Here is a 56554-nt window from a genome sequence, read left to right as displayed (position 1 = left end):
TTGAGCGTATGAAAGAGGGTCAGAAGAAGATTTACTACGTGGTCGCCGACAGCTTTAATGCGGCAAAAAATAGCCCCCACTTAGAGATCTTCCGTAAGAAAGGTATCGAGGTGCTGTTGCTATCGGACCGTATTGACGAGTGGCTAATGAGTCATCTCACCGAGTTTGATGGTAAATCGTTTGCCGATGTGGCTAAAGGTGAGTTGGACCTTGGCGATGTGGAAGACGAGGAAGAGAAGAAAGCCCAGGAAGAAACAGCTAAAGCCAAAGAAGACTTGGTTAAGCGCGTCAAAGAAGCGTTAAACGATGGTGTTCAAGAGGTGAAAATTACTCACCGCTTAACCGATTCGCCCGCCTGTGTCGTGCTTCCTGAGCATGAAATGGGCTATCAGATGCGTCGGATTATGGAAGCCGCTGGCCAGCCATTGCCCGAGGTGAAGCCGATTCTGGAGCTAAACCCCAACCATGCTCTTGTGGCGCGTCTGGAAAATGCTGACGGCGACCTGTTTGGCCAGTTGGCGCATATTTTGCTGGATCAGGCGATCATCGCTGAAGGTGGTCATCTTGATGATCCCGCTGCCTATGTTAAGCGGCTTAATAACGTCTTAACGTCTTGATGAATCAGTAGTTGATTGACGCGGCCCGCTTGGATATCCAAGCGGGCCGCTTGTTTTAATAGAGATGATGATAAAGTAAGTGCTAAACGCACGAGACCAATGATCAGGATATCGTCATGGCTGATGAACAGCAGATGAATGTGGCAGTGCTGGGGGGCGGAAGTTTTGGTACCGCTCTGGCGAGTATTGCAGCAGATAATGGCGCAAAGGTGCGCCAGTGGATGCGCGATGAAGCTTTAGTGACGCAAATAAATCACGAGCATCGCAATGGGCGCTATCTACCACATTATGTAATTAATCCCGCCGTCATCGCGTCTACGGATCTTCAATCGGTGCTAGAAGGCGCTGAGTTAGTGCTGATTGCTATCCCTTCCAAAGCGTTTCGAAGTGTTGTTCAGGCTGCCAAACCCTGGTTAACCCCGGAGCAAATTCTGGTCAGTACCACCAAAGGTATTGAGCAAGATAGCTTTTTGCTAATGAGTCAGGTGCTTGAACAGGAAACTGGGTTTCCCCACGTTGGCGTCATAGCGGGGCCCAATTTAGCGTCCGAAATCGCTGATAAGCAGTTGACTGCCACCGTCATTGCCAGCGCCGATGCGCTCACCAGAACGCGGGTGCAGCAAGCGTTAGGCTGTCGCTATTTTCGCGTATATGCCAGTAATGATCGTCATGGCGTTGAGCTGGGTGGGGCGCTTAAAAATATCTACGCCATTGCCGCAGGTATGGCGGCAGCGCTGGGAATGGGAGAGAACACTCGCAGCATGCTGATGACGCGAGCGCTAGCAGAAATGAGCCGCTTTGCAGTTGCACAGGGGGCTAACCCGATGACGTTTTTAGGCTTGGCTGGCGTCGGTGATTTAATCGTTACCTGCTCTTCAAATCTATCCCGCAACTATCGGGTTGGCTACGCCATGGGGGAAGGGCGAAGTCTTGATGAGGCGGTGTCGGCATTAGGTCAAGTAGCTGAAGGGGTAAATACCGTCAAGCTTGTCTGCGCTAAAGCGCGTGAAATGGGTGTTTATATGCCGCTGGCTGAGGGCCTGAATCGCGTGCTGTTTGAAGGTGTTCCGGCTCAGGAGATGGCACGCACTCTGATGATGGGCGAGCAAAGCAGTGATGTGGAATTTATTCTGCCTCGTGAGGCTGTTCAGCAAGCCCACCGTGAAAATGGAGGCAGGAATGCCTAGTGTGCTGGTTATGCGCCATGGTGAGGCTGCATCGGGGTTTCCCGATCAATCGCGCCGATTAACGCCTCGTGGTGAGCTTGAAGCCGAAAAAATGGCCCGCTGGCTGGCCATGCGTATTGAGCAGGGTGAACTATCTTGCCCCACGATTTATGCCAGCCCTTTTGTACGAGCTCAGCAGACAGCTCAGCGGATCTGTGATGCTTTGGGTGTGCAACTTAATACATTGGCGTTTATTACCCCGGAAGATTCACCTAGTGATGTTAGTGAATGGCTGCTAAATCAATCTGCAGATGCTCCGATTATGCTCGTCAGCCATATGCCGCTGGTGGGTGAGTTGGCGGGCCTGTTAGTAGAAGGAGTGCCGAGCCAGGGGATTGGCTTTCCTACCGCCGCCATTGCAGAGCTGGAGGCTGACGTGTGGGCCGCCGGTTGCGCGCAGCTAAAACGCTTTACCCAGCCAAGCCAGTTGTTATAACGCTTATAGACACAAAAAAAGCGGCTGCCGAGGCAGCCGCTATGACACTGCTGTCACTCGTCGGTCGACGTTACAGCAGTGCGTCCAGCTTCTCTTTTAACAAGCCATTAACTTGCTGCGGATTCGCTGTGCCGCGGGATGCCTTCATGACTTGGCCAACGAAGTAACCAATCATTTTGCCGCGTTTCTCTGGCTCAGAATCACGATATTGAGCAACTTGAGCCGGGCTCTCAGCGATAACCTGGTCAATCATCGCTTCAATCGCGCCAGTATCCGTGACTTGCTTCAAGCCTTTTGCGTCAATGACGGCGTCGGCGCTATCGCCTTGGCCATTCCACAATGCTTGGAAGACTTGCTTAGCGGCTTTGCCGTTAATGGTGTCATCCAGTACGCGACTAATTAGCTCGCCGAGCTGTTTTGCGGAAACCGGGCTGTTCTGAATGCTTAGGTTCTCACGGTTAAGCGCACCCGAAAGCTCCCCTTGTACCCAGTTAGCGGCTTGTTTAGCATCGCCGCACACTTGCTGTACTTCTTCGAAAAACTCGGCCATTTCTCGGCTAGCAGACAGTACGTGGGCATCATAGGCCGATAAGCCTAGCTCATTCTGGAAACGCGCCCGCTTATCGGCAGGAAGCTCTGGCAACTGGCTGCGAAGGTGATCAAGGTAAGCTTGATCTAACACCACGGGTAACAGATCCGGGCAGGGGAAGTAGCGATAGTCGTTAGCTTCCTCTTTGGTACGCATGCTGCGGGTTTCATCGCGCTCAGGATCAAACAGGCGGGTTTCCTGCACGACTTTGCCGCCGTCTTCGATCAGCTCAATCTGGCGTTCGACCTCATAAGCAATGGCGCGCTCAACAAAGCGGAACGAGTTGACGTTTTTAATTTCCGCGCGAGTGCCGAAGGCTTCTTGGCCTTTAGGTCGCACTGAAACGTTAACATCACAGCGCATTGAGCCTTCCGCCATATTGCCGTCGGAAATGCCCAAATAGGTCACAATAGAGTGAATCGCTTTGAGATACGCGGCGGCCTCTTTTGCACTGCGCATATCCGGTTCAGAGACGATTTCCAGTAGCGGTGTGCCCGCCCGGTTAAGGTCGATGCCCGTCATGCCGTGAAAGTCTTCGTGTAGCGACTTGCCAGCGTCTTCTTCAAGATGGGCGTGATGAATACGAATACGCTTGGTCGATTCGTCATCTAGGGTGATTTCGACATCACCTGCGCCGACGATCGGATGATACATCTGGCTGGTTTGGTAGCCCTTGGGCAAATCGGGATAGAAGTAGTTTTTACGGTCGAACACCGATACTTCAGGAATGTCGGCGTGTACCGCAAGCCCAAATTGAACGGCCATGGCCACGGCCTGCTCGTTCAGCACAGGCAGAACGCCAGGTAAGCCAAGGTCAACAGCACAGGCTTGAGTGTTCGGTTCTGCACCAAAAGCGGTGGAGGCGCCGGAGAAAATTTTCGAACGAGTTGCGAGCTGAACGTGCACTTCCAGCCCAATCACGGTTTCCCATTGCATTAGGCGTTCTCCTCGGCAAAAGCAGGGCGTTGTAAGTGCCAATCAGTGGCTTGCTGGAACTGGTGAGCCACGTTTAGCAGCTGTGCTTCTGCAAAGTGGGTACCCAGGATCTGCAGACCAACCGGACGGCCATTGGAAAAGCCTGCTGGAACGCTGATGCCAGGAATGCCGGCTAGGTTAACGGCGATGGTGTAAATGTCCTGTAGGTACATAGACACCGGATCTTTCTTGGCGCCAAGATCAAACGCGGGCGTTGGCGATGCGGGCCCCATCAGTACGTCTACGTCTTCAAAGGCGTCCAGGAAGTCCTGTCGAATCAAACGACGCACTTTCTGCGCTTTGGTGTAGTAGGCGTCAAAAAAGCCTTCAGAAAGCGTGTGTGTGCCAATCAGGATGCGCCGCTTCACCTCATCACCGAAGCCTTCCGCACGAGACCGCGTGTAGAGATCAATAAGATCAGCTGGTGCATCGCAGCGATGCCCGAAACGCACGCCATCATAGCGGGAGAGATTCGAGGAAGCCTCTGCAGGGGCGATAACGTAATAAGCCGGAATCGCATAGTGGGTATGCGGCAGGCTCACCTCGCGTACGGTCGCTCCTAATGATTCATATACTTTCACTGCCTCGCGGACCGCTTTTTCGACGTCAGCGTCTAAACCATCGCCAAAGTACTCCTTTGGCAAGCCGATTTTGAGGCCAGAAAGCGGTGCGTTGAGCGTTTCTGTGTAGTCGGGAACGCCGCGGGCAACGCTGGTGGAATCACGTACATCATGGCCAGCAATGACATTGAGCAGATGCGCGCAGTCTTCAGCACTTTTCGCCATAGGGCCAGCCTGATCGAGGCTAGACGCGTAGGCAATAATGCCATAGCGAGAAACGCGGCCATACGTAGGCTTCAAGCCGGTGATGCCGCAAAACGCTGCGGGCTGACGAATAGAGCCGCCGGTGTCTGTGCCCATCGCAGCAGGGACAAGGCCTGCTGCTACTGCGGCGGCACTACCACCTGAACTGCCGCCAGGAACTGCAGTAAGGTCCCAGGGATTTTTTACTGCACCAAAATAGCTATTTTCGTTGGAAGAGCCCATAGCGAACTCATCCATGTTGGTTTTACCCAGGCTAATGGTGCCGGCAGCGTTGAGTTTCTCTACCACGGTGGCATTGTAAGGCGCGATAAAGTTATCGAGCATTTTTGAACCGCAGCTGGTCTTCACCCCTTGAGTACAAAAGATATCTTTCAGCGCGAAGGGAATGCCTGTTAGCTTGCCAGCCTTACCTGCAGCACGCGCATTGTCGGCAGCTTCTGCCTGATCAAGTGCTTGCTCGGCGGTGACGGTAATAAAGCTATTGAGCGTGCCATCAGCTTGCTCGATACGCTGTAAAAAGTGTGAAGTCAGCTCTCGGCTGGAAAGCTCACCGCTTTTCAGGGCGGCGGCAAGCTGCGTTACGGTTTTATCATGCATGACCCGGAAGCTCCGTTCGGGGGCGAATAGAAAGAGCAGAAAATAGCGGCCTGTGCGTGGTAATCTGGCTACTCCACCACGCGGGGTACTAGATACAGGCCATTTTCTACTGCCGGAGCACAGCGCTGGAAAGCGTCGCGCTGGTTAGTTTCCGTGACTTCGTCGGCTCGCAGCCGTTGTGTGGCATCCAGCGGGTGCGCAAGCGGCGCAATGCCATCGGTGTCCAGGCTTTGTAGCTGGTCGACCATGTCCAGAATGCGGCTTAGATCGTCGACAAAACCACTGGCTTGGTCATCGCTAACGGCGAGTCGGGCCAAGTGTGCGGCCCGGCGCACATGAGATTCTTCAAGCGCCATGATCGAATTTTCCTTGCAAACGTGATGGAACATATTCCGCGTTCAGCGGTATACATACGGTCATCTTAAATTCGTCTTGTGTAGCAGACGTAGAAAATAGCCGCAAAAGGTACCACATATTGGCCCTAACGGGCAGTATTAGGCACGACTCGTGCTTGCTGCCAAGGGGTAGCGGTGATACCGTTTGCATCCGCACAGGGTTCCCGGTCTGCACTAGGTAACAACATCCATGTTCAAACGTTTGAGGGGGCTGTTTTCCAGCGATCTGTCGATCGACTTGGGTACGGCCAACACACTGATTTATGTACGCGGTCGTGGCATCGTTCTCGATGAACCGTCCGTAGTCGCTATCCGCCAGTCTGGCAACATGCGCAGCGTGGCGTCGGTTGGTACCGATGCCAAACGTATGCTCGGTCGCACGCCAGGCAATATTACCGCCATCCGCCCGATGAAAGATGGCGTTATTGCCGACTTCACCGTGACTGAGCAGATGCTTCAACACTTTATTCGTAAAGTGCATCAAAGCACCTTCTTAACGCCTAGTCCTCGTGTCTTGGTGTGCGTTCCCTGCATGTCAACGCAGGTGGAACGGCGCGCTATTCGCGAGTCGGCGGAAGGTGCTGGTGCTCGTGAAGTGTTTTTAATCGAAGAGCCGATGGCCGCCGCAATTGGCGCAGGGCTTCCGGTTGAAGAAGCGCAGGGCTCAATGGTGGTTGATATCGGTGGTGGTACTACCGAAATCGCCATTATTTCGCTCAACGGCGTGGTTTATTCAGAATCTATTCGTGTCGGCGGTGACCGTTTTGATGAGGCCATCACTGCGTATGTGCGTCGTCACTACGGCAGCCTGATTGGTGAAGCCACCGCTGAGCGAATCAAAGAAGAGATCGGTTGTGCTTATCCCGGGGGCGAACTGCGCGAAATTGATGTGCGTGGACGTAACCTGGCGGAAGGCATACCGCGTAGTTTCACACTGAACTCCCATGAGATTCTCGAAGCGCTTCAAGAAACCTTGGGTTCTATTGTGGCAGCGGTCAAGAGTGCCCTTGAGCAATCACCACCGGAACTGGCTTCTGATATCGCGGAGCGTGGCTTGGTGCTGACCGGTGGTGGCGCGCTGTTGCGTGATCTCGATAAATTGATCGCCGAAGAGACAGGCTTGCCGGTGATTGTGGCTGAAGATCCGCTCACCTGTGTGGCCCGCGGTGGCGGCAAGGCACTGGAAATGATTGATCAGCATACCTTCGAGTTGCTGTCGAGCGACTGATCGTAGCGGTTTATCGCGGGGGATTGCCTATTAAACCGCTATTTTCGCACGCGTCATTGCCAGGGTATCGGCTATTCTTCTGTGTGCTATTGGCAAGCATTTTAATGTTTGCCGATCAGCGATTTACCCGCATGGAAGGTGTGCGTGCCCAAATGACGATGATTGTTGCCCCAATTCAGTGGGTCGTTAGCGTGCCTAGCGATCTACTTAACTGGGGCGCGCTTGCGCTTTCTGACCAGCAAGCGCTCGTCGATGAGAATCGTCGCCTGCGTGAGCAAATTTTGACGCTTTCACATCGTGGTCAGCGGTTGGCTAATCTGACCGCGGAGAATGCCGAATTACGTGATCTTCTGAAGGCAGCTCAGCGTAGAGATATTCCGTACATAACTGCTGAGCTACTGTCGCTAGATAATGATCCTTTTAGTCATCAGATGGTGGTTGACCGGGGGCATCGAAATGGTGCCTATGTCGGTCAGCCGGTGATTGATGCTTTTGGCTTAGTGGGGCAAGTGACCGCTGTGTCGGCGTATTCAAGCCGCGTTCTGTTACTGGCTGATGCGAGCCATGCATTGCCTGTTCAGGTGAACCGTAATGGCCTGCGATTTATTGTGCAGGGAGCTGGTCGTTATGGAAGCGTGAAGGTTTTGCATGTGCCGGATACAGCAGACATTCGCGAAGGTGATCTGCTGACCACATCAGGGTTGGCAGGACGCTTCCCGCCAGGCCATCCCGTTGCTAGGGTCACCGACGTTTATCACGACCCAGGTCAGCCTTTCGCTCAAGTGACCGCAGAGCCCTCTGCTCAGTTGCAGCGTTCACGTCACTTCTTATTGCTGTTCCCGCCGCCCCGTGAAGAGATAGAGGATACTATTTGGGGAGAGGGTATGGAAATTTCAGCCGCTGCACTGCACGCTGCCCAGCGTATTGGTTTGCAGCAGGATGCTGCACGAGAGGTGCAGTAATGGCTAAGACGCCAGTCGTATCACTTATCTTTGTATGGTTTACGCTTGTGCTTGCATTGTGCTTGCAAGTGATGCCTTTAGCAGAGGGGTGGCAGGTATACCGTCCTGAGTGGATAGGGCTAATGCTGATTTACTGGTGCATGCGAACACCGGATAGAGTTGGTGTTTTTCATGGCTTTGTTATCGGCATTCTGATGGATTTGATCGAAGGTACCGCGTTAGGTCAGCATGCTCTGATATTGTCGCTGTTGGCCTTCTTATGCGCCCTGGTTTACCCGCGCTTTCGTGCTTACTCTTTAGTACAGCAGTCTGTTCTCGTGTTGGTCTTATTAGGCTTGGTGCAGTTGATTGAGCAGTGGTTACGCACGCTGACGGGGGATTTTTCAATCCATTTGTCTTTTTTGATTCCATCACTGATCAGTGCTGTTCTGTGGCCCTGGTGGTCTACCATGCTTAAAGCGCTCGAACAGCGTTTAGCTAGCGTGTAATGATTTATAGTTCATGCGGCTGAGCATTTAATAAGCTGCCGGAGTTGCTGTAATGGATAGTTCACGTTCTGCATCGCCGCCTGTGTTATGCCTTGCTTCGGCATCGCCTAGACGTAAGGCGTTGTTAGCATCGATAGGTGTGGCGGTCGAGGTCATGCCAAGTGACGTAGATGAAACGCCGCTCAAGGGTGAATCTGCGCAAGCTTATGTGGAGCGCTTGGCGAGTGCGAAAGCGCAAGCGGCTGTTTCAAGAACAGCCCTTCCTGTGCTGGGTTCAGATACGGCCGTGGTGATTGATGATCAGATATTAGGCAAGCCAATTGATGAGCATGATGCAGCCGTTATGCTTAAGAAGCTGTCAGGGCGTCGTCATAATGTATTAACAGCGGTCGCTGTGGCTGGCCCCAAGGGTGTACTCTCTTGTTGTGTGACAACGGTCGTCAAGATGCGCGTAATCAGTCAGCAGGAAATAGCGGACTACTGGCAAACTGGTGAGCCAGTAGACAAAGCCGGAGGATATGCCATCCAAGGTTTAGCCGCTGTGTTTGTTGAAGAAATTAAGGGCAGCCATTCAGCAGTCGTTGGGCTGCCTCTCTATGAAACAACACGCTTGTTGTGCCAGCAAGGGGTGCCAATCTGGTCGGGCTGCTATCAGCAGAGCTAACCGCCATTTCGCCGCCTGCTGTGTTGGCAAGGATACTGTGACTCAATAAGGAATTTTGCATGAGCGGTGAAGTCCTCATCAATTTAACGCCAATGGAGACTCGCGTTGCGCTGGTGGAAAATGGTGTCTTACAAGAGGCGCTCATTGAACGCTCACGTAGGCGCGGCATTGTAGGTAATATTTACAAAGGCAAAGTAGTACGTGTGCTGCCTGGCATGCAGGCTGCTTTTGTTGATATTGGCCTTGAACGCGCTGCGTTTATTCATGCCCATGAGGTAATGCCATCAGGGACGCCTAATGATGAGCAGCAGACTATTGGTCAGTTGCTACATGAAGGTCAGGCGCTTGTCGTTCAGGTGACCAAAGATCCCATTGGCACCAAGGGTGCCAGGCTCACTACCCATCTCTCGATTCCTTCACGTTATCTTGTCTATATGCCTGACTCTCCCCATCATGGCGTGTCTCAGCGCATTGAAGATGAGCGAGAGCGGGAGCGTTTAAAAGCGCTGCTCGATAAGGGCATTGACGAGCAGACCATCGAGGTAACCGGTGGCTTCATCGTGCGCACAGCGGCAGAGGGGGTCGGTGATGAAGAGCTGGCGGGTGACATGTACTTCCTGCTGCGTATTTGGCGCAAAGTCAGTGAGCGTAAAATAACGGCGGCGTCGCCTAGTGTGATCTACGATGACCTGCCGTTGTTTATGCGTACATTACGGGATGTCATGCGCGATGATATTGAAAAAGTGCGCATCGATTCCCGCGAGAACTTTGTCAAACTGGTCGAGTTTGCTGAAGAATTTATGCCAGATGCGGTAGACCGTATCGAGTATTATCCAGGCGAGCGACCCATCTTTGATCTGTATAGCGTTGAAGATGAAATTCAAAAAGCACTGGGGCGTAAGGTTCAGTTGAAGTCCGGTGGCTATCTGGTTATCGACCCGACAGAAGCGATGACCACAATTGATGTGAATACCGGTGGTTATGTCGGTCATCGTAATCTTGAAGAGACGATTTTTAAAACGAACCTGGAAGCGGCGACTGCGATTGCCCGTCAGCTAAGGCTACGCAACCTTGGCGGCATCATTATTATCGACTTCATCGATATGGTGGATGTAGAGCATCAGCGCCAAGTGTTACGCGTGCTTGAGAAAGCGCTAGAGCGTGATCATGCGAAGACGAAGTGCACCGGAGTGACTGAGCTGGGTTTAGTGCAGTTGACCCGTAAACGCACGCGGGAAAGTCTGGAGCAAACCTTGTGCGAGGCTTGCCCAACATGCAGTGGGCGCGGGACGTTGAAAACGCCTGAAACTGTTTGTTACGAGATTTTTCGCGAGATATTGCGCGAAGAGCGTGCCTACAGTGCCGAAACGTATATGGTGCTTGCCTCTCAACCGGTAGTTGACAGACTGTTGGACGAAGAGTCTGCGGCGGTCGCCGACCTGGAAACGTTTATTAATAAAACCATTCGTTTTCAAGTAGAGCAACACTACTCCCAAGAACAGTACGACATCGTACTAATGTAATGATAGCGTTACGTTCATTCTCTCGATGGTGCCTAGTAGCGATCGCCTCGTTACTAGGAGGTCTTGCTGTCTTTCTATTATTGGCACGCTTATTAATTAGCCAATCCAGCCTACTAACACCGAAAATAGAAGCGTTATTAGAGGCCCGTGTGGGGGTGCCCGTTACTATCGAGCACCTATCGCTGTCGTTGGCGCGTAACGATCTTGTTTTGCAATTGGAAGGTGTGCATTCAGCGACGCCTGACGGGCAGCAATTAGTATCCCTTGAAAGTGCGCATTTACGGCTTGATGGTTGGGCGACATTGAGAAGTATTGCACCCGTATTTAATGATGCGCGCATCACAGGCCTTGAATTTCATCTATATCAGCAGCGAGACGCTGCTTGGGGCTGGCCTGCACCAGCAGAGCTGCCGATCGTTATGTCTCAGGAGCCTACTGTTGATTTAGCGGCGTTGGACGCCTGGGCAGGTCTTATTCTTCGCCAGCGATTGTGGGTAGATAATACTCGTCTGGTGCTGCATGGAAGCCAACAGGCCGTCACCTTGCACGCGCCTACCTTGCTGCTCAATGGCGATAAGCGGCGAACGCGCTTGGAGGGTGCCGTCACGATCTTAGAATCTCAAAGCGTGGATTCGCAAGGAACAGGGTCTCAAGAAAAGGAGACTCAAGAAGCACAAGCACAAGAAACGCTGCCGGCCATTGCGATGAACGTGGAGATGCAGCCTGGAGAGCAGGGTTTCCGTGATTTTTCAGCGGCGCTCCAATTGGACATGCAACTGGATCATCTAGTGGCACTAGCCGCTGTTTTACGTTCCGATCGCATGCCTTCTCTAGAGCAAATGGGAGGCGAGGTTACGTTGTGGGGTCGCTGGCATGCAGGACGCTTAGATGAGGTTCGCTTGGCTGTCGATGTTCCACAGTTGACCCTTCGCCACGAGATTCAATACGCCGTACTGCAAAACATTCAGGCCAATGGCCTTTGGCGGCGAGACGGTGAGGGCGGCGAAGCATGGCTTAGTGGTGATGCTGAAAACGTCGAGTGGGCGCGTCCAGAAGGTGGAAGTGTTGGCCCAGCCTTACCGCGGCATTGGTACTTATCCCACCAGCCTGATCGATGGGAGGTGCGCACCAGCGCATTTGAGCTGGCTTCTTTGGCGGCTTGGCGCGACTATATTTTGTTGCCTGAATCGCTTACTCGAGTGTTACAAACACTCTCACCCCGTGGTCAGGTCCAAGGTTTGCGTTTAGGTCAGCATGAAGGCCATTGGGGGGTTGATGCGGCGTTAACCAATGTGGCTGTGCTGCCTTGGGAGCAAGCGCCAGGAGGTGGCCCGTTAGATGCTTGGGTACAGGCAAGAGACTTTCGCGGCAGAGTAACGTTTAACAGTGCTGGAAGCAGCTCGCTTAATTTTCCTGAATTGTTTGAATCACCCATGCTGTTGAGCCATGCCGAGGGTGTGGTGGAGTGGGTGTATGACGGCCCGAGCACCATGATCAGTGGTAGGGATCTACGCCTAGATTGGGATGGTGCCGAGGTGAGTGGGGGTTTTGGTCTGATTGCGGGTGAACAGGGCGGCCAGTTTGGGCTTGATATTGCGTTTGCAAATGTTGATGCGCTTAATTACCCGCTCTCTCAGTGGCTGCCCGTTAAAGCTCTTGAGCCTGAACTTCGTGAGTGGCTATTAACCGATATAGGCGGTGTTGTTCCCCACGGCTCGCTCAAGCTTAGCTTTCCCTTTACTGGGGAAGAGGCTGGTTCAGAAAGTCAGTTTGCAGATCAAAATTCCTCCACGTTGGCCCTCTCTGTCACACAGGGGCGATTACCTATCGCGCCTGAGTGGCCCATGCTTGAGAAGATCGAGGGCAGATTGGTTTGGAAGGATCAGGTGTTGGAGGCGGTTATTCAGCATGCTGAAAGCCAGGGCATTGACGTCTCTGATGGGGTGCTAAAGATGGCTGATGAGACGCTTAATTTGTCGGGAAGTGTCAGCAGTGATAGTGATTCACTGCTGGCGTTTCTCCAGGCGATGCCTGAGATTGATCTGCCTCTGCTTAACGATGTTCGTGCAGAGGGTCGGGTTGAGGGTGACATCGCTTTATCGTTACCACTAAGCGCGCCGGACTCATTGGCGCTGGAGATTAATGCTCGACCAAATGTCACAATGCTTGCTTTTCAGCCTGTCGACATTCCGCTAGAAGATCTTCAGGGGGAGGTGACGTGGCAGCAGCACGGCGAAAAAAGCGCTTTGCTCGGGCATGTCTCGGGTCTGTGGTCAGGTAATTCCATAGAAGCGGATATCAATGTTCCAGACGACGGTATTGCCTTGGGCGGAAATATTGATGTCGCCACCTTATTTCAACTGGCCAATATTCCAGCTGAACAAGCTCGCCAACTGTTTGAGGGGCGTGCTCAGTGGCGTGGGCAGGTCAACCTACAGCCATCACCGTCGATCGTCCTTGAAAGCCGCTTGCTTGGTATTACAAGCAGGTTGCCAGCGCCATTTAGCAAGTCCGCTGAACAGCCATGGCCATGGCGGTTAAGCGCGGACGTCGATAGTGGCCACTTAACAACACAGTTAGCCGACATCGTTAATGCTCGCGTACAGCTTGATCATAATGAGCTGGCAGGGGTAATTGCTTTGGGCAGTGCTGCCGCACCGAGTGACTGGCCAACGCAGCCAGGCTGGAGCGTTGTCGCGCAGGTTGATGAGTTGCCTCTTGATGACTGGCAGGAGGCGTTGTCACCGTTGATGCAGGCGTCATCTTCGTCGAATGGCGATAGTGAGGATACGCCAATATCAGTAATGCTTAGTACGCCTTGCGTGCATTTCCGTGATGCGTGTTTTGGTCGCTTAGAAGCGACAGGCAATATTGAAGGAAAGCGCTTGGCTATACAGTTAAGCGGTGACCTTGTGTCAGGTCGAGTGACTTATCAGCCCGGTAGCGAGCTGCCGCTTGATATCGCTATCTCGTCGCTGGAAGTAGATCGACTATTTGATATGCCTGCTGCAGCGCATGACAGCAGTGCGCCGACCCCTGGCTCTTGGATGGATGCTGTTGAAACGCAGTACACCACACCAATTGCCATGCCAGAATGGCTTAACCAGCTGCCGGATGGCAGGCTCAGACTAGCCGATATTGGCGTTGGGGAAGGGCGTTTCGGACCGTTAACCGCTTATTGGCAAAGCCAGGGGCAACGTTTTACTCTTTCCCCGGTCGGCCTGACATTAGGGCAGCTCTCTGCCCGCGGAGAACTGGTATGGGAAGGCGACGCTAACAATAGTCATACCCGCGCTGATGTTTCGATACAGGGTGGTGATGTAGGCACTGCGTTAGAGCGTCTAGGCCAACCAGTCGCCATGCGTAGCCGCTCCACGGATGTCAGCGCAGCGCTGACGTGGCCAGGCGCTCCCTGGCAATTTGAATTAAGTCGGGCGGAAGGCGATATTCGTACCGATGTACGTGATGGGCGCTTTGTGACGCTGGAATCTACACCGGCTCGCTTGGTTGGTCTGCTTAATTTTGACAATATACTGCGTCGCTTGCGTTTCGATTTTTCGGACGTGACGGGACAAGGAACTGCATTTGATCGGGTGCATGGCACGGCAGATGTCGCCGCGGGTCAATTACTGCTGCGCGGTCCACTTTCCATTGAAGCGCCATCTACCACGCTAACCCTGACGGGAAGCGTCAATCTTATACAACGTGAACTTGATCAGCGACTAGGCGTCACACTACCTATTAGCCAAAGCTTGCCTCTCGCAGCCATAGCCGTAGGTGCTCCGATTGTAGGTGGCGCTCTTTTTGTAGCGGATCAGCTTTTTGGTAGCGCGTTAGATCAAGCAACCACTATTCACTATCGCGTGCGAGGTCCGTGGACGTCGCCGCAGATCACTCTAGAAGGCCCTTAATGACCGCACATAAGAGCGATGTAAATACCGCTGTTTCCATTTTGTTGACACCAAGTGGCCTGGATTTGGATGCCCTTGATACAGGGCTGTCTTATGCCCTGGGTGCTGGTATTGATTATGCCGATCTCTACTTCCAGCGTACTTGGCAAGAGGGGTGGGTGTTGGAAGATGGTGAAGTAAAAGAAGCCAGCTATAACATTGATGGCGGCGTTGGTGTGCGCTCCTTAGCAGGTGAAAAGACAGGCTTTGCCTACTCCAATCAAATTACCGCAGATGCGCTAATGGATACTGGCCGTACAGCAGCGGGCATTGTGCGTAGTGGTAAGCAGTTACCTGGGCAGCCGGTAGTGGCTGTCAGCGCTGCCGGTCGTTATGCAGGACTTGATCCGTTGGCGGGGCTTACTGCTGACGAAAAAGTGGCAATGTTAAAAGAAGCAGACCGCATCGCGCGTGCAGCTGACCCCTGTATTAGCCAAGTGAGCGCCTCATTGTCAGGCACTTATGAAGTGGTGTTAGTGCGTGCCAGTGATGGCACCTTAGCGGCAGATATCCGCCCATTAGTCCGTTTTAATGTAAGTGTTATCGCGGCTAAAAATGGTCGGCGAGAGCGAGGCGGTGCTGGGGGCGGCGGTCGTTACTCCATGTCCAGGCTGCGAGATGAAAACGTAGCGGAACGCTATGCGAAAGAAGCTGTTCGCCAAGCCTTAGTTAACCTAGAGGCAGTCGATGCACCTGCTGGTCAAATGCCGGTTGTTCTCGGCGCTGGCTGGCCAGGTATTTTGCTTCATGAAGCGGTGGGCCACGGGCTTGAAGGCGATTTTAATCGTAAGGGTAGTTCAGCGTTTGCAGGGCAGATGGGGAAACGTGTTGCGGCGAAAGGTGTGACGGTCGTCGATGATGCTACCGTTGCTGATTGCCGTGGTTCGTTAAGCGTGGATGATGAAGGCACGCCAGGGCAATACACGCCGCTGATTGAAGACGGTATTTTAACTGGCTATATGCAAGATAAGCTTAATGCACGGTTAATGAATATGGCGCCAACGGGTAATGCGCGGCGTGAATCTTTTGCCCATTTGCCGATGCCGCGTATGACCAATACTGTCATGCTGGCAGGCCAAGATGAACCCGCCGACATTATCAAAAGCGTTAAGCGCGGTATCTATGCGGTCAGTTTCGGTGGTGGTCAGGTCGATATTACATCAGGCAAGTTCGTTTTTTCAGCCAGCGAAGCCTACCTCATTGAAGATGGCAAAATTACTGCGCCTGTTAAAGGGGCTACCTTGATTGGCAACGGTCCTGAGGCAATGGGGCGTGTTTCAATGATTGGCCATGATATGGAAATGGATACAGGTATCGGTGTCTGCGGCAAAGAGGGACAGGGTGTGCCGGTAGGCGTCGGTCAGCCCACCCTTAAGCTGGATGAGCTGACGGTCGGCGGCACTCAGTCTTCGTGACTTGATTGTCATCACTTGGTCTTGATGACTTGGTCTTGATGACTTGGTCTTAATGACTTGGTCCTTATGAACTAGCCTTTATGGCCCAGTCATTGAGACATATAGGGGTTAGAGTGCCAGCGTATCGCGTAAGTGTTTGAACAGCTTGCGCGAGCTGGTCGGTGGTTTACTTTGCTCACGCTCTTTACGCGCATTGCGCACTAGTTGTCGTATTACCTGACGGTCAGCGTTAGGGTATTCCGCCATAAATAGATCGACAGCGCTGTCGCCTTCTTCGACTAACCGATCGCGCCATTTTTCTAGCCGGTGAAAGGCATGATCGCGCTGCTCTTTTTCCTGCTCGATAGCGTCGAAGACACCCTGTATGGCAGTAAGGTCTTCTTTGCGAATAAGCTTGCCCACATATTGCATATGGCGACGGCGGCCTTCATGGGAGCGGATGCGAGAGGTTTCTTCTATGGCGCGTAACATGTCGTCAGAGAGCGGAAATTTTGCGCGCTCGGCTGGTTTCATCGCGATAAGCGTTTCGCCAAGCGCCTGGAGAGCATGCATTTCCCGCTTGAGCTGAGACTTACTAGGGCGCTCTTCTTGTTCATCAATATCGAGGGGTTCGGGGCGTTGCTTAGGCATACTAGAACTCACTAATTAGTTTCGTTTGCAGCATTATATCAGGCTGCGACCACAACATTGATCCGCCAATGCGATTCAGGCGAAAAGGAGGCCAAAATGGCACAAGCATTTGATGCAGCGGCCCAGCAGGTGCTGTTAACCCAGCGTGCTGAAGAGGCGCTTGCGCTGGCAAAAAAATTAGGCGCAGATGCTGCTGAAGTCGGCGCTAGTGTAGATCAAGGCCTTGGGATAAGCGTGCGTCTTGGAGAGGTGGAAACTGTCGAACTTTCACGTGATCAAGGAATTGCCATTACGCTATATGTTGGGCAGCGCAAGGGCAGCGCCTCGTCTACCGATGCCAGCAGCGCGTCAATTAAAGCCACGGTAGAGAAAGCCCTGGCAATTGCCCGTTATACGGGGGAGGACCCTGCCGCAGGGTTAGCAGATGCGTCGCTAATGGCAACTGACCTACCTGACCTTAAAGTGCATTATCCATGGTCGTTGACGACTGATGAAGCAATCGATTTGGCGCTGGCATGTGAGAAAGCGGGGCGTGATGTTGCGGGAATTCATCAGTCGGAAGGCGCTTCGCTATCCAGTGGTGAGGGAGTGCGAGTTTACGCTAACAGCCACGGTTTCCTCGGCACCCAGAAAGGCAGTAGTCATTCACTTTCCTGCATGCTGATTGCACAGGATGAGAAGGGCATGCAGCGCGATTACGATTATACCTCGGCACGTAATCCCGCCATGCTTCGAGATCCCGCGGAGGTTGGCCGCGAAGCCGCGTCACGCACGCTACGTCGGTTAGGCGCTCAACGGCCGCCAACAGGTACCTTTCCGGTGCTGTTCGACCCGTCACTTTCCAGCGGCTTAGTAGGTCACTTGATGGGGGCGTTGGCAGGTGGGGCGCTTTATCGCGAATCCTCTTTCTTATGTGATCGTTTAGGTAGCCAGCTATTCCCGAGCTGGTTTGGCTTGGAAGAGCGGCCTATGGAGGTGGGTGCGACGGCTAGCTCGCCGTTTGATGCTGAAGGCGTTCAAACTCGCAACAATCGCTTTATTGATCAGGGTAGTGTGGCTAGCTATATGCTGTCTGCTTACAGTGCGCGGCGTTTAGGTATGCAATCTACAGGTAATGCAGGTGGGGCACGCAATTTACGTTTGTTAGCGCCGCTGACGCCCCGAGATGATTTGCTGAAGCAGATGGGGCGTGGCATTTGGGTGACTGAGCTAATGGGACAGGGGGTTAACGGCGTGACTGGCGACTATTCGCGAGGTGCTGCCGGCTTTTGGGTTGAAAATGGTGAAATACAGCACCCTATCGAGGAGTTCACTATTGCCAGTAATTTGAATAGCATGTTTGCTGGCTTGGTCGCAGTCGGTGATGACATCGATACCCGTGGCAGTATTCACACGGGTAGCTGGCTAATTGATGCAATGACCGTCGCTGGTAACTAACACCTTAGCTAACAGCTCAGTTAACACGTTGGCTGATGCTGTTTTAATGATGTCAGTGGTATTCACTGATGTTAGTGCTCTTCGTCAAAACGTGCGTCGAATAGTGCTTCAATGGCCTCTAGTGCTTGTTCGGCGTCGTCGCCTTCCGCATGGACTCTAAGTTCAGTGCCACAAGGGGCGGCCAGCATCAATAACGACATAATGTTGGCCGCATCAGCCATTTGCTGTTGTTTGTAAACGTGAATGTTGGCCGAAAACTGTTGGCTACACTTGACGAGTTTTGTCGCTGCACGAGCATGAAGGCCGCGCTGATTAGTGAGTGTTAAGGTTCTTTCTGGCACTCTGGTTCCTTTTAGCCGAGTGGGGTCGTGAAGAAAAGGCGTTGCTTATTGCGCGTTTGTTGAAGGCTCGGATGTGGAGGGCTGCTGTTCACTTAGGGTGTACTGCAGGCCTAGCTCACGATGACGGAGTTGAACCTCTCCCGCTTGTTTCACCAGCATTTGTGCCAGTTGTTCCACCATATAGACAGAACGGTGCTGCCCGCCGGTACAGCCAATAGCAATAGTCATATAACTGCGCTGGCTATTTTGGTAAGCGGGTAGCCACTTTTCCAACCATGTCTGGATATCATTGCGCATTTCTTCTACGACGGGATATCCCTTAAGAAAGTTGATGATGTTCGCGTCACGCCCAGTGTATTGGCGCAGCGTAGGGTCCCAGTAGGGATTTGGTAAGCAGCGCACGTCAAAGACGAGATCAGCGTCAAGTGGGACGCCACGTTTATAGCCAAATGACTCTAGTGTCAGCGTTAATCTATCTTCACGCTGTTGGGCAACCTGATCCGTTATTCGGCGGCGCAGGTCATGAACCGACAGACGCGATGTGTCGATCATCAGGTCGGCAAGATCACGGATGTCGAGCAGGGTTTCTTCTTCTTTATTGATGGCCTCTTCAAGCGTCATGTCACTATCACGCGTAAGAGGGTGGCGACGACGCGTGGCTGAGTATCGCTCAAGAAGAATTCGCGCATCGGTGGTTAGATAGATAACCTGGAAGTGAATGCTTTTCTGACGCAAAGATTCAAGCATTTTTGGCAGCTGCTTTAGCGCAGCTGGTAAATTACGCGCATCGATACTTACCGCTAGTTGAGGGCGTGCCCCTTGCTCGCGAAGCTCATCCACAAGGGAGCCGAGTAACATGGCGGGCAAATTATCGATGGCACAATAGCCAAGATCTTCTAACGCTTGTAAGGCGATAGATTTACCGGACCCTGAACGGCCGCTAATGATCACCAGTTGCATAGAGTTTCTCTTGGCATGCCAATAAAAATGGAGGTAAACGTTAAACTAGTAGGCAGTGTCTAGCGGTGGACCATTTAGGTAACAGGTTGTTCACGAATTTTTGCTGTAATAAGGTCCAATAGCTCACGTTGGCTAGCCGCTCTACGAAGCTGCTGACGTGTGTCAACGTTGTTCATGATGGACGCCACTTGCCCTAATAAGGCTAAGTGCGTGTCGTCCGCCTCTTCGGGCACTAAAAGTACGAAAACAAGGTCGACGGGGTCGCCATCAATAGCATCGAAATCTACTGGCTCAGCTAACTTTAAAAAACCAGCGATAGGCGAGCTGCAGTGAGGGCTACGGGCGTGAGGAATAGCAACGCCGTTGCCTATTCCAGTGCTACCCAAACGCTCACGACCAATCAGGCGGCTGAAGACTTCTTGGCTATCTAGGCTTGGCGTGTTTTGCGCAATAAAGGTGCTGAAAAATTCCAGCACCCTTTTTTTGCTGCCCCCGGGGACGTCATACAGCACGCGCTCCGGGGGAAGAATAGTTTCCAACGTCATTGAGTTAACGCACGCCAGCGCCTTGGGCGCGAGCTTGTGCTTTTTCCTTGTGTTTAACGAGTTGACGATCAATTTTGTCCGCTAGTGCATCAATCGCAGCGTACATATCGTTGTCTAATGCTTCTGCGTGTAGATCGGCACCTGCAGCATGCAGGGTGCAGGCAGCTTGCTGGCGCTCCTTTTCAACAGATAAGGTCACTTGTACGGTGGTGATATTGTCATAATGGCGCTCAACGCGTTCCAGCTTCTCATTTACATAGTCACGCAAGGCGTCAGTCAGATCTACGTGATGACCAGTGATATTTACTTGCATTGACGTGCTCCTTATCCATCGGACTGTTCTTCGATTGTAACCCTTTTTGCGCTATTGCAAAGCCCTTAGACAGACTTTGTTCGTTAGCACTGTTTTATTAGCGTAAACGGCGGCGTTCGCTTGAAGAGGGTATACCCATCGACTCGCGATATTTGGCCACCGTTCGCCTTGCCACATTAATGCCACCCTCTTCCAATAGCGACACGAGGCGGCTGTCTGAGAGAGGTTTCCCGGGCGGTTCATCTTGCACCAGTTTTTTGATTCGAGCGCGGATGGCGGTGCTGGAGTGACTGTCACCGCCGTCCTGGCCACTTACTTGGCTTGAAAAGAAGTATTTGAGCTCAAACACTCCGCGCGGAGTATGAATGTATTTCTGGGTGGTGACCCTGGAAATAGTGGATTCATGCATTTCTACGGCGTCTGCGATATCGGCTAAAATCAGCGGTTTCATGGCTTCTTCGCCGTGTTCCAGAAAGCCTATCTGGCGAGCTATGATTTCTCGGCCCACCCGCAGTAGCGTATCATTTCGACTTGAAAGGCTCTTGATGAGCCAGCGAGCTTCTTGGAGATGCTCTTTTAAAAATTGGTTATCTTGGCTCTTGTCAGCCCGTTTGATCAGGCTTGCGTAGTCAGGTTGAATGCGCAAGCGCGGCAATGCCTCAGGATTTAGCTCCAGGTGCCATCCTTCGTGGTCATGGCGTACGACTAAATCTGGCGTTACATAGCTGTCATCAGTGTCGCCAAAGGCACTTCCTGGGCGAGGATCAAGGCTGCGGATCAAGCGGATGACATCATCAAGCTGCTCATCATCTAGACTTAACCGCCGCTTTAGCAAACGCACATCATCCTTACCAAGCGCTTCCAGAAATTGACGCACTAACCGCTTGGCAGGCATAAGCAGCGGTGTATCTTCCGGTAGTGAGGCGAGCTGCAGCATTAAGCACTCCCGCAGGTCGCGAGCAAATACACCGGTGGGCTCAAACTGTTGAAGACGAAGCAAGGTTGTTTCAACTTCACGCTGGCTAAGGCCTTCATGCCCTTGGGCTTTAAGTCCTTCGCGAATGTCATTGAGAGGCTGGGTTAGGTAGCCGTTGGCATCCAGTGCATCGATGAGGCTTTCAGCAATGGCGTGGTCGCGTGGTGAAAAATCTGTCATGGCGAGTTGCCAAAGTAAGTGGCCATGCAAACTTTGACCAGCGGCTTGACGCTCAAAGTCAGGCCCCTCGCTGCTGGCACCATGGCTACCAAGGTCTTGATAAGTGTCTGACCAGTCACTGTCAGTTGAGAGTTCGTTAGGAATGCTTTCGGACCATTCAGCTTCCTGGGGTTCACTAACGGCCTGTTCGCCGAACTCATCTTCCTGCTCAAGCATTGGATTGGCATCAAGTGCTTGCTGAATTTCTTGACGGAGGTCCAGCGTTGATAGCTGTAACAGGGCGATGGCCTGCTGCAGCTGAGGTGTCATGGTCAGCTGTGTACCGATACGCAATTGAAGAGAAGCTTTCATGACCATCTGAGAACCGCTCGTTAATCAGAAAGCTCCACCCTAGTGCGAGTTATGGCTTGGTGCAAGTGCAATAAGTATGCCACCACTACTATTTTTTCTACAGATGGCTGTTTACAAGCGGAAATCAGCCCCCAAATAAACGTCTCTTACCCGCTGGTTGTTGAGAATTTCCTGAGGGGGGCCACTGGCGATGATATGGCCGTCACCTACAATGTAAGCAATATCGCAAATATCCAGTGTTTCCCTGACGTTATGATCAGTGATCAGCACGCCGATATGGCGCTTTTTGAGGGCTCGAATGATCGTTTTAATATCGCCCACTGAGATTGGATCAACGCCGGCAAACGGCTCATCAAGCAGGATAAAGGCAGGCTCGGTCGCGAGGGAGCGGGCAATCTCAACACGTCTACGCTCTCCGCCCGAAAGACTCATGCCGAAGTTGTCACGAATGTGCGTGATGTGAAAATCTTCCAGTAGCGACTCAAGGCGCTGCTCCCTGGCGCTACGATCGAGCTCTTTGCGGGTTTCCAGGATTGCCATGATGTTGTCGGCGACGGTAAGTTTGCGAAAAATAGAGGCTTCCTGAGGCAAGTAGCCAATACCAGCCATTGCACGTTCGTGCATGGGGGCATGGGTTAAATCAAGCTCATCAATGCCAACCTTTCCCGCATCAGACTTTACCAAGCCGACAATCATATAAAACGATGTCGTTTTGCCTGCGCCATTGGGGCCTAGTAGCCCTACCACGCTGCCTTGAGATATCTCTAGGTTAATATCCTTAACGACACGGCGGCGTTTATAGCTTTTAGCTAAGTGTTGGGCATAAAGTGTTTTTATCGGCGCGGTTTCTGATTCTGAGGCTGTGGTTTGAGGTGCGGGCTCTGCGTTATTGGTCGCCACTGGACACTCCTATTGTTCCGGCTGAAGAGTCATGCGGATACGTTGTGGCTCACCACCACTAACATCAGAACGCGCCTGAACCACACCTTGGTCGATAAAGTACTCTAATCGCCCACCTTCAAAGCGATCTGCTTGCTGGGTCAGTTCCGCTTGGTCAATGAGCTCTACCCGACGCTCGGCAACATGGTAAATAATACGTTTTGCCCAGCCTTCCATTGGGCTAGCTTGGTCTTCGAGCTGGTTACGTATGTAGGCTCGTCCACCGGTTGCAATGGCACGCGATAGCTCGCCAGCATCGTTGCGCTGAATCTCAACGCGATCGCCGCGCAGTTGCATATTGCCCTGCCGAATATCGACGTTGCCTGAATACACTGCGGTGCCTGCGCGTTGATCGAGATCTAAACGGTCAGCCTCTACTTCTACGGGGGCTTGGCTTTGTGCCATAACCGGTAGCGCTGCCGCTGAAATGGGTAGCGCAATGACGAAGAGTGCCGTGCGAATAAGAACGTTCATCGCGACTCCTACTGAGAACGAGTGGCAGGCGGGTGAACGCCGCGCACGTTATTGGTTAAGCGGATCTGGCTATCATCCAGCCATACATCCATACGTGAAGCGTCAATGCGCTGGGGCGGTTGCTGAAGTATGGTTTCGGCATCGCTCCAAGCATGACGGGTGATGCCATCATAGTGTAATAACTCAGTATTCAACTGCCAGCCCTCATCAGGTGCAAGTAATTGGGCTGAACCAGCTAGCGTGAGCGCCTGCGTGTCAGTATTTAGGGTGCCGGTCTCCGCCGTCGCTAGCCATTGACGCTCATCGCTATCAAATAGTGTCGCCCTGGGGGAGAGGACATCTGTCATCGCCGTTTGAGGGGTATGAACTAAGCGTGGCGTCGTCAGCGACTGCTGGATGGCTCCGGTGTCACCAAACAGAGTAATTTCTGCATTCTCTAGTACATGGCCGGGCTCTTGAGCACGAGCCTCTGCGTCGATTGATTGGTCTTGAGGGCCGCGCGGATCCAGCCATACCAGTACGCCACCTAAGGCAAACACCATGATGGTTATCCAAAGGCGTTTTTTAACCCAAAAGCGCATTACGATTGGCCGTGTAGGTACGTATCTAAAACAGCATCCCAATGACCTTGAGACATCAATAAGGTATCGCAGATTTCACGTACAGCGCCGTGGCCACCAAGCCGATCGGTGATCCAGTCAGCGTGAGTATGCATATAATCAGGAGCATTAGGGACGGTGATGCCTACGCCAGAACGTTTAATTGGAGCAAGGTCTGGTAGGTCGTCACCACAATAAGCAACCTGCTCAAGCGTGATGTCTAGGCGTTGGCAAAGCGCGCGTAGCGTAGTGAGTTTATCCTCGCACCCTTGATACACGTGGGTAATGCCCAGCGACGCAGCACGTTGGCTGACCATGGGAGAATCACGCCCAGTAATTAAGGCAACATGGATTCCGACGCGTTTCAAAAGTTTGAGGCCGTGGCCATCTTGGGTATGAAACGCTTTGATTTCGATACCGTCAGCTTGAAAATAGAGGCGGCCATCGGTAAGTACGCCGTCAACGTCAATAGCAAGCAATTTTACGCGGCGAATCCGGTCTTGTAGAGCGTCAGGTAGGGCCATGAAGCCTCCGTATTATTAATGTTTGAAAAGATTGATTAAATGACACCGCTAGCAAGTAAGTCATGCATATGTAGCGCGCCAATGGGGCGCTGCTGATCATCCACGACCGCCAGTGCGGTGATTCGACTGTCTTCCATGATGCGTACCGCTTCAGCCGCTAACACATCGGGACCGATACGTTTTCCAGGACGTGTCATCACATCATCAACTAGGACGTCACGTAGGTCATGAAACTGATCCAGCGTTCGGCGTAAGTCACCGTCGGTATAAACGCCGGCAAGGCGTCCTTCGCTATCGATTACGCAGGTAAAGCCCAACCCTTGGCGAGTAATTTCCAAGAGTGCGTCCCGTAACGGGCTGCCTAATGCTACTTGGGGGAGGCGTGATCCGTTGTGCATTAAATCCTTTACACGCAAAAGTAGGCGTTTGCCGAGGCTTCCACCTGGGTGTGAAAGCGCAAAATCTTCCGCGGTGAAGCCCCGTGCTTCTAATAATGCCACGGCTAAGGCATCACCTAAGGCAAGTGCTGCTGTGGTTGAGCTGGTCGGCGCTAAGTCGAGAGGGCAGGCTTCGCGCTCAACGCCGCTATTAAGGTGAGCATCGGCGTGTTTGGCTAATGTGGAACCAGGGCGTCCAGTCATGCTGACAAGGGGGGTTCCTAGGCGTTTCAGCAGCGGAAGCAGCGCAGTGACCTCTGCGGTTTCGCCAGAGTTCGAAAGTGCTAGTACAACATCTGCGCGGGTGATCATGCCGAGATCGCCATGACTGGCTTCACCTGGGTGTACAAAAAAAGCAGGCGTGCCGGTGCTTGCCAACGTTGCAGCCAGCTTGCCCGCAATATGGCCGGACTTACCCATGCCGGTTACCACTACGCGGCCCTGGCAGGCGAGGATAAGTTCACAAGCGTGGTCAAAGCTCTCATCAAGTTTTGCCTGAAGTCCACCGATAGCGGCCTGCTCAATTTGCAGTGTGCGCAGCGCACTTTCACGCAGTGGGCTAGGTGTCGATAGTGGCTGGCGCATGAGGGCATCTCTTTTCATAAGCGGTCAAAAGTAGGTCGGTAAGAATAACATCTTGGCGCGGTTTGTAGGTAAGGCGCGTATCCTACTCCTCAGCGCGGTTGCAATGAGCGCATCTGTTACTGTGAGTAGCGTTAAGTTACGATGTTCGATAATATTTCGAAAACACTGTTTTTTAAACTGTCTGTTCTTTATAAACTAGCTGTTTTTTTGAATTATCTGTTTTTAACTAACTAATGCGTAGCCAGTATATACTAATGCTGTTGCGGCAAGACGACCATCAAGGCCAGCCAGCCCATGACCGATGCTCCCTTCATCGAAATTGAAGATTTGTACTTCTCGCGGGGTGATCATGATATTTTTCGCGGAATCAACATGACGATTTCGCGAGGCCAGGTAACGGCTATCATGGGGCCAAGCGGTACCGGAAAGACGACCCTTTTAAAGCTAATTGGTGGGCAATTAACGCCTGACCGAGGGCGAGTGTTAATCGACGGTCAAGATGTGCATCGCCTGTCGCGTAAGGCCCTGTTTACGCTGCGTAAGCGCATGGGTATGTTATTTCAGAGCGGCGCACTGTTTTCAGATCTTGATGTATTTGAAAACGTAGCGTTTCCGCTTCGGGTGCATACTGACTTGCCTGATCCTATGATACGCGATCTAGTGCTTCTTAAGTTACAGGCAGTGGGTTTGCGCGGGGCTAGGCACTTGTCGCCAGCTGAGCTTTCGGGGGGGATGGCAAGGCGTGTGGCGCTGGCACGGGCGGTAGCGCTTGATCCAGAGTTAATCCTTTATGATGAGCCTTTTGTCGGGCAAGACCCCATTTCTATGGGGGTGCTTGTACAGCTAATTAAACGGCTGAATCAGGCACTGTCGCTTACGTCAGTGATCGTTTCGCACGATATCAAAGAGACCCTCAGCATTGCGGATTATCTGTACCTCATTGCCGATGGGCAGGTGGTAGCCTCTGGCACGCCAAGAACCTTAGATACGAACCAAGATCCCCGAGTAAGCCAGTTTATCCATGGTGAGCCAGACGGGCCGGTGCCGTTTCACTATCCCGCTGAGACACTTTACCGCGATATTCTAGGCCAAGCCTCTGCAGGGAAGGTGCGTTAAATGCAATCAAACATTAAACATGCTATTTCGCATGTCGCTCGGCTGGGGCAAAAAGGGTGTGATGCCTTAGAGTCGTTAGGGCGTGCAGGTGTCTTTCTTGCCCAGTCGGCAGTAGGGGTACCTTCTCGGGAAGGGTGGTCGTTGTGGCTGCGCCAAGTGCACTTTGTCGGTGTACTGTCTCTGGCTATTGTACTGGTGTCAGGGCTGTTTATAGGCATGGTGCTTGCGCTGCAGGGGTATACCATATTGGTTGATTTTGGGGCAGAGCAGGCGCTTGGCCAGATGGTTGCTCTTTCGCTTCTTCGAGAGCTAGCGCCAGTGGTCGCTGCGCTACTGTTTGCAGGGCGCGCGGGCTCTGCGTTAACGGCGGAAATTGGCCTGATGAAGGCGACTGAGCAGTTAACCAGCATGGAAATGATTGGCGTTGACCCTCTGCGCCGGGTTGTGGCGCCAAGGTTGTGGGCAGGTTTTGTTGCGCTACCTATTCTTACCGTTGGTTTTAGCGTAGTGGGGATTTGGGGTGGCTATTTGGTTGGCGTGGAATGGCTGGGGGTTTTTGAAGGCTCTTACTGGAGCAATATGCAGGCTAGTGTTTCGTTTGTTGATGATATTGGTAATGGAATAATCAAAAGCCTTGTATTTGCAGTAGTCGTCACCTGGATTGCGGTGTTCCAAGGGTATGACTTAGTGCCTACCTCTGAAGGTATTTCGCGTGCGACAACCCGCACGGTGGTGTATTCATCGCTTGCTGTTTTGGGGCTGGATTTTGTATTGACCGCCGTGATGTTTGGCGGCCTTTAATGGGTGGAGCAATAACATGAAGCGCAGTAAAACCATGGAGTTTGGTGTTGGCCTGTTTATGCTTGCGGGCATTCTGGGGCTTGTTTTTTTGGGCTTACGCGTAAGTGGTATGACGCTTTCAACATCTTCCGACACGTTTCGTCTCGAGGCCAGTTTTTCCAACATTGGCAGCCTGAAACCACGTGCGCGGGTCACCATGGCCGGTGTTACTGTGGGACGGGTAGAGGCTATTGAGCTTGATACCGAGTGGTATGATGCGCGGGTGGTGTTGAGCCTCGATAGTGATCTTGAAGGCCAGCTTTCGCAAGATACTACTGCAGCTATTTTGACGGCTGGGCTGCTCGGTGAGCAGTATATTGGCCTGAGTGTTGGCGGCGCTCCTGAAGTGCTTGAGGAGGGGGATGTTATTCGTGATACCCAGTCTGCCCTGGTGCTCGAAGAACTTATCCAGCAATTTGTATCCAATATGGTTACTAACTAAGCACCGTGGGTGCTGTCAGTTGTCATGAGGTGATTTTAATGAGAGAAAATAGCGTAATGTTGGCCCGTCGTTTGCTTTTTTTGTTGACGCTAGCGGTCGTTCTGCTGCCTTTTGCTGCCCAGGCCCAGTCGAAATCGCCAGAAGCGTTGGTTCGTGAAAACGTCAATGAATTCATGGAGCAGATTAACGGTAGAGAAGATTATTACGCCAATAATCTTAATGAGCTTAAGGCGTTAGTCAACGATAGCCTGAATGATGTAGCGGATTTTCGTTATATTGGCGCTAGCGTGATGGGAAGCTACTTTCGCAACGCAACGCCAGAACAGCGTAGTCGGTTCGCCGATGTCTTTCGTCAAACCCTGATCGACACGTACACGCGTGGTCTCGTGACCTTTGATTACGATGAGCTGCGAGTGTTGACCGACCAGCGCGGTCAGCGCTATGAAGATCAAGCCAGTGTTGATATGGAAGTTGTTGCCACAAATGGTCAGATTTACCCCGTTAGCTACAGTCTGCGACTTTCAAATGGTGAGTGGAAAGTGGTCAATGTTATTGTTAATGGCATCAATTTAGGGCTGACCTTCCGTAATCAGTTTGATCAGTCGATGCGCGAAAATAACCGAGACTACGATGCAGTCATTCGTAGTTGGTCGCCTGAAATTGGTGTCGACGAGCTTGAGCAAGGGGGCAACGCGTGACGACGCTGTTATCTATGCCCCATGTTTCGCTGATTGCGCAGTCTTGCGCGTTGGCTGTTCAGGGTGATCTCAATGTCAATGCAGCGGCCGATGTGGCCGCTGCAGGCGTTAAATGGCTTGAAAGTGCTCGATTAACTGATGTTGTTCTCGATTTTTCAGGCGTTTCAAAGGCAAGTAGCGCGGCGATTAGCGTTCTGTTTGAATGGCTGCGTGCGTGTCACTCGCTAGACATTGTCGTTACGTCGATTGCATTGTCTGCTCCGCTTGAGCGTTTAACGTCGCTCGCTGAACTCGACGCGCTAATAGGTTCGCCCAACGCTGAAGCGTGAGTGCTCGTCTAGCATCGCCAAGCGTGTCGCTTTTCTTTATCATGTTCTCCTGTTCCTCACTAATTCAACGTCCTCCCTATTTCAATTACCTAATTCAATGGCCCAAAGGAGTTTCCTGTCTTATGCAACCCAACGAGGTAAAAGCACTGCTTGAGTCCCGCATCGATGGATGTGATTTTCATATCCAGGGTGAAGGCTGCAATTTTCAGGTGATCGCGGTTGGCGAAGCTTTTGAAGGTCTTTCTCCTGTAAAGCGTCAGCAACTGGTCTATGCGGCGCTAAATGACGAAATTGCATCTGGCGCTCTGCACGCCATTAGTATCAAAACGTTTACTCCGGCGCAGTGGCAAACTGCACCGGAAAACGCATAGTAGCGGCTTCTCTATGGATAAATTAATCATTACCGGCAATGGGTCGGTAGATGGCGAAGTGTGGGTGAGTGGCGCTAAGAATGCGGCGTTGCCAATTTTGTGTGCCAGCCTTTTGGCAGATGGTCCGGTCATTATTGGTAATTTGCCTCATTTGCAGGACATCACTACTACGCTGGAGTTGCTAGGACGAATGGGCGTTGAACCTGTGATGGGTGAGAAACTCAGTATCCAGCTTGACGGCTCTCAGGTAACGCAGTGTCATGCTCCCTACGAGCTCGTTAAGAAGATGCGCGCCTCCATTCTGGTGTTAGGCCCGTTGTTAGCACATTTCGGTAAGGCAGATGTTTCTCTACCAGGCGGGTGCGCAATTGGTTCACGTCCGGTGGACTTGCATATCCGTGGTCTTGAGGCGATGGGCGCAGAGATCCGCGTTGAAGCGGGTTATATTCGTGCCCGAGTTGATGGACGCTTGAAAGGAGCCACTATCTTCTTTGATACAGTGACGGTAACGGGTACCGAAAATCTGTTGATGGCGGCAACCCTTGCTGAGGGCACCACTATTCTTGAAAATGCTGCGCGCGAGCCGGAAATTGTCGATCTCGCCGAGTGTTTGATCAAGATGGGAGCTAATATTCGTGGGCATGGTACTGACACAATCGTGGTTGAGGGCGTTGCGACGCTGCACGGCTGCGAGCACGATGTCATGCCTGATCGTATTGAAACGGGTACTTTCCTGGTGGCAGCTGCCATGACGGGTGGTCGCGTGAAAGTGAAGCGCACCCGTGCCGATATTTTAGAAGCGGTGCTTGCGAAGCTTGAAGAAGCGGGTGCTGAGATTACCAGTGGCGATGATTGGATCGCTTTGGATATGCACGGTAAGCGCCCAAAAGCGGTGAATATTCGCACTGCACCTTATCCTGCATTCCCTACCGATATGCAGGCGCAGTTTGTGGCGATGAATGCTGTCGCCGAGGGGCATTCTCGGGTAGTGGAAACCATCTTTGAAAACCGCTTTATGCACGTGCAAGAGCTAAACCGGATGGGGGCGAATATTGCCCTTGAAGGTAATACGGCACTGATTGAAGGCGTAGAAAAGCTTTCAGGTGCGCCGGTAATGGCTACCGACCTTCGTGCGTCAGCATCATTGGTGATCGCGGCAATGATGGCTGAAGGTGAAACGCTTGTAGATCGTATTTATCATATCGATCGTGGTTATGAGTGCATTGAGGAAAAATTACAGCTGCTGGGTGCGCGCATTCGCCGTATTCCTGGCTAAGCCATGTTATTAACCATTGGCCTAAACAATGAGTAAGCAACTGATTTTGGCCCTTTCAAAAGGGCGTATTCTGGACGAAACGCTGCCGCTGTTGGCAGATGCGGGAATTACCCCGGCAGAAGATTTGGGTAAAAGCCGTAAGCTGTTGTTTGATACTAATTTGCCAGATGTAAAGTTGGTGATTATACGGGCAACCGATGTGCCGACCTATGTGCAGCTGGGTGCCGCAGATGTAGGCATTGCGGGTAAAGACGTTCTGCTTGAGCATGGGGCTGAAGGTCTATACGAGCCCCTAGACTTAGATATCGCTCGTTGCAAGCTGATGACTGCTGGTGTGACAGGTCAGTTGCCTGCTGAGGCGCGTCGTCGTGTAGCTACTAAGTTTGTAAACGTAGCGAGGCGTTACTATGCAGAGCAGGGTATTCAAGCCGAAGTGATCAAGCTCTATGGGGCGATGGAACTTGCTCCGCTGATGAATTTGGCCGATGAAATTGTTGATATCGTTGATACCGGCAATACGCTACGCGCCAATGGCATGGAGCCTCGTGAGCTCATTGCCCATATCAGCACTCGCCTGGTGGTTAATAAAGCCGCCATGACTATGAAGCATGACCGTATTAAGCCATTGTTAGCCCGCCTGGAAAGTGCGGTTAAAAAGCGTCAGACTCAGCCTATTGAATGACACGAGGTTTACCATGAGCGATAAGTCCACAGCCACCATTGCCCGTCTCTCGACTGTTGATGGGGCATTCCATCAGCATTTAGATGCGCTGCTGGATTGGGAAGGGGTGTCTGATAAGGCAGTACAGGCTCGTGTTGAAGAGATATTGGCAGATGTTAAACGGCGAGGTGACAGTGCGGTGGTTGAGGCGACAAATCGCTTTGACCGCCTGTCAGTCGAGAGTATGGAGCAGCTACGCCTATCTCCTGAGCAACTGAAAAAGGCCTTTGATGGTCTGCCTGCTGAACAGCGTAATGCGCTGTCAGCCGCCGCTGAGCGCATTAAGCGTTATCATGAGCGCCAGAAGCCAAGCTCGTGGCAATACGAAGAGGCTGATGGAACGGTGCTGGGCCAAAAGGTCACCCCGCTGGACCGCGCAGGTATTTATGTGCCAGGCGGAAAAGCCGCTTATCCTTCATCGGTATTGATGAATGCTATCCCTGCCCATGTGGCTGGTGTGCGCGAGATTGTGATGGTTGTGCCGACTCCGGACGGTGTGTTGAATGATCTTGTGCTGGCAGCTGCGCATCTGGCGGGCGTCGATTATGTGTTCACGATTGGTGGCGCACAGGCGGTCGCAGCGCTTGCCTATGGCACGGAAAGCGTTCCGCGGGTAGATAAAATCGTAGGGCCTGGAAATATCTACGTGGCGACTGCTAAGCGCGCGGTATTTGGTCAGGTTGGTATTGATATGATTGCCGGCCCCTCTGAAATCATGGTGGTGTCTGACGGCCAGACAGACCCAGATTGGCTGGCGATGGACTTGTTTTCCCAGGCTGAGCACGACGAGGATGCCCAGGCGATTTTTGTTAGTTGGAACGCTGCGCATCTCGAAGCCGTAGAGGCTGCAATCGAACGATTATTGCCGACACTTGAGCGTGAAGATATTGCCCGTGCTTCGCTGCAGCGTCGTGGGGCATTAATCCTATGTCAAGATCAAGGCGAAGCCATTGAATTGATCAACCGTATTGCTCCAGAGCACCTTGAGCTCTCTGTAGAGGCGCCCGGCGACTGGCTTGATGACGTGCGTCACGCTGGGGCTATCTTCATGGGGCGGCATACTTCGGAAGCTCTGGGTGACTATTGTGCGGGGCCGAATCATGTGCTGCCCACGTCTGGAACAGCCCGTTTTTCATCGCCACTGGGGGTGTATGATTTCCAGAAACGCTCCTCCATTATTCACTGCTCGCCTGACGGAGCGTCTGAGCTTGGCAGAATAGCCTCTGTACTTGCCCGAGGCGAATCACTGACGGCCCATGCTCGTTCAGCGGAGTATCGTATTAACGATTGAGTCTTGTTTGAAAAAAGCGCCGTCTGAACAAGCCGCTGATAACCATCAGAGCGACTTACGAGTCGCTCTGATGCTCTCCTGATGTAGCATTAATGGGTACCGGCCGCTCACCTACTTCCAGTGTCATGTCCATGCGCTCACCGCTTCGTACGATCGTCAGCGGTAGTTTCGTGCCGGGTGGAATGGAAGCAATCGCGCTCATTGTTACCCGAGCATCCAAAATCACTTGACCGTCAATAGACAGCAGAACATCGCCGGGCTGTAAGCCTGCTTTAGCGGCAGGCCCGTCTTTCACGACGCCAGCGACGATCACGCCTTGAGGGGTTCTTAGCCCAAACGATGCGGCCAGCTCGCGGGAGAGTGCTTGTGCTTCTATGCCAAGCCAGCCGCGTATGACGCGACCGCGGGTAACCAGTTCATTCAAGATGCTGTGGGCAAGGTTGGCTGGAATCGCGAAACCAATTCCTTGTGATCCCCCTGACCGTGAGAAAATAGCCGTATTAATGCCTACTAAGGCGCCGTCAGGGTTGACTAATGCGCCCCCGGAATTGCCTGGATTTATCGCGGCGTCGGTTTGAATGAAGTCCTCGTAGGCATTTAAACCTAAGTGGCTGCGCCCCGTTGCGCTAATAATGCCCATGGTAACGGTTTGCCCAACACCGAAAGGATTGCCGATAGCGAGTGCTACATCACCCACGGCTACCTGTTCTGAATCAGCAAGTTCGATCACTGGCAAGTCATCAAGGGTAATGCGTAATACGGCAAGGTCGCTTTCTGGGTCAGTGCCAATTACCTCGGCAAGTGTTTCCCGACCATCGCGAAGTGCTACCTGTATTTGATCGGCGCCATTAATGACATGGTGATTGGTTAGCACGTAGCCGTCATGGCTGACGATAACGCCAGAACCCAGGCTCGACAGCATTCGCTGATGAGTGGTTGCATCGTCGCCGCTGAAGAACTGCTGGAAAAAAGGATCAGACATTAATGGATGCTGATCGCGTTCAACAATGCGTGATGAATAGATATTGACGACGGCTGGCGCCGCTTGATTAACGGCGTTGGAGTAGCTTGCAGGCCCTTGGTTGCGGTTGAGCGGTTCTGCTTGGCGAATCTCAGGAGCAGGTCGATTGGCTGCCGACTCTCCGCTAGTAGGCACCAGCGAAGAGGGGGGTTCGACCGTTGCGGGTGGCGTTTGCCGAAACGGATTGGGCAAATACTCTGGGAAAGCAAGTAGCACCAAGGCAGCGAGCAATAACCCGGTGATAATTGGCCATATATAGGGCAGCACAGAGCGGTGCATGCGAAATTTCCTCAGCGGGTGATAGTCTAAATGTTCGTGAGGTTCGCGATAACGCGAAGCGAGATTTACAATAGTTCCATCGTAACACTTTATTGAGATGTTCCTCACGATAGCCTGTTAATCGGTTAAGGAGTCAGTGTGATCCATCGCGACCAACTAGTTGCTGCTTGCGACCATCAATTGCGGTCATCGCAATTTAAAGATTTTACCGTTAACGGCCTTCAGGTGGAGGGGCGTGACACTGTAACGCGGGTGATGTCAGGGGTGACGGCATGTCAGGCGTTATTGGAGGAGGCGGTCGCTTGGCGAGCGGACATGGTGTTAGTGCACCATGGTTATTTCTGGAAAAATGAACCGGTAGCTATTACCGGCATGAAGCAGAAACGTATTAAAACACTGCTGGATAACGAAATGAGCTTGCTTGCTTACCACTTGCCATTAGATGCGCATGCAGCGTTTGGCAACAATGCCGAGCTGGCCAAGCGTCTGGGGTGGAAGGTCGAGGGATGCATTGATGGTGAGCTTGGCGAAGGGTTGTTGTGGTCCGGCCGGTTGGCTGAGCCGCTAAGCGTTGCTGAGCTGGGCGGTCAATTGGCTGCAGTGCTCCATCGAGCGCCTTTAGTGGTCGAGTCGCCTTTAGTTGGCTCTGTGGAGCGGGTCGCATGGTGCACTGGAGGTGCTCAAGACATGATTACGGCGGCTTACGATGCAGGGGCGCAAGTTTTCGTGTCTGGGGAAATATCAGAGCGCACGACGCACTTGGCTAGAGAAATGGGTATTCATTACATCGCGGCTGGTCATCATGCTACTGAACGTTTTGGTATTCAGGCGCTGGGTGAGTGGTTGGCGAGTGAGTATGGTATAGAGCACCGATTTGTCGATATCGATAATCCCGCCTAGCGCTAACTTGTGCAAAGCATCCGCATCGGTTGGCTATGCGGATGCTATTTGTCATGCAGGTGCTTTAAAAGCAATTAGCCTTGCTGTTTCTTAATAACGAGGAGGTTGAGGTGTGGCTGTGTCATGCTCATTCAAACTGCTCTTCAAGCCAAAGTCTTCAGATAGCGTACCGCTTTTGCCATCTGCATAATCACGCGGAGTGTTAACATCACCTTCGTCCTCTGTGTTAGGCGCGAGTTTGTTTGTGGAAGGTGTAATGGCCGTTTCCAGTCTCCATTCAGCAGCTTCGCTGTCTATTTGCTGTTCTAGCCGATCAGCTTCCTGGCGAATATTAATGATGTGCTGCTGGATGCCGGTGAGGTGGCTTCCCATGCCTTTCTTAAGCTCGGCTATTTGATGTTCACGCTCAAGTAAAGCCTGCTTTAATGTGGCGTGGTCACGTTGGCTTTTGCTGAACAGGCGATAACACGCTAAGCCGATAACAAATCCAATAACGAGACCGATAATCGCAAAAGTGAATGGCGAGCTTGCTTCCACAGTATTCTCCCTAGAGATGATGCACGCCACCAAGCGCATGGCGGGGTTTGACAAATAGTTTAACAAACAGCTTAACAAAGCGTGACCATTATAGGCGCGTATCCGTCGGTTGGGTCAATCCGCTCATGCGCTTAGTTATTATGCAGCGTATAATATTCCTTTTTTATTTGGGCAGGCTGTGTTCTTACAACGTCACAGTTTCGTTCACGATGTGTGCTGTGGGAGCGAGTTGATGTCATCATTATCTGCACGTCAAGACAGTGAGCAGGCGAGCCGATTAACGCCTTTTGCGCGGTATCAGGAAGACTTAAAGCGTGACGATTTCCAGTACGACCCTGCTCAAGAGCAGGCGGTTAAGCATCTTCAGCGCCTTTATGATGAGTTATTAGCCATACCCGCTAGTGCTCCTAAAACTGTAGTTGCTAACAAAGGGTTAAAAGCAAAAGTTGCCGGGCTGCTGGGTAAAAAGGTCAGTGCCGGCGGGCCAGTGCTGCCTGAGGTTAAGGGGCTCTACTTTTGGGGAGGCGTGGGGCGTGGGAAAACGTATCTAGTTGATACTTTCTACGAGGCGCTGCCGTTCCCTGAAAAAATGCGCACCCATTTTCATCGCTTTATGCAGCGTGTCCACAATGAGTTGACTCACTATAAGGGCGAAAAGAACCCTTTGACGCTGATTGCTGGCAAGTTTGCTGCTGAGGCGCGCGTCATCTGCTTTGATGAGTTTTTTGTCAAAGACATTACTGATGCAATGATCTTGGCAAATTTGCTTGAGGCATTGTTTGAGCGTGGCGTGGTGTTGGTGGCGACATCCAATATAGTGCCGAACGACCTTTATAAAGATGGGTTGCAGCGTGCACGGTTTGTTCCCGCCATTGAGCTAGTGAATCGCCACTGCGAGGTCGTCAATGTCGATTCTGGTGTTGACTACCGTTTGCGTGCCTTGGAGCGGGCTGAGATTTTTCATGCACCGCTTGATAAAGCGGCCGAGCAGGAGCTAAGCAGAAGCTTTAGAGAAATAGCCGGTCATGAAGGTGAGGAGGGGGCGCCTCTTGAGATTAATCATCGCGTTTTAAAGACGCGCCGACTCCACGACGATGTGGCATGGTTTGAATTTGTCGAACTCTGTGATGGGCCGCGTAGCCAGAATGATTACATTGAGCTTGCCAGAGAATTTCATACAGTTTTGGTATCTAACGTCACTCAGATGAATGTCAAAACAGACGATCAGGCTCGCCGCTTTATTAATATGGTTGACGAGTTTTATGATCGCGGGGTTAAGCTGTTGATGTCAGCAGAGGTGCCAGTTGAAGCGCTGTATCGCGATGGTAAGCTGACCTTTGAATTTCAGCGGACGCTGTCGCGTCTGCAGGAAATGCAGTCTAAAGAGTATCTGGCGCTACCCCATAAGCCCTAGTATCGGGTACTCCGATAAGTACGCTGCAAGCAAGAATAATATCAATAAGAGCGATATCAATAAAAAAGAGTGGCGGTACTTAACTTGCGGTGATACTTGCTGTAGAATGCCGCCTCGCTGCATGTTGCTGGTTTTTTCTGGCAACCAAAAAAAATAGGGATGGTGCTTCATCGCTTATGTAGCGGTGTAAGCTACCCAACACACTTAATCTGGTGATTTTATCCATGAAGACGTTCAGTGCTAAGCCGCAGTCCGTCCAGCGCGACTGGTACGTAGTCGACGCTACGGACAAAACGCTCGGTCGTCTGGCAACCGAGATTGCTCGCCGCCTGCGTGGCAAGCATAAGCCCGAATTTACTCCTCACGTTGATACTGGCGATTACATTGTTGTTATCAACGCTGAAAAAGTCCACGTAACCGGCAACAAGGCGAAGGCTAAAACCTACTATCGCCACACTGGTTACCCGGGCGGTTTGCGCTCTATGACATTCGACAAAATGCTTGATCATGCCCCTGAGCGCATTATTGAGTCTGCCGTTAAAGGCATGTTGCCGAAAGGTCCTTTGGGTCGCGCCATGTACTCAAAATTAAAAGTGTACGCCGGTGCCGAGCATCCGCATGCTGCCCAACAGCCGCTTGAACTGAACATCTGAGGAAATCTTCGCCATGACACAGCAGTATTACGGTACCGGGCGCCGCAAGACTTCCACCGCTCGCGTGTTTATGAAGCCGGGCTCTGGCAAAATTACCGTCAACGATAAAGATCTTGACCTTTATTTTGGTCGTGTAACTGGTCGTATGGTTGTTCGTCAGCCGCTTGAGTTGACTGAGACGCTAAATCAGTTTGACATATTTGTCACTGTTGCTGGCGGTGGTGGTTCCTCTCAAGCAGGTGCCATTCGTCACGGTATTACTCGCGCCCTGATGAACTACAATGAAGATCTGCGTCCAACGTTGCGCGCCGCTGGTTATGTAACCCGCGATGCTCGTCAAGTTGAGCGTAAGAAAGTCGGTCTGCGTAAAGCACGTCGTCGTCCGCAGTTCTCTAAGCGTTAATTTTACGCTATGCGGCAAAAGCGCCCAGGTCAAAGACCTGGGCGCTTTTTATTGGAATATCAAAAAATTATAACGCTTATACCACCATGGTCACGGGCGGTTGTTCTTGTGCAGAGCGCTTTGTTTTTTTAACATAGAGCGTATTTGATATTCGTCGTCGCAAGACGCCTTTGCGGCGGAACGGGTAAGCTGATGGGAGAAACCAGAAATGGCAGATAACGGCGTAAACAAAGGTCGGCGCCGTTTCCTTGTAGGCGCCACCTCCGTTGTGGGGGCGGTGGGCGCTGTCGGGGTTGCGGTCCCCTTTGTGGCTTCTTGGCAGCCTAGTGCCAAGGCAAGAGCGGCAGGTGCGCCTGTTCAAGCTGATATATCGAAGCTTGAGCCTGGGCAGCGTATGACCGTTGAGTGGCGTGGTCGGCCGATTTGGATTATTAATCGTACGCCGGAAATGATCGAGCGAACGGAAGCGTTAGGTGCCGACAGTTTAGCGGATCCTAATTCGGAGGTGCCGCAGCAGCCAGCGTATATCCAGGGTGACTTGCGCTCTATCAAGCCAGAAATAGGCGTATTGATTGGTATCTGTACGCATTTGGGTTGTTCGCCCCTGTTCCGGCCTGAGCCGAATGCTGAAGGGGTGGGGGTTGATAATTGGCCGGGTGGTTTCTTCTGCCCATGTCATGGCTCTCGCTTTGACTTGGCCGGTCGCGTGTTCAGTAATGTACCTGCGCCGACTAATCTTGAGGTTCCACCCTACCGCTTTGAAAATGATGACATTATTGTCATCGGCGAAGATGAGGAGGCTGCCTAATGGGTAATCCGAATAAAGCCAAGGCGGAAAAGGGCCTCATGCGTTGGGTAGACGATCGCTTCCCTGCTACTCAGATGTGGCAAGAGCATCTTTCCAAATATTACGCGCCTAAAAACTTCAACTTTTGGTATTTCTTTGGCTCATTAGCGCTGTTGGCGTTGGTTAACCAAATCTTGACCGGGGTTTGGTTAACCATGAGCTTTAACCCCTCTGCTGAAGGTGCATTCGATTCTGTCGAATACATTATGCGTGATGTGGAGTGGGGGTGGTTGATTCGCTATATGCACACCACCGGTGCTTCTGCCTTCTTTCTTGTCGTCTATCTGCATATGTTCCGTGGTCTCTTGTATGGTTCCTACAAAGCGCCTCGCGAATTAGTGTGGGTGTTTGGTATGACTATTTATCTGGTGCTAATGGCAGAAGCCTTTATGGGCTATTTGTTGCCATGGGGTCAGATGTCTTACTGGGGGGCTCAGGTTATTATTTCGCTGTTCTCAGCGATTCCTGGCATTGGTCCCGATCTGGCTCAGTGGGTGCGTGGTGACTTCCTGATTTCAGGCATTACCCTCAACCGTTTCTTTGCACTGCATGTGGTTGCTTTGCCAATTGTTATTTTAGCGCTCGTCGTGCTGCATATTATTGCGCTGCATGAAGTGGGTTCAAATAACCCTGATGGTATTGATATTAAGCAGAAGAAAGATGAGGCGGGCGTGCCGTTAGATGGAATTCCCTTCCATCCTTACTACACGGTAAAAGACTTGGTGGGTGTTGCGGTCTTCCTGTTCGTTTTCTGTGTGGTGGTGTTCTACTTCCCAGAAGGCGGCGGCTACTTTATTGAAAAGCCAAACTTTGATCAAGCTAACCCGCTACAAACACCTGATCATATCGCGCCCGTTTGGTATATGACGCCTTTCTATGCCATTCTTCGCGCCATTACTTTCTCGGTGTTCGGCTTAGACGCCAAGTTCCTTGGTGTTATATTCATGGGGGCTGCAATTGCGATATTGTTTGTCCTTCCATGGCTGGATCGTAGTCCGGTACGCTCAATGCGTTATAAAGGCTGGATGTCGAAAACCATGCTGACGCTGTTTGCTATCAGCTTTGTCATCCTTGGTGTTTTGGGTGTGTTGCCATCGACAGAGGGCAGGACGCTACTAGCCCAGGCGTGCACCGTGATTTATTTCGCCTTCTTTGTCTTGATGCCGTTCTACACCAAGCTGGAGAAGACTAAACCCGTTCCGGAAAGGGTGACTGGCTAATGAAAAAGTATCTTTTTGGACTCCTTTTCGCCTTAGTGCCAGTAACTGCGATGGCTGCCGGTGGTGCGAGTGTCCCGCACTCGATGGATCCTGATCTGCATGATCAAGCCTCGCTGCAAAATGGCATGAAGCTCTATGTTAACTACTGCATGGGATGCCATTCGCTTAAGTATCAACGCTTTGCTCGTGCGGCTGAAGATCTGGGGATGCCCCAGGATTTGGTTGAAGAAAATCTGATTTTCTCCTCTGATCTGGCGTTTAATGATCAGATGCATATTGCAATGAATAGTGGCGATGCTGAATCTTGGTTTGGTGCTCCGCCGCCCGATCTATCGCTAAAAACGCGTGTGCGTGGAACGGATTGGATCTACTCCTATCTGCTTGGCTTCTACAAAGATCCGAGCCGCCCCACTGGTGTTAACAACACGGTATTTGATCTGGTTGCGATGCCTAACGTGTTGGAGCCTCTGCAGGGCGTACAAGAGCTGGTGTGCTCAGAAACTGATCATCCGGTGGCGGGTCAGTCACCCGATCCTTTGTCGGGTAAGTACCAGTCTTGTGATGTGCTGCAAGTGACCCAGCCAGGTTCCATGGAGCCTGCTGAGTTTGAGGAAGCGATGTATGATCTTACTAACTTCCTGGCTTATGTGGGCGAACCCTCAAAGCTTCAAGCTCAGGCGCTGGCACCTAAAGTGCTGATCTTCATTTTCATTTTTGGTGTGATTGCCTACTTGCTTAAGCGTGAGTACTGGCGAGATGTTCACTAATAATTAAGTGATGAGTGGCATGTCGGGCGTACGGCGAAAGCCGTGCGCCCTTTGTTTATTTAGTCAGTCGTAATGCAAAGCGGGTTACCATCCCATAAGCTAGCGCTGGCGTGTTATTATCAAAGATTGTTTTGATGCGAGGATGCTTTCATGGGTGTTGTGGCCAAGCGGTCGTCGATGATCTTTTACTCTGGTAATGATGATCATTTTAGTCATCGTGTGCGCATTGTTCTGGCTGAAAAGGGGGTGGCGGTTGATATCGTTGATGTCAGCGACGAGCGTCCACCTGAAGAGTTAGCAGACCTCAACCCGTACAACAGCGTGCCTACGCTGCTAGATCGTGACTTAGTGCTTTATGAATCTAAGGTCATGATGGAGTATCTGGATGAGCGTTTCCCTCATCCTCCTCTACTGCCTGTTTATCCGGTGGCGCGGGCGCAAAGCCGTTTGTGGATGCATCGTATTGAGCGCGAGTGGTGCCCAATGCTGGAGCAAATACGCACCGGTGGTAAAAAAGAAGCGGAAAAGGCGCGTAAAGAACTGCGCGAAAGCCTCATTGGGATTTCGCCTATCTTTGAAGATATGCCTTACTTTATGAGTGAGGAGTTTACGCTTGTAGACTGCTGTTTAGCGCCGATTTTATGGCGTTTGCCTGATCTGAATATCGAATTGCCTGAAAAGCAGGTAAAGCCTCTGTTGGGCTATATGTCGCGGGTATTCGAACGCGAAGCGTTTAAAGCATCTTTAAACGAGCGTGAAAAAGAGATGCGCGCTTGAATTCATGCTGCCTCTTCTCCTTAATCAGGTAAGGGGCATATTTGTCAGGAGGAGGGAGTCTTATGAAATCGAGCCGTCCCTATCTCGCCCGAGCTCTCTATGAGTGGTTGTTGGATAATGAGTTAACGCCTTATGTGGTGGTTGATGCTACGCAGCCAGGCGTGGAAGTACCGCGGCAGTTTGTTCAAAATGGACAAATTGTGTTGAATGTAGCGCCGACCGCTGTGCGTGACCTGTTTATGGAAAATCAGGCCATGGGGTTTAACGCTCGCTTTGGTGGCCAGCCTATGCAGGTAATGATTCCTACGCCTGCGCTTATCGCGATCTACGCTCGTGAAAATGGTGCTGGTATGGTGTTTGGGCATGAGCCAGAGCTGGATGCGGCAGAGTTTGATGATGCCGAATTAGATGGCGATTTTTCAGACGCTTTTGATGAATCGTCCAAGCCTGAGTTAACGGTAACAGAGCCTGTCCCTGAAAAAGAGGGTGACGTTTCTGCACTATCGTCTAAAAAGGCTAAGAAAAAGCCGACGCTACGCGTGGTTAAGTAGCGTGGTTTTTAGCTAAGTGGTTAACTTATGCTCTTGAGCGACGGTTTTTCTTAGTAAAGCAGTTGGTGAATAAAAAACCTCGTCTCGGTGAAAAGCCGAGGACGAGGTTTTTTTATGACAGTGTGTTTAATCAATCGATATAGTCAAAGACTTTAACGATTCGCTGAATGCCGCCAACCGCGGATACCGCGTTAGCAATTCGGTTACCTTCATCTCGAGTCACCATGCCCATCAGATACACAGTCGCGTTTTCGGTGGTGACTTTCAGTTTTGATGAGTCGATGCGATCATTGGTGGCGAGTTGGCTCATCACATTGGTGGTTAGCCAGGTATCGTTTAGGCGTTGGCTAGCGGGTAGGTTTGCAGCAATACTGAGTTCGTTGTGTACTTGGTCTACGCCTCGTAGAGAGCTGGCGACTTCACCTGCTTTATTGCGCAGCTCCTCGCTAGGTACTTGCCCTACCAGAAGTAATGAGCCGTTATAGCTATGCGCCCTGATGCGTGCATCCCTTAAGCGGGCATCTGAGCGTTCCAGCGCACGTGGTGCTTCACGTTCAATAGTTGTGTCAATGGCTTCAACATCACTGCTGCGCTGACCATAATTGGAAGGGTTAGATGCTGCGTTATTTGCACATCCAGTAAGTAAAATAACGCTCAGTGTCACAACGGCAGTCAGTTTGTATAAAGAATAGCGTAGGACCATGGCGATGACTCCTTTCAAAATGTAAAGTCAGTAGGTGTTAATCTACCCGTTTGATTGTGTCTGTGCAGTTTGATCTGCTCAGTTTAATTTGTTTTGTGCTGACTATTTAGTCGACTCCGCCAAAGAGCTGTTCGTCAATTAAATCACATAAGCAGTGGATGACGAGTAGGTGAACCTCTTGAATGCGCGCAGTGGATGTTGCTGGAACGCGAATCTCACAGTCATCCTGGCCTAGTAGTGACGCCATATCGCCTCCATCTCTGCCAGTCAGCGCGACAACCGTCATATCGCGGTCATGGGCCGCCTGGATGGCTTGAACGATATTGGCTGAGTTGCCGCTAGTGGAAATGGCTAATAAGACATCGCCGGGCTGGCCTAGCGCCCTGATCTGCTTGGAAAACACTTCATTATAACTGTAGTCGTTGGCGATCGAGGTAAGTGTTGAGGTATCGGTTGTCAGTGCTAGTGCGGGTAGGCTTGGGCGCTCACGCTCAAAACGATTCAATAGCTCGGACGAAAAGTGCTGGCTATCGCCTGCGCTGCCGCCATTGCCGCAGGCGAGAACTTTACCTTCGTTAACTAAGCACTGAACCATCATTTGGCTGGCGACTTCGATAAAAGGCGGCAGCACTTCGCTGGCATATGTCTTCGTGTCTATGCTGGCGTTAAAGTGATTAAGTATGCGTGATTGAAAGTCCATTAGGGCTTCCTAGGTAAAGGTATCAGTAAGCATCAAAAGCCGCTTTTTCCCACTGGAATTCAAGCGTGGGAGGCGTGCCTGTAATTGCTAGGATATCAAAGCGACACGGACTTGAAACAGCATGCCGAGCGATATAGAGCTTGGCTGCTCGTATTAAGCGGTGTCGCTTCTGTGCAGTGACGGTCTCTAAGGGGTGGCCGTAACGGGTAGTGGTGCGATGTTTGACCTCGATAAAGACCAGGATATCCTGGTCTTTCATCACAAGATCAAGCTCACCACCTTTAACGTGATGATTGCTAGTGACAAGTGTTAAGCCATGTTGCTGCAGCCATTGAGCGGCTAATTGCTCAATGGCTGCGCCCCGCGTCCGTGCTGTTTGCGGTGTATTGGGATTCTGATAACTATTGGTCATCGTTCAGTAGGCCGGGAATCAAAATGGGTGAAGGCACGCCATTTTGGAATTTCGCCCACGGTAGTTCTCGATAAACCCTGCCATCACCTGATAAGCGAAGAGTGCCAGTGCTTCCATTCATACCGTCAAGGGCTGATAAGTCTGATAGGCGAATGCCAAGCTCGTAAGCATCCACGCCCATTGCCATCAGGCGGAACATTGACGCGTCTGACTCGTTGCGAAGCTCTGCATATGTCGAATAGAAGGGCAGCGCTTCTTCCCCGCCAACTGCTGCGTCAGGGATTTGCCATGGAATATCGATAAACATCACATCATTTAGGTCTTGGTCTAAACGTGTCTGTAGACGCCCTTCATGAAGGTGGGAGGTAGCATAAACAGGCAGGTTGGGGGCGTAGTAGTAGTCCATGGTCGGCGGCACTTGGCGCGCGTACTCGGGAAGTGCTAGTAAGAATAGTGCATCAATGTTCCCTAGGCGGGCGCGATCGCCGCTGACATTTAGGGCTGTTTTGACTGCGTTAGCTACGGCGCTGCTAGGGTTGTAGCGGACGGCATTGGTGATTTCACCACCTTGACTTTGCCACTCATTCCAGAAAGCTTCACCTACGCGGCGTCCCCAGGCATTGTCGGGCACCATAATAGCCATTTGACGATGGCCGTCCTGAAAGGCTCGGCGAGCTGCTTGGCGGGCTTCATCTTCAGCGGATAAACCGTACTGAAGGAGTTGAGGTGCTTGATTGCTTGCGCTGTTGCCATAGTTCAGAGCCAGTGTCGGTAGTGGTACACTATTGCGCTGCTCAAGTTGAGTGACTTGACCTTTGTCAATTGGGCCAATCAAAAGTTGGGCATTCATCTGCTCTGCGCGTTGGTAAATTTCATCTAATGAATATTGAGACGCATTGATGAAATTAAGTTGTACATTATCTCCGCGCAAGTCGTGATGACGGCGCATGGCAGAAGCGATAGCGTTAGCCACGCTACTTAGTGGGCCAGATTCTGGTAATGCCACTGCTATGCGGCGTATTTCAACACCCTCTAATTCAGGTATGGATACTTTCGTATATTCAGTCTGATCCAAGGCTTGGCGTGCCCACTGCTGCCGTTCTGCAAGGGTATCTTGTTGGTTTGCCTGCATGGGGAGTTCGTCGTCAAGCACCTGGGTCGCGCGGAGGACCGCGCGGGGGTTGTCCATGCCACGAGCAAGTTCAGAGAAAAGCATTGCCCAGCGCACCCGATCCGATTCTGAAAGCATGTTTTCATCAACCGCATCGGCTGCGTCAAAAGCATTTTCGCGTTGCCCTTGTCTAGCAAGGATATTAGCCGCTTCCAGTCGCGTCTTGGCAGCTTGCTCAGGCGCTTGCTGCTCAGCTTGACTAAGTAATCGGCTGGCATCCTGGTCAGGGACGCGGTCAACCACACTTGGGGATTGCATAGCGCACCCTGTAATCAGAAGCGCCATGAAGGCAGTGGCTAGTAATCCACGTATTGACTGTTTCATGTATCCTTCCTTAGTTTCCATTTGCGCTGCCGTCGCTCAATGAGCAGATAAATTTACCATTGCACAAGCATGGCGCACCGTCAGTGCAGGCTATTAACAAATCGGGAGTCACGATGACACACCAGCATCCGGGTATATTGTACGTGGTTGCAACACCAATTGGGAATTTGGAAGACTTATCGCCACGCGCTGCTCGGGTATTAGCGGAGGTATCACGTATTGCTGCGGAGGATACACGCCACAGCGGCCGCTTGTTAGCGCATCTAGGCATTAATAAGCCGATGCTCTCATTGCATGAGCATAATGAAGCACGGCGAGTCGATACGCTGGATAGTTACTTAATGGCGGGGGAAAATGTTGCCCTAATTAGTGATGCGGGGACGCCGCTTATATGTGATCCGGGGTTCGTGTTGGTAAGAGAGTTGCGATTGCGGGGTAGGCAGATTGTGCCGCTTCCTGGGCCTTGTGCGCTGGTCAGTGCACTTTCAGCGGCTGGGTTGCCGACTGATAAGTTTACATTTGGTGGGTTTTTGCCATCTAAGCCAAGTGCGCGACGGCAAGCGCTTGAAAAATGGCAGTGTCGAGAAGAAACGCTGGTTTTTTACGAGTCACCTCACCGTATTGAGCACACGCTCGAATCGTTATGTGAACAAATGCCTGAGCGAGCGGTTGTTCTGGCGCGAGAATTGACCAAAACGTATGAGACTTTTTTGCAGGGCTCGCCGTCATCATTGCTGGATCAGCTTAGGCAAGACCCTAACCAAGGTCGTGGAGAGTTTGTCGTAATGATCGCTGGGGCGCCGCCCGTTGTTCAAAGCGATGAGCAATCTATTGCTGCTGATGAGTTGCTTAAAGCCATGCTAGCAGAGGGGGTTGGCGTCAAGCAGGGGGCAGCCGTTGCTGCAAAAATGCTAGGCGGCCGAAAGCAGGAGTGGTACGCAAGATTGCAAGCATTGAAAGGTGGGCATTGAGGCGACGGCGGGGCGCTGGTATGCTTGCCGCCGGAGTTGGCCAGACAGTCGCCGCTAACACACTTGTAAAAGTGTGTTGGGGGAGGAAAGTCCGGGCTCCATAGGGCAGAGTGCCAGGTAACGCCTGGGCGGCGTAAGTCGACGGAAAGTGCAGCAGAGAGTAGACCGCCTAAGCCTTTCGAGGCCGGTAAGGGTGAAAGGGTGCGGTAAGAGCGCACCGCGCGCCTGGCAACAGTGCGTGGCATGGTAAACCCCACTCGGAGCAAGACCAAATAGGGATCCAATGGCGTGGCCCGCGCTGGATCCGGGTAGGTTGCTTGAGCGCTGTGGTGACGCAGCGCCTAGAGGAATGACTGTCCACGACAGAACCCGGCTTATCGGCCGACTCCCCATTTCCATAAAAGGTGCGCCGTTCGCACCTTTCTTAACACTGTGTGAGATTAACATGCCTTCTCCTGACGCTGACCAGGTTACTTCCCATTTTCGCCACACCAGCGTCTTATTAGAAGGGGCGGTAGATACACTTGTTCATAATCCCGATGGTATTTATTTAGACGGTACGTTTGGGCGAGGCGGGCACTCCCGCGTCATTCTTTCGCGCTTGAGCGAACAAGGTCGTTTAATGGCCATGGATCGTGATCCTCAAGCAATAGCAGCCGCTAAAGATATCGATGATCCTCGTTTCGACATAACGCAGCGAGAGTTCGCTCGGTTAGTTGAATATGCACAAGAGCAAGGGGTTTACGGAAAGCTTTCAGGTGTATTGCTAGATATTGGTGTTTCTTCCCCGCAGTTAGATGATCCAGAGCGAGGCTTTAGCTTTATGCGCAACGGTCCTCTTGATATGCGTATGGATCCTACTCAAGGAGAGAGTGCCGCTGCGTTTTTAGCCCGTGCTAGCGAAAATGATATTGCCAATGTGTTTAAAACCTATGGTGAAGAGCGTTACGCAAAGCGCTTGGCACGAGCCGTTGTTACGCGACGTGTGGAAAAGCCTTTTACGCATACTGTTGACTTGGCCGAGGTGTTAAAAGAGGCTCACCCTGCTTGGGAAAAGGGTCGTCACCCAGCGACCAAAGCGTTTCAGGGGCTGCGTATTTATTTAAATGGTGAGCTCGATCAACTGGATGCAGCGCTTGAGGGGGCATTGGAAGTGCTGGCTCCTGGTGGGCATCTGGTTGTGATTAGCTTCCACTCGCTTGAAGATCGTCGTGTAAAACGCTTCATTCGTCACCATGTGCGGGGTGATACGCACTTGCCACGAGGCGTGCCTATTCGCGATGATCAGCTAAATCGCCGTCTTGAAGCCTTGGGTAAAGGAATACGCCCAAGTGATGAAGAGGTAGACGCTAACCCTCGGGCGCGCAGTGCCGTCATGCGGGCCGCCCGTAAACGAGTGTGATCATGAGCATGGATCGGATAGAGCGTTGGGCGTCAACGCTGCGCACCGAATGGCCTTTCAAGCTACGTTTTCGAGCTTGGCCGGTTATCCTTATCGTGCTGTTCTTGGCGTGTGTCGTGACCGGTGGTTTAGTGGTTGCCACCACGCATATGACGCGAGTGCAGTATGCGCAGCTACAGCAGTTAGAGCAGGAAAAAAATCAGCTGCAAACCGAGTGGGGGCAGCTGCTATTGGAAGAGGGGGCGTGGTCTACTCCAGCCCGTGTAGAGCAAATTGCTACGGAACGGCTTGAAATGCGCATTCCCGATGTGAATGATGTCGAGGTGATTCGACCATGAAGCGCGAAAGTCGGGGAGGGATATCCCGTCAAATGCCTATTGCGCCGCCATTAGCTGGCGGACGCTTTTTATTTATTCTCATTATTGTAATGCTTGCGTCAGCCATTTTAGTCGGCAGGATTACGCTGCTTCAGGTAATTGATCGCCCGTTTTTACAGAGCCAGGGCGATGCCCGTACGCTTCGCCATGAGGCAATACCCGCACACCGCGGTATGATCACTGATCGTAATGGTGAACCTCTGGCTATTTCTACGCCTGTTGTAACACTTTGGGCGAATCCTCAAGAGCTACCTACCGATGCCATTCAGCGAGTAATGCTGGCGCAAGCTTTAGGCATGTCGCTCGATGACTTTGAATCCCGTGTCTCTCGATATAGCAGTCGAGAATTTATGTACCTTCGTCGTCAAATGACGCCCGATGCGGCCCAGCGCATACTGGATTTACGCACGCCTGGTGTTTATCAGCAGCGTGAATACAAGCGTTATTATCCAGCCGGTGAAGTGGCGGCGCAGTTGCTGGGTGTTACCAATGTGGATGATGTGGGGCAAGAGGGTCTAGAGCTCTCTTATCAGCCCTACTTAGCGGGGCATCCTGGACAACGCCGAGTCATAAAAGATCGACGAGGTCGTTTAGTTCGTGAGCTCGGAGTTATCCGTGAAGCGCAACCTGGCGGTGAGTTAACGTTGGCGATTGATCAGCGTATTCAATATATGGCCTACCGTGAATTGCGCGCTGCTGTCGCTGAGCATGAGGCGGACGGTGGAGTGTTAGTAATGCTCGATGCGCGCACAGGGGAAGTGTTAGCAATGGCTAACTTGCCTTCTTACAACCCGAATAACCGCGCTGGGTTAGATCCGCGAGGTTTACGCAACCAGGCACTGGTTGATGTGTTTGAACCAGGGTCTGTTATGAAGCCTTTGGCAATGGCTGCAATACTGGAAAGTGGTGTTGTAGATCGTGATGCTATCGTTGACACCTCGCCTGGCTGGATGCGCCTGGATCAGTTCACTATTCGAGACTTCCGTAATTATGGCGATTTAGATTTAGCGGGGATTCTAGAAAAATCTTCAAACGTTGGTATGTCTCGTTTAGCGCTACAGCTAAGCGATACGGCCATTTGGGAAAAATACAATCAGCTAGGTCTTGGACAAGCACCGGGAACCGGCTTTCCTGGTGAGGCGACAGGCAGTTTGCCAGCGCCAGTTCGCTGGTCTCGAAGTGAACGAGCGACGCTCTCCTATGGTTACGGTCTCTCTGTTTCAGCGGTTCAATTGGCCAGTGCTTACACTGCGCTAGCCAATAATGGCGTGCGTTTGCCGCCCTCGCTGTTGAGGCTTTCTGAGCCTCCTCAGGGGAGTCCTGCTATATCGCCCACAGTGGCCAATGATTTGCTGAATATTTTAGAAACGTCGGTCGCCGCCTATACCGGTGGTCGCCGAGCGCGCGTTGAAGGCTATCGTGTGGGGGGGAAAACAGGCACGGTGCGTAAAATAGGGCAGCAAGGTTATACCACTGATGCTTACCGCAGTGTTTTTGCGGGGATTGCGCCTATTTCCGACCCGCGTATTGTTACCGTCGTTATGATTGATCACCCTCGCGCTGGCCAATTTTATGGTGGAGCAGTGGCTGCTCCGGTGTTTTCTAGCGTTACAGGTAATGCCCTACGTTTGCTGGACGTGCCGCCCGATCACGAGGTCGAGTAGCATAAGGAGATTGCATGAGGTTGTCCCCAGAGAGTCTATGGGTTGCGCTAAAGCAGGTTTGGCCTAACGCTGTATTACCTGAGGAGTTGCCTAAATTACCAGAGCAGCTTCGCTTAGTGACGGATACGCGTAAGTTAGCGATGGGCGATGTATTTGTGGCTATTCCTGGTAGTCAGCGTGATGGTTATGAGTTTGTTGACCAAGCATTGGCGGCAGGTGCATCACTCGTTTTGGCGCACACGAAAGAAGGTGGTGTTTCTCTGGACGGGCAAATACTTTATTTGCCGCATCTGTCTATGCGACTTGGTGAGCTAGGTCGCACACTGTTTTCTGTTCCCGAAGACCTCCAGGTGATTGGGGTGACGGGCACCAATGGGAAAAGCTCTGTTACCCATTACATAGCAGCGTTAAGCGAATTGCTTGGCAAGCCTGCTGGAGTGATCGGGACATTGGGTGTTGGTCGCCTTGGCCAATTGGTCGACACAGGCCTTACTACGCCTGGTTCATTGGCAATGCAAGAAACCTTGGCTGATTTAGCTAACCAAGGAGTGAAGCGTGTGGCGCTTGAAGCGTCTTCGCATGCCCTTGAGCAACGCCGTTTAGACGCAGTGAACGTCGCCGCAGGCGTATTCACCAACCTGACGCGAGATCACCTTGATTACCATGGCAGTATGGCGGCTTATGCCGCTGCAAAAGCAAAGTTGTTCCGGCGTTCTGAGCTTGTACTTGCGGTCGTCAATGCAGATGATCCACTTGCGCGGCTAATGCTGGCAGGCTGCGATAGCCGTGTGCGTGTTTTGGCAGTAGGCGACGATGAAGCAGTGACGCTGCGCGTGATTGGTTGGCATCCCCATGAATATGGTCAACAGGCTCTTGTTGCTACGCCGGAAGGTGAAAAAACGCTTAATCTCGGTTTGATGGGGCGGTTTAACCTAGACAATGTGCTGTTAGCCATTAGTGTACTTTATGGGTTGGGCGAGCCTTTAGATCAGTTGTTTGAGTCGGCAACTGAGTTGAGCCCAGTGCCTGGGCGTATGGCGTTATATCGCGAGGTTGATGCGCCCAGCGTTGTTATCGATTATGCCCACACGCCGGATGCATTAGCTAATGCTCTTGAAGCGCTGAAAGAGCATTTAGGGAGCGCTGGGAAACTATGGTGCCTGTTCGGTTGTGGTGGTGAGCGTGATACGGGAAAGCGAGCTGAAATGGCTGCTGTAGCGGAGCAGCGAGCTGACCACGTGATCGTTACTGACGATAATCCGCGTACGGAGTCTGCCGAGCAAATTCGCCAACAAATTATTTCGGGCTTTTCTGCTGCGGCTGCCTTTACGGAAATAGGTGATCGTAGTCAGGCAATTTGTCATGCGGTTCAGCATGCTGATACCCAGGACGTTATCTTGGTGGCTGGAAAAGGTCATGAGGCCTATCAGCACATCGGTAACGTGCGTCATGACTATCAAGATAGCGAACAAGTGATTAAAGCCTTCAAATTTAGGGCTGCCATGTGATGAACTGGTCGTTAGCTAGTATTGCCTCAGCACTAAAGCTTTCTGTCCCGCAAACTTTATGCGAGTTGTCGGTCACAGCGGTAATTACCGATACGCGTCATATTGTGCCTGGGTGTCTGTTTGTGGCTTTGAAGGGGCCGCGTTTTGATGGCCATGATTTTATTGAGCAGGCGCTTGAGAAAGGCGCTGCAGCTGCTCTGGTTGAGCGCCCGGTAAGCAGTTTGCTTCCTCAGCTAGTATGCGCAGACACGCGTTTGGGCCTTGGCCTGCTGGCGCGGGCTTGGCGTGAACATTGTAAACTGCCGCTGGTGGCTGTCACCGGCAACAGCGGTAAAACAACCGTTAAAGAGATGACGGCTGCGCTACTTTCTCCATTAGGCGGTGTGCTTGCTACGGTGGGCAACTTAAACAATGACATTGGTGCGCCGCTGACATTGCTGCGTTTAGCAACGCACCATCAGGTAGGTGTGATTGAACTAGGGGCTAACCATTTGGGCGAAATTGCCTGGACCAGCCAGTTGACCTCCCCTAATGTCGCCATCATTACCAATGTAACAGGCGCACATGTCGGAGAGTTTGGCGGTATGGGGCAAATTGCCCAAGCCAAAAGCGAAATATTAACCGGGCTAGTTGAAGATGGTATTGCGGTGCTAAATCGCGATGACTATTACTTTGAATTTTGGTTAGCCTGTGCGGGAAGCAAGAAAGTTGTAAGCTACGGCTTACATGGCGATGCGGACGTTCACGCGTCCGCACTTTCGTGCGACTCTTTGGGGCGGTATGCTTTTACGCTTGTTGAGCGTGGCCAAGTGCTGGGCGACGTCCAACTGCCCTTGATTGGTAAACATAATGTGAGTAATGCTTTGGCGGCTGCTGCAGCGGCTCTCGCATTAGGCGTTACACCAGAGCAAGTAGTGACGGGGCTATGCGAATTGTCCTCATTATCTGGTAGGTTAAGCATCGTCCCCGGTGTGCGCAATACGACGTTGTTAGACGACACGTACAACGCAAATCCTGGTGCTGTGAAAGCGGCGTTGGATGCGTTAGCGAACTTTCCTACACCGCGCTGGTGCGCGCTTGGCGCAATGGGGGAGTTGGGTAGCGAGTCTCATGCCCTACATGCTGAGATCGGTCATTACGCTGCGTCACTGGGTATCGATACATTGCTGACTTTTGGTGATGCCGCCCGTTCAGCAAGTGAAGCCTTCGGTCGCGGGCTGCATTTTGACGACCACGAGACGCTAGTGCGTCATGTTATTAATACTCTGCCGCCTAACACCACACTGCTGGTGAAAGGATCGCGTAGTGCAGGCATGGAAAATGTCATTGCTGCGCTACGTGCGGATGAAACAAGGTAAGCGCCGTTCATGTTACTTCACCTGGCGAATTTTCTAGCCCAATATCAGTCTGCTTTCCAAGTTTTTAACTATTTAACCTTACGTGTCATTCTCGCAGCGCTAACGGCCCTCATGCTATGCCTGTGGCTTGGGCCCTGGGTTATACGCCGATTAGTTGAAGGTCAGATTGGCCAAGCGATTCGTGATGATGGCCCTCAATCTCATTTGTCTAAAGCAGGTACGCCCACTATGGGTGGGGCAATGATATTGTTGGCTATTGCTATCAGTACGCTGGTCTGGGGCGATTTAACCAATCATTATGTTTGGGTGGTGCTACTGGTCACATTAGGTTTCGGGGCTATTGGCTGGGTCGACGATTATCGCAAGGTTGTTGAAAAGAACCCGCGTGGATTACCCGCTCGTTGGAAGTATTTCTGGCAGTCGGTGGTGGGTATTGGCGCTGCTTTGGTGCTTTATCTCACGGCCGCCACACCGGCTGAAACTAGCTTATTGATCCCGATGTTTAAAGATGTCGCGTTGCCGCTTGGCGTGTTCTATATCGTGTTGACCTATTTTGTGATCGTTGGCAGCTCTAACGCAGTCAATCTCACGGATGGTCTTGATGGCCTGGCGATCATGCCCACTGTACTGGTGGCAATGGGCTTGTCCGTATTTGCCTATGCAAGTGGGAATGCTGTGTTTGCCAACTATTTACATATTCCTTTTATTCATGGCACCGGCGAGTTGGCTGTTTTCTGTGCCACTATTGCTGGTGCGGGCCTGGGTTTTTTGTGGTTCAACACTTATCCCGCTCAGGTGTTTATGGGAGATGTAGGGGCGCTGGCGCTAGGTGCCGCACTAGGCGTTGTCGCCGTTATAGTGCGCCAAGAAATTGTGCTGTTTATTATGGGCGGTATCTTTGTGCTTGAAACGGTCTCGGTGATTCTTCAAGTTGGCTCTTATAAGCTTACCGGTCGGCGTATTTTCCGTATGGCGCCGTTGCATCACCACTACGAGCTGAAAGGTTGGCCAGAGCCGCGGGTAATTGTGCGTTTCTGGATTATTACCGTCGTACTGGTGCTGTTAGGGTTGGCTACGCTTAAAGTTCGATGATTAGCAAAGTAATAGCGGCAGTGTTGCCACTATTAGCGTGATGCACAAAGGAGCCGGTCATCGTGCGAGTCGCAAATGGAGTCACCGTTGTTATTGGCCTGGGGATTTCTGGGCAAGCTATTTGTCGGCATTTGGCGCGTCAAGGCGTGCCATTTATGGTAGCAGATACGCGAGCTGAACCTCCGGGGCTACACGCTTTTCAGAACGAGAACCCCAATGTTGAGGTTTATTGTGGTCCATTAACGGCGCTTGATTTTACAGATGCCTATGAAGTGGTTGTCAGCCCTGGTGTAGATCCTCATTCGCCAGGGCTTGATGGCTTGCTAGAGCGTTATAATCCAGCAACGGGGGAGCCCGTGCTGGTAGGTGAGATTGCTTTGTTTGTTCGCGCGGTGAATGCGCCGGTCGCCGCTATTACTGGCTCTAATGCCAAGTCAACTGTTACGACGTTACTCGGCGAGATGGCTAGAGTTGCTGGTGTTAAAGCTGCGGTGGGTGGCAATTTGGGTACGGCTGCATTGGATTTATTAGCTGAATACCCAGATGCCGAGCTTTACATCCTTGAACTCTCAAGTTTTCAGCTGGAAACAACGCCTCATTTGGGTGCTAAAGCGGCTGCTTTTTTAAACCTCTGTGAAGATCATTTAGATCGTCATGGAGATATGGTGGGTTACCGCCGCGCTAAGCAGCGTATTTTTCGCGGTGCACAATCAGTCATTGTCAACGCGGATGACGCGCTCACTTGGCCAGAGTCGCCGGTTGATCATGTAGAGCGTTTTACGGCCTTCGCACCCGCAGCTAATGACTGGGGAGTAGTTGAAAAAGGTGGCGAGTTAACGCTGTTCCAAGGTGATACTGCTTGGCTTAGCACAGAAGCTCTCAATATGGCAGGGCGACATAACTATGCCAATGCACTAGCAGCATTGGCAATGGGTAAGGCGTTGGGCTTCGCAAAAGCACCGATGTGCCAAGCATTAACTGCTTTTAAGGGGCTGCCCCATCGTAGTGAAGTCATCGCTCGTATCAATGGCGTTATGTGGGTGAATGATTCAAAAGGCACTAACGTTGGCGCTACGCTAGCCGCGATTCAAGGCATTAGCGCGTCGCTGACAGGGAAAGTAATATTATTGGCCGGTGGTGTCGGTAAAGGTGCTGATTTTACCCCCCTGGCAATGCCATTAGCAGAGTGTGCCAAAACTGCGGTGCTATTTGGCGCTGACGCACTCCGTCTTGAAGCCGCTTTGTCATCTGCTGTTCCAGTGCATCTAGTACACGATTTAACTCAAGCTATGGAAGTGGCCTGGGAAATAGCTGAGCCCGGCGACTGTGTATTGCTGTCACCCGCCTGCGCAAGCCTAGATCAGTTTGTTAATTACCAAGCGAGAGGCGATGCCTTTCGGGATTGGGTTGAGCAAAAGCATAAACAGCATAATCACTCAGGAGAGAGGTTATGAGCCGAGTACAGCGTATCCGCGATACTTTGACAACGCGACATTTACCCTCCGATGTGTGGTTGATCGCCGCCGCCGTAGCGTTAGCTGGGTTAGGCTGGGTGATGGTAAGTTCAGCATCGGTAGGTCTGCTGGAAAACAGCTATCACTACTCTCGGCAGCATGGCATTTTTCTACTCCTGGCTATATTGGCTTGTTTTTTTATGCTGTGTGTTCCTTTGGAAGCATGGCGGCAAAACGCAGCGCTAATTTTGCTAATGAGCATTATCATGCTAGTGCTGGTGCTCGTGATTGGTCAGGAAGTTAACGGCAGCAAACGCTGGATTTCACTGCCTGGCCCCTTACCGAGCCTGCAAGTTTCGGAGCTTGGAAAAATCGGTTTGATTTTTTACATGGCCGCCTTCATGTCTCGCTTTACCTATGATCTGCGCCAACGTGCATTAAGTATGTGGCGACCTTTAGCGGTGCTTGCCATTCCGGCAGGGCTGCTTTTTCTTGCTCCCGATTTTGGCGGCATGGTGGTATATACCGTGTGCGTTATTGGTATGTTAATGATGAGCGGCGCTTCACTTACCTTGCTATTTGGTAGTGGTGGCGTATTGGCTGTTGGTGCCGTCATGATGGTCGTTATGGAGCCTTACCGCTTAGCGCGCTGGACGAGCTTTTTGGACCCCTGGGCTGATCAGTTTGCGACTGGCTATCAGCTTACCCAGGCGCTGATTGCTTTCGGTCGTGGGCATGTGACCGGTACTGGTTTAGGTAATAGTGTGCAAAAACTTCACTACCTGCCTGAAGCTCACACAGACTTTATTTTTGCTGTCATCGCAGAAGAGCTTGGCATGATAGGGGCCATTCTCGTTGTACTACTATTTACCTTGCTCATTACCAGGGCGATGTTGATTGGTCGTCGCGCAGAATTGGCAGGCCATTTATTTGGTGCCTATGTCAGCTATGGCATAGGTTTCGTTATTGCAGCTCAGGCATTTATCAATATGGCGGTAAGCTCGGGGCTGTTGCCAACGAAAGGGCTAACATTGCCGTTGATTAGCTATGGCGGTTCAAGTTTATTGGTAACCGGTATGATGATTGGCTTGTTGTTGCGCGTAGATGCAGAGACGCGTCACCGTCCGCGTCGTGTATCAACACCCTATAAGTCACGCCATGAACCTCGGTTACCGTAACTACTCAAGGAGTTGTTTGTGACGACGAACGCACGTCGACGCATTTTAATTATGGCGGGAGGTACCGGAGGTCATGTTATTCCGGCGCTTTCATTAGCACGTTCGCTCAAAGCCCACAATGTCGACGTTGAATGGCTGGGAAGCCCAAGAGGGATCGAAAATCGCCTAGTGCCAGAAGCAGGTATTACGCTTCATACCATCGACATAAGCGGTCTGCGTGGCAAAGGAGTAGCTGGCTGGCTGAAGGCACCGCTGAACCTTTCCCAAGCCGTACTGCAAGCGCGAAAGGTAATTCGCCGCTTCAATCCTGATGTGGTGGTTGGGTTAGGTGGCTTTGCCAGTGGCCCTGGTGGGCTGGCGGCGTGGCTTTCCAGGGTGCCATTAGTGATACATGAACAAAATGCTATTGCTGGGCTGACCAATAAAGTGCTCTCGAAATTGGCGACACGCACTTACGCGGCGTTTGCCGAGGCTTTTGGTGACAAGGCAGAAGTGATTGGCAATCCGGTGCGAGAAGATATTGCTGCACTGGGTGAGCATCCAAGAAGTGATTCTGAACTGGCCGTTCGTCCGCTGCGGTTATTAGTTGTTGGTGGCTCGCTAGGGG

At 51.8% G+C, this 56554-nt stretch carries 59 protein-coding genes and 1 other RNA gene (2 of these 60 running past the window's edge); 40 read left to right on the top strand and 20 right to left on the bottom strand.

Annotated elements, in window-relative coordinates; all coding sequences use genetic code 11:
• The 3 genes from htpG to sixA form a co-directional block, all read left to right on the top strand.
• On the top strand, positions 1–617 hold the final stretch of the coding sequence (gene htpG, locus K7H08_RS02715; RefSeq protein ID WP_231657121.1) for a molecular chaperone HtpG. 1288 nt of this gene lie to the left of the window's left edge; only the last 617 of its 1905 coding nucleotides appear in the window; its start codon lies beyond the left edge, outside the window; it ends in the stop codon at positions 615–617.
• Positions 618–733: 116 nt separating this feature from the next.
• Entirely contained in the window at positions 734–1804 is a 1071-nt protein-coding gene (locus K7H08_RS02710; protein ID WP_231657120.1) for an NAD(P)H-dependent glycerol-3-phosphate dehydrogenase, read from the top strand.
• Positions 1797–2279 carry a phosphohistidine phosphatase SixA gene (sixA, locus tag K7H08_RS02705; RefSeq protein WP_038485559.1) on the top strand — a complete coding sequence of 161 codons (483 nt, stop codon included), beginning with the start codon at positions 1797–1799 and terminating at the stop codon, positions 2277–2279. Before K7H08_RS02710 ends, sixA begins: the two co-directional genes overlap by 8 nt.
• Positions 2280–2349: 70 nt before the next feature.
• On the opposite strand, the gene gatB is transcribed toward sixA, so the two are convergent.
• The 3 genes from gatB to gatC all read right to left on the bottom strand — a co-directional run bounded on the left by gatB (position 2350) and on the right by gatC (position 5620).
• Positions 2350–3804 carry an Asp-tRNA(Asn)/Glu-tRNA(Gln) amidotransferase subunit GatB gene (gene gatB / locus K7H08_RS02700; protein WP_083005853.1) on the bottom strand — a complete coding sequence of 485 codons (1455 nt, stop codon included), beginning with the start codon at positions 3802–3804 and terminating at the stop codon, positions 2350–2352.
• Positions 3804–5264, bottom strand: a complete 1461-nt coding sequence (gene gatA, locus K7H08_RS02695; protein WP_038485553.1) for an Asp-tRNA(Asn)/Glu-tRNA(Gln) amidotransferase subunit GatA — start codon at positions 5262–5264, stop codon at positions 3804–3806. The genes gatB and gatA overlap by 1 nt, the downstream gene beginning before the upstream one ends.
• Before the next feature lie 68 nt (positions 5265–5332).
• Positions 5333–5620: an Asp-tRNA(Asn)/Glu-tRNA(Gln) amidotransferase subunit GatC gene (gene gatC, locus K7H08_RS02690; protein WP_038485550.1), complete on the bottom strand. Its 288-nt coding sequence runs from the start codon at positions 5618–5620 to the stop codon at positions 5333–5335.
• A 229-nt stretch (positions 5621–5849) separates the two neighbouring features.
• On the opposite strand from gatC, the gene K7H08_RS02685 reads away from it, so the two are divergent.
• The 7 genes from K7H08_RS02685 to tldD are packed head-to-tail and all read left to right on the top strand — an operon-like array spanning position 5850 to position 15889.
• Positions 5850–6887, top strand: a complete 1038-nt coding sequence (locus K7H08_RS02685; protein ID WP_009721960.1) for a rod shape-determining protein — start codon at positions 5850–5852, stop codon at positions 6885–6887.
• A 23-nt stretch (positions 6888–6910) separates the two neighbouring features.
• Complete coding sequence (gene mreC, locus K7H08_RS02680; protein WP_231657119.1) at positions 6911–7849, top strand: rod shape-determining protein MreC; 939 nt, start codon at positions 6911–6913, stop codon at positions 7847–7849.
• On the top strand, positions 7849–8337 hold the full coding sequence (gene mreD, locus K7H08_RS02675; protein WP_038485544.1) for a rod shape-determining protein MreD: 489 nt from the start codon (positions 7849–7851) through the stop codon (positions 8335–8337). The genes mreC and mreD overlap by 1 nt, the downstream gene beginning before the upstream one ends.
• Before the next feature lie 52 nt (positions 8338–8389).
• On the top strand, positions 8390–9001 hold the full coding sequence (locus tag K7H08_RS02670; RefSeq protein ID WP_038485541.1) for a Maf family protein: 612 nt from the start codon (positions 8390–8392) through the stop codon (positions 8999–9001).
• Positions 9002–9060: 59 nt separating this feature from the next.
• Positions 9061–10524 (top strand): ribonuclease G, encoded by a 1464-nt coding sequence (rng, locus tag K7H08_RS02665; RefSeq protein ID WP_038485538.1) that lies wholly within the window; start codon positions 9061–9063, stop codon positions 10522–10524.
• On the top strand, positions 10524–14435 hold the full coding sequence (locus tag K7H08_RS02660; RefSeq protein WP_231657118.1) for a YhdP family phospholipid transporter: 3912 nt from the start codon (positions 10524–10526) through the stop codon (positions 14433–14435). The genes rng and K7H08_RS02660 overlap by 1 nt, the downstream gene beginning before the upstream one ends.
• Positions 14435–15889 (top strand): metalloprotease TldD, encoded by a 1455-nt coding sequence (gene tldD / locus K7H08_RS02655; protein WP_038485532.1) that lies wholly within the window; start codon positions 14435–14437, stop codon positions 15887–15889. The genes K7H08_RS02660 and tldD overlap by 1 nt, the downstream gene beginning before the upstream one ends.
• Positions 15890–15997: 108 nt before the next feature.
• Here the strand turns inward: tldD and yjgA are convergent, their stop codons facing one another.
• Positions 15998–16519: a ribosome biogenesis factor YjgA gene (gene yjgA, locus K7H08_RS02650; RefSeq protein WP_038485529.1), complete on the bottom strand. Its 522-nt coding sequence runs from the start codon at positions 16517–16519 to the stop codon at positions 15998–16000.
• A gap of 96 nt (positions 16520–16615) precedes the next feature.
• Between yjgA and pmbA the strand changes: the two genes are divergently transcribed.
• Positions 16616–17956 carry a metalloprotease PmbA gene (pmbA, locus tag K7H08_RS02645; RefSeq protein WP_120386766.1) on the top strand — a complete coding sequence of 447 codons (1341 nt, stop codon included), beginning with the start codon at positions 16616–16618 and terminating at the stop codon, positions 17954–17956.
• Between the two features lie 71 nt (positions 17957–18027).
• Here pmbA and K7H08_RS02640 read toward each other — a convergent pair whose 3' ends face one another.
• The 10 genes from K7H08_RS02640 to K7H08_RS02595 all read right to left on the bottom strand — a co-directional run bounded on the left by K7H08_RS02640 (position 18028) and on the right by K7H08_RS02595 (position 25180).
• A complete protein-coding gene (locus K7H08_RS02640; protein ID WP_038485523.1) occupies positions 18028–18297 on the bottom strand; it encodes an HPr family phosphocarrier protein in 270 nt (89 codons plus the stop codon).
• 45 nt (positions 18298–18342) lie between these two features.
• Entirely contained in the window at positions 18343–19257 is a 915-nt protein-coding gene (gene rapZ / locus K7H08_RS02635) for an RNase adapter RapZ (RefSeq protein ID WP_038485520.1), read from the bottom strand.
• A 74-nt stretch (positions 19258–19331) separates the two neighbouring features.
• Positions 19332–19802, bottom strand: coding sequence for a PTS IIA-like nitrogen regulatory protein PtsN (ptsN, locus tag K7H08_RS02630; RefSeq protein ID WP_038485517.1), 471 nt, complete (start codon positions 19800–19802; stop codon positions 19332–19334).
• Positions 19803–19806: 4 nt separating this feature from the next.
• Entirely contained in the window at positions 19807–20115 is a 309-nt protein-coding gene (hpf, locus tag K7H08_RS02625; RefSeq protein ID WP_009721972.1) for a ribosome hibernation-promoting factor, HPF/YfiA family, read from the bottom strand.
• A 97-nt stretch (positions 20116–20212) separates the two neighbouring features.
• Positions 20213–21628: an RNA polymerase factor sigma-54 gene (locus K7H08_RS02620; protein ID WP_038485513.1), complete on the bottom strand. Its 1416-nt coding sequence runs from the start codon at positions 21626–21628 to the stop codon at positions 20213–20215.
• Positions 21629–21733: 105 nt separating this feature from the next.
• The gene (gene lptB / locus K7H08_RS02615) at positions 21734–22459 is read right to left on the bottom strand and encodes an LPS export ABC transporter ATP-binding protein (RefSeq protein WP_095603314.1); all 726 of its coding nucleotides are present in this window, start codon (positions 22457–22459) and stop codon (positions 21734–21736) included.
• Between the two features lie 72 nt (positions 22460–22531).
• Positions 22532–23035, bottom strand: a complete 504-nt coding sequence (lptA, locus tag K7H08_RS02610) for a lipopolysaccharide transport periplasmic protein LptA (RefSeq protein ID WP_038485507.1) — start codon at positions 23033–23035, stop codon at positions 22532–22534.
• Positions 23036–23043: 8 nt separating this feature from the next.
• Positions 23044–23616 carry an LPS export ABC transporter periplasmic protein LptC gene (gene lptC, locus K7H08_RS02605; RefSeq protein WP_231657117.1) on the bottom strand — a complete coding sequence of 191 codons (573 nt, stop codon included), beginning with the start codon at positions 23614–23616 and terminating at the stop codon, positions 23044–23046.
• The gene (locus tag K7H08_RS02600) at positions 23616–24158 is read right to left on the bottom strand and encodes a KdsC family phosphatase (protein ID WP_038485504.1); all 543 of its coding nucleotides are present in this window, start codon (positions 24156–24158) and stop codon (positions 23616–23618) included. The genes lptC and K7H08_RS02600 overlap by 1 nt, the downstream gene beginning before the upstream one ends.
• A 35-nt stretch (positions 24159–24193) precedes the next feature.
• On the bottom strand, positions 24194–25180 hold the full coding sequence (locus tag K7H08_RS02595; RefSeq protein ID WP_038485501.1) for a KpsF/GutQ family sugar-phosphate isomerase: 987 nt from the start codon (positions 25178–25180) through the stop codon (positions 24194–24196).
• A 294-nt stretch (positions 25181–25474) separates the two neighbouring features.
• On the opposite strand from K7H08_RS02595, the gene K7H08_RS02590 reads away from it, so the two are divergent.
• The 9 genes from K7H08_RS02590 to hisD all read left to right on the top strand — a co-directional run bounded on the left by K7H08_RS02590 (position 25475) and on the right by hisD (position 32264).
• On the top strand, positions 25475–26296 hold the full coding sequence (locus K7H08_RS02590) for an ABC transporter ATP-binding protein (RefSeq protein WP_038485498.1): 822 nt from the start codon (positions 25475–25477) through the stop codon (positions 26294–26296).
• Positions 26297–27097 (top strand): lipid asymmetry maintenance ABC transporter permease subunit MlaE, encoded by an 801-nt coding sequence (gene mlaE / locus K7H08_RS02585; RefSeq protein WP_038485495.1) that lies wholly within the window; start codon positions 26297–26299, stop codon positions 27095–27097.
• A gap of 16 nt (positions 27098–27113) precedes the next feature.
• Positions 27114–27578 (top strand): outer membrane lipid asymmetry maintenance protein MlaD, encoded by a 465-nt coding sequence (mlaD, locus tag K7H08_RS02580; protein ID WP_038485491.1) that lies wholly within the window; start codon positions 27114–27116, stop codon positions 27576–27578.
• A gap of 38 nt (positions 27579–27616) precedes the next feature.
• A complete protein-coding gene (locus K7H08_RS02575) occupies positions 27617–28276 on the top strand; it encodes an MlaC/ttg2D family ABC transporter substrate-binding protein (protein WP_231657116.1) in 660 nt (219 codons plus the stop codon).
• Positions 28273–28605, top strand: coding sequence for an STAS domain-containing protein (locus K7H08_RS02570; protein WP_038485485.1), 333 nt, complete (start codon positions 28273–28275; stop codon positions 28603–28605). Before K7H08_RS02575 ends, K7H08_RS02570 begins: the two co-directional genes overlap by 4 nt.
• Positions 28606–28727: 122 nt before the next feature.
• Complete coding sequence (locus tag K7H08_RS02565) at positions 28728–28976, top strand: BolA family protein (RefSeq protein WP_038485481.1); 249 nt, start codon at positions 28728–28730, stop codon at positions 28974–28976.
• A 13-nt stretch (positions 28977–28989) separates the two neighbouring features.
• Positions 28990–30252 (top strand): UDP-N-acetylglucosamine 1-carboxyvinyltransferase, encoded by a 1263-nt coding sequence (gene murA, locus K7H08_RS02560; RefSeq protein ID WP_038485478.1) that lies wholly within the window; start codon positions 28990–28992, stop codon positions 30250–30252.
• A gap of 28 nt (positions 30253–30280) precedes the next feature.
• Positions 30281–30934 (top strand): ATP phosphoribosyltransferase, encoded by a 654-nt coding sequence (hisG, locus tag K7H08_RS02555; protein ID WP_038485475.1) that lies wholly within the window; start codon positions 30281–30283, stop codon positions 30932–30934.
• 13 nt (positions 30935–30947) lie between these two features.
• Positions 30948–32264: a histidinol dehydrogenase gene (gene hisD / locus K7H08_RS02550; protein WP_038485472.1), complete on the top strand. Its 1317-nt coding sequence runs from the start codon at positions 30948–30950 to the stop codon at positions 32262–32264.
• A 55-nt stretch (positions 32265–32319) separates the two neighbouring features.
• On the opposite strand, the gene K7H08_RS02545 is transcribed toward hisD, so the two are convergent.
• Entirely contained in the window at positions 32320–33564 is a 1245-nt protein-coding gene (locus K7H08_RS02545; protein WP_038485469.1) for a Do family serine endopeptidase, read from the bottom strand.
• Between the two features lie 138 nt (positions 33565–33702).
• On the opposite strand from K7H08_RS02545, the gene K7H08_RS02540 reads away from it, so the two are divergent.
• Positions 33703–34464, top strand: coding sequence for a Nif3-like dinuclear metal center hexameric protein (locus K7H08_RS02540; protein WP_231657115.1), 762 nt, complete (start codon positions 33703–33705; stop codon positions 34462–34464).
• Between the two features lie 90 nt (positions 34465–34554).
• On the opposite strand, the gene K7H08_RS02535 is transcribed toward K7H08_RS02540, so the two are convergent.
• Complete coding sequence (locus K7H08_RS02535) at positions 34555–35001, bottom strand: ZapG family protein (RefSeq protein WP_038485463.1); 447 nt, start codon at positions 34999–35001, stop codon at positions 34555–34557.
• 232 nt (positions 35002–35233) lie between these two features.
• Between K7H08_RS02535 and zapE the strand changes: the two genes are divergently transcribed.
• The 8 genes from zapE to K7H08_RS02495 all read left to right on the top strand — a co-directional run bounded on the left by zapE (position 35234) and on the right by K7H08_RS02495 (position 41633).
• Positions 35234–36415 carry a cell division protein ZapE gene (zapE, locus tag K7H08_RS02530; protein WP_038485460.1) on the top strand — a complete coding sequence of 394 codons (1182 nt, stop codon included), beginning with the start codon at positions 35234–35236 and terminating at the stop codon, positions 36413–36415.
• A 224-nt stretch (positions 36416–36639) separates the two neighbouring features.
• Positions 36640–37068, top strand: coding sequence for a 50S ribosomal protein L13 (gene rplM / locus K7H08_RS02525; RefSeq protein ID WP_009721993.1), 429 nt, complete (start codon positions 36640–36642; stop codon positions 37066–37068).
• Positions 37069–37081: 13 nt separating this feature from the next.
• Complete coding sequence (rpsI, locus tag K7H08_RS02520) at positions 37082–37471, top strand: 30S ribosomal protein S9 (RefSeq protein WP_038485457.1); 390 nt, start codon at positions 37082–37084, stop codon at positions 37469–37471.
• A 208-nt stretch (positions 37472–37679) separates the two neighbouring features.
• Entirely contained in the window at positions 37680–38279 is a 600-nt protein-coding gene (gene petA / locus K7H08_RS02515; protein WP_038485454.1) for a ubiquinol-cytochrome c reductase iron-sulfur subunit, read from the top strand.
• Complete coding sequence (locus tag K7H08_RS02510; RefSeq protein WP_038485451.1) at positions 38279–39538, top strand: cytochrome b; 1260 nt, start codon at positions 38279–38281, stop codon at positions 39536–39538. The genes petA and K7H08_RS02510 overlap by 1 nt, the downstream gene beginning before the upstream one ends.
• Positions 39538–40305 (top strand): cytochrome c1, encoded by a 768-nt coding sequence (locus K7H08_RS02505; protein WP_038485448.1) that lies wholly within the window; start codon positions 39538–39540, stop codon positions 40303–40305. Before K7H08_RS02510 ends, K7H08_RS02505 begins: the two co-directional genes overlap by 1 nt.
• Positions 40306–40455: 150 nt before the next feature.
• Positions 40456–41082, top strand: a complete 627-nt coding sequence (gene sspA, locus K7H08_RS02500; protein ID WP_038485445.1) for a stringent starvation protein SspA — start codon at positions 40456–40458, stop codon at positions 41080–41082.
• Between the two features lie 62 nt (positions 41083–41144).
• Entirely contained in the window at positions 41145–41633 is a 489-nt protein-coding gene (locus K7H08_RS02495; protein ID WP_038485442.1) for a ClpXP protease specificity-enhancing factor, read from the top strand.
• A 130-nt stretch (positions 41634–41763) separates the two neighbouring features.
• Here the strand turns inward: K7H08_RS02495 and K7H08_RS02490 are convergent, their stop codons facing one another.
• The 4 genes from K7H08_RS02490 to K7H08_RS02475 all read right to left on the bottom strand — a co-directional run bounded on the left by K7H08_RS02490 (position 41764) and on the right by K7H08_RS02475 (position 44943).
• Positions 41764–42336 (bottom strand): BON domain-containing protein, encoded by a 573-nt coding sequence (locus K7H08_RS02490; RefSeq protein ID WP_038485439.1) that lies wholly within the window; start codon positions 42334–42336, stop codon positions 41764–41766.
• A 106-nt stretch (positions 42337–42442) separates the two neighbouring features.
• Positions 42443–43036 (bottom strand): phosphoheptose isomerase, encoded by a 594-nt coding sequence (locus K7H08_RS02485; protein ID WP_038485436.1) that lies wholly within the window; start codon positions 43034–43036, stop codon positions 42443–42445.
• Between the two features lie 22 nt (positions 43037–43058).
• Complete coding sequence (locus K7H08_RS02480; RefSeq protein ID WP_038485433.1) at positions 43059–43448, bottom strand: YraN family protein; 390 nt, start codon at positions 43446–43448, stop codon at positions 43059–43061.
• Positions 43438–44943: a penicillin-binding protein activator gene (locus tag K7H08_RS02475; RefSeq protein ID WP_038485430.1), complete on the bottom strand. Its 1506-nt coding sequence runs from the start codon at positions 44941–44943 to the stop codon at positions 43438–43440. Before K7H08_RS02475 ends, K7H08_RS02480 begins: the two co-directional genes overlap by 11 nt.
• Positions 44944–45056: 113 nt before the next feature.
• On the opposite strand from K7H08_RS02475, the gene rsmI reads away from it, so the two are divergent.
• The 11 genes from rsmI to murG form a co-directional block, all read left to right on the top strand.
• Positions 45057–45914 (top strand): 16S rRNA (cytidine(1402)-2'-O)-methyltransferase, encoded by an 858-nt coding sequence (rsmI, locus tag K7H08_RS02470; RefSeq protein ID WP_198349128.1) that lies wholly within the window; start codon positions 45057–45059, stop codon positions 45912–45914.
• 32 nt (positions 45915–45946) lie between these two features.
• Positions 45947–46307, top strand: an RNA gene (gene rnpB, locus K7H08_RS02465) — RNase P RNA component class A.
• Positions 46308–46359: 52 nt separating this feature from the next.
• Entirely contained in the window at positions 46360–47316 is a 957-nt protein-coding gene (rsmH, locus tag K7H08_RS02460) for a 16S rRNA (cytosine(1402)-N(4))-methyltransferase RsmH (RefSeq protein ID WP_095603164.1), read from the top strand.
• 2 nt (positions 47317–47318) lie between these two features.
• Entirely contained in the window at positions 47319–47654 is a 336-nt protein-coding gene (gene ftsL / locus K7H08_RS02455; RefSeq protein WP_038485421.1) for a cell division protein FtsL, read from the top strand.
• Positions 47651–49357: a peptidoglycan D,D-transpeptidase FtsI family protein gene (locus K7H08_RS02450; RefSeq protein WP_038485418.1), complete on the top strand. Its 1707-nt coding sequence runs from the start codon at positions 47651–47653 to the stop codon at positions 49355–49357. The genes ftsL and K7H08_RS02450 overlap by 4 nt, the downstream gene beginning before the upstream one ends.
• Positions 49358–49371: 14 nt before the next feature.
• Positions 49372–50865, top strand: coding sequence for a UDP-N-acetylmuramoyl-L-alanyl-D-glutamate--2,6-diaminopimelate ligase (locus K7H08_RS02445; RefSeq protein WP_231657114.1), 1494 nt, complete (start codon positions 49372–49374; stop codon positions 50863–50865).
• On the top strand, positions 50865–52223 hold the full coding sequence (locus K7H08_RS02440; protein ID WP_231657113.1) for a UDP-N-acetylmuramoyl-tripeptide--D-alanyl-D-alanine ligase: 1359 nt from the start codon (positions 50865–50867) through the stop codon (positions 52221–52223). The genes K7H08_RS02445 and K7H08_RS02440 overlap by 1 nt, the downstream gene beginning before the upstream one ends.
• 9 nt (positions 52224–52232) lie before the next feature.
• A complete protein-coding gene (gene mraY / locus K7H08_RS02435) occupies positions 52233–53315 on the top strand; it encodes a phospho-N-acetylmuramoyl-pentapeptide-transferase (RefSeq protein ID WP_038485409.1) in 1083 nt (360 codons plus the stop codon).
• A gap of 59 nt (positions 53316–53374) precedes the next feature.
• Positions 53375–54769: a UDP-N-acetylmuramoyl-L-alanine--D-glutamate ligase gene (gene murD / locus K7H08_RS02430; RefSeq protein WP_198349276.1), complete on the top strand. Its 1395-nt coding sequence runs from the start codon at positions 53375–53377 to the stop codon at positions 54767–54769.
• Complete coding sequence (ftsW, locus tag K7H08_RS02425) at positions 54766–55947, top strand: putative lipid II flippase FtsW (protein WP_231657112.1); 1182 nt, start codon at positions 54766–54768, stop codon at positions 55945–55947. Before murD ends, ftsW begins: the two co-directional genes overlap by 4 nt.
• Before the next feature lie 18 nt (positions 55948–55965).
• Positions 55966–56554, top strand: the 5' portion of a protein-coding gene (gene murG / locus K7H08_RS02420; protein ID WP_084183740.1) for an undecaprenyldiphospho-muramoylpentapeptide beta-N-acetylglucosaminyltransferase. The gene runs 509 nt beyond the window's last position; only the first 589 of its 1098 coding nucleotides appear in the window; its start codon is at positions 55966–55968; its stop codon lies off the right edge, out of view.

It is taken from the genome of Halomonas sp. IOP_6, assembly GCF_021151565.1.
Lineage (GTDB): Bacteria > Pseudomonadota > Gammaproteobacteria > Pseudomonadales > Halomonadaceae > Vreelandella > Vreelandella alkaliphila.
Note: the sequence above shows the minus strand (reverse complement) of the source record. Positions and strands in the feature narration are given on the sequence as shown.

Bases quoted from the DNA above. Each gene is read 5' to 3' on its own strand.
- K7H08_RS02575 (WP_231657116.1), top strand. From the start codon at position 27,617: ATGAGAGAAAATAGCGTAATGTTGGCCCGTCGTTTGCTTTTTTTGTTG.
- hisG (WP_038485475.1), top strand. From the start codon at position 30,281: ATGAGTAAGCAACTGATTTTGGCCCTTTCAAAAGGGCGTATTCTGGAC.
- sixA (WP_038485559.1), top strand. From the start codon at position 1,797: ATGCCTAGTGTGCTGGTTATGCGCCATGGTGAGGCTGCATCGGGGTTT.
- rplM (WP_009721993.1), top strand. From the start codon at position 36,640: ATGAAGACGTTCAGTGCTAAGCCGCAGTCCGTCCAGCGCGACTGGTAC.
- mlaD (WP_038485491.1), top strand. From the start codon at position 27,114: ATGAAGCGCAGTAAAACCATGGAGTTTGGTGTTGGCCTGTTTATGCTT.
- K7H08_RS02620 (WP_038485513.1), bottom strand. From the start codon at position 21,628: ATGGTCATGAAAGCTTCTCTTCAATTGCGTATCGGTACACAGCTGACC.
- ftsW (WP_231657112.1), top strand. From the start codon at position 54,766: ATGAGCCGAGTACAGCGTATCCGCGATACTTTGACAACGCGACATTTA.
- ftsL (WP_038485421.1), top strand. From the start codon at position 47,319: ATGAGCATGGATCGGATAGAGCGTTGGGCGTCAACGCTGCGCACCGAA.
- K7H08_RS02590 (WP_038485498.1), top strand. From the start codon at position 25,475: ATGACCGATGCTCCCTTCATCGAAATTGAAGATTTGTACTTCTCGCGG.
- K7H08_RS02565 (WP_038485481.1), top strand. From the start codon at position 28,728: ATGCAACCCAACGAGGTAAAAGCACTGCTTGAGTCCCGCATCGATGGA.
- rapZ (WP_038485520.1), bottom strand. From the start codon at position 19,257: ATGCAACTGGTGATCATTAGCGGCCGTTCAGGGTCCGGTAAATCTATC.
- murA (WP_038485478.1), top strand. From the start codon at position 28,990: ATGGATAAATTAATCATTACCGGCAATGGGTCGGTAGATGGCGAAGTG.
- K7H08_RS02510 (WP_038485451.1), top strand. From the start codon at position 38,279: ATGGGTAATCCGAATAAAGCCAAGGCGGAAAAGGGCCTCATGCGTTGG.
- zapE (WP_038485460.1), top strand. From the start codon at position 35,234: ATGTCATCATTATCTGCACGTCAAGACAGTGAGCAGGCGAGCCGATTA.
- K7H08_RS02545 (WP_038485469.1), bottom strand. From the start codon at position 33,564: ATGCACCGCTCTGTGCTGCCCTATATATGGCCAATTATCACCGGGTTA.
- sspA (WP_038485445.1), top strand. From the start codon at position 40,456: ATGGGTGTTGTGGCCAAGCGGTCGTCGATGATCTTTTACTCTGGTAAT.
- yjgA (WP_038485529.1), bottom strand. From the start codon at position 16,519: ATGCCTAAGCAACGCCCCGAACCCCTCGATATTGATGAACAAGAAGAG.
- lptC (WP_231657117.1), bottom strand. From the start codon at position 23,616: ATGCGCTTTTGGGTTAAAAAACGCCTTTGGATAACCATCATGGTGTTT.
- K7H08_RS02710 (WP_231657120.1), top strand. From the start codon at position 734: ATGGCTGATGAACAGCAGATGAATGTGGCAGTGCTGGGGGGCGGAAGT.
- K7H08_RS02660 (WP_231657118.1), top strand. From the start codon at position 10,524: ATGATAGCGTTACGTTCATTCTCTCGATGGTGCCTAGTAGCGATCGCC.
- K7H08_RS02480 (WP_038485433.1), bottom strand. From the start codon at position 43,448: ATGACCAATAGTTATCAGAATCCCAATACACCGCAAACAGCACGGACG.
- pmbA (WP_120386766.1), top strand. From the start codon at position 16,616: ATGGCACAAGCATTTGATGCAGCGGCCCAGCAGGTGCTGTTAACCCAG.
- ptsN (WP_038485517.1), bottom strand. From the start codon at position 19,802: ATGACGTTGGAAACTATTCTTCCCCCGGAGCGCGTGCTGTATGACGTC.
- mlaE (WP_038485495.1), top strand. From the start codon at position 26,297: ATGCAATCAAACATTAAACATGCTATTTCGCATGTCGCTCGGCTGGGG.
- K7H08_RS02440 (WP_231657113.1), top strand. From the start codon at position 50,865: ATGAACTGGTCGTTAGCTAGTATTGCCTCAGCACTAAAGCTTTCTGTC.
- K7H08_RS02685 (WP_009721960.1), top strand. From the start codon at position 5,850: ATGTTCAAACGTTTGAGGGGGCTGTTTTCCAGCGATCTGTCGATCGAC.
- tldD (WP_038485532.1), top strand. From the start codon at position 14,435: ATGACCGCACATAAGAGCGATGTAAATACCGCTGTTTCCATTTTGTTG.
- gatA (WP_038485553.1), bottom strand. From the start codon at position 5,264: ATGCATGATAAAACCGTAACGCAGCTTGCCGCCGCCCTGAAAAGCGGT.
- K7H08_RS02475 (WP_038485430.1), bottom strand. From the start codon at position 44,943: ATGAAACAGTCAATACGTGGATTACTAGCCACTGCCTTCATGGCGCTT.
- rng (WP_038485538.1), top strand. From the start codon at position 9,061: ATGAGCGGTGAAGTCCTCATCAATTTAACGCCAATGGAGACTCGCGTT.
- K7H08_RS02595 (WP_038485501.1), bottom strand. From the start codon at position 25,180: ATGCGCCAGCCACTATCGACACCTAGCCCACTGCGTGAAAGTGCGCTG.
- K7H08_RS02445 (WP_231657114.1), top strand. From the start codon at position 49,372: ATGAGGTTGTCCCCAGAGAGTCTATGGGTTGCGCTAAAGCAGGTTTGG.
- mraY (WP_038485409.1), top strand. From the start codon at position 52,233: ATGTTACTTCACCTGGCGAATTTTCTAGCCCAATATCAGTCTGCTTTC.
- petA (WP_038485454.1), top strand. From the start codon at position 37,680: ATGGCAGATAACGGCGTAAACAAAGGTCGGCGCCGTTTCCTTGTAGGC.
- hpf (WP_009721972.1), bottom strand. From the start codon at position 20,115: ATGCAAGTAAATATCACTGGTCATCACGTAGATCTGACTGACGCCTTG.
- rsmI (WP_198349128.1), top strand. From the start codon at position 45,057: ATGACACACCAGCATCCGGGTATATTGTACGTGGTTGCAACACCAATT.
- gatC (WP_038485550.1), bottom strand. From the start codon at position 5,620: ATGGCGCTTGAAGAATCTCATGTGCGCCGGGCCGCACACTTGGCCCGA.
- mreD (WP_038485544.1), top strand. From the start codon at position 7,849: ATGGCTAAGACGCCAGTCGTATCACTTATCTTTGTATGGTTTACGCTT.
- rsmH (WP_095603164.1), top strand. From the start codon at position 46,360: ATGCCTTCTCCTGACGCTGACCAGGTTACTTCCCATTTTCGCCACACC.
- lptA (WP_038485507.1), bottom strand. From the start codon at position 23,035: ATGAACGTTCTTATTCGCACGGCACTCTTCGTCATTGCGCTACCCATT.
- K7H08_RS02505 (WP_038485448.1), top strand. From the start codon at position 39,538: ATGAAAAAGTATCTTTTTGGACTCCTTTTCGCCTTAGTGCCAGTAACT.
- K7H08_RS02670 (WP_038485541.1), top strand. From the start codon at position 8,390: ATGGATAGTTCACGTTCTGCATCGCCGCCTGTGTTATGCCTTGCTTCG.
- hisD (WP_038485472.1), top strand. From the start codon at position 30,948: ATGAGCGATAAGTCCACAGCCACCATTGCCCGTCTCTCGACTGTTGAT.
- K7H08_RS02450 (WP_038485418.1), top strand. From the start codon at position 47,651: ATGAAGCGCGAAAGTCGGGGAGGGATATCCCGTCAAATGCCTATTGCG.
- K7H08_RS02495 (WP_038485442.1), top strand. From the start codon at position 41,145: ATGAAATCGAGCCGTCCCTATCTCGCCCGAGCTCTCTATGAGTGGTTG.
- K7H08_RS02600 (WP_038485504.1), bottom strand. From the start codon at position 24,158: ATGGCCCTACCTGACGCTCTACAAGACCGGATTCGCCGCGTAAAATTG.
- K7H08_RS02490 (WP_038485439.1), bottom strand. From the start codon at position 42,336: ATGGTCCTACGCTATTCTTTATACAAACTGACTGCCGTTGTGACACTG.
- K7H08_RS02485 (WP_038485436.1), bottom strand. From the start codon at position 43,036: ATGGACTTTCAATCACGCATACTTAATCACTTTAACGCCAGCATAGAC.
- rpsI (WP_038485457.1), top strand. From the start codon at position 37,082: ATGACACAGCAGTATTACGGTACCGGGCGCCGCAAGACTTCCACCGCT.
- gatB (WP_083005853.1), bottom strand. From the start codon at position 3,804: ATGCAATGGGAAACCGTGATTGGGCTGGAAGTGCACGTTCAGCTCGCA.